At 57.7% G+C, this 56,504-nt stretch carries 55 protein-coding genes, 1 pseudogene and 2 riboswitches (2 of these 58 only partly in view); of the genes and pseudogenes, 39 read left to right on the plus strand and 17 right to left on the minus strand.

Going from position 1 to position 56,504, the window contains the following annotated elements; translation table 11 throughout:
- Together cbiQ and Q7F15_RS03220 are read left to right on the plus strand one after the other, a co-directional pair.
- Positions 1 to 534: the 3' portion of a cobalt ECF transporter T component CbiQ gene (gene cbiQ, locus Q7F15_RS03215; protein WP_304415094.1), read on the plus strand. Its footprint begins 258 nt before the window's first position; the window shows 534 of its 792 coding nt (coding positions 259-792); its start codon lies beyond the left edge, outside the window; it ends in the stop codon at positions 532 to 534.
- A gap of 3 nt (positions 535 to 537) precedes the next feature.
- Positions 538 to 1,377 (plus strand): energy-coupling factor ABC transporter ATP-binding protein, encoded by an 840-nt coding sequence (locus Q7F15_RS03220; RefSeq protein ID WP_304415095.1) that lies wholly within the window; start codon positions 538 to 540, stop codon positions 1,375 to 1,377.
- A 218-nt stretch (positions 1,378 to 1,595) separates the two neighbouring features.
- On the opposite strand, the gene glnA is transcribed toward Q7F15_RS03220, so the two are convergent.
- Entirely contained in the window at positions 1,596 to 3,014 is a 1,419-nt protein-coding gene (gene glnA / locus Q7F15_RS03225) for a type I glutamate--ammonia ligase (protein ID WP_304415096.1), read from the minus strand.
- Between the two features lie 222 nt (positions 3,015 to 3,236).
- On the opposite strand from glnA, the gene panE reads away from it, so the two are divergent.
- The 3 genes from panE (at position 3,237) to Q7F15_RS03240 (ending at position 6,519) form a co-directional block, all read left to right on the plus strand.
- Complete coding sequence (gene panE, locus Q7F15_RS03230; protein WP_230077394.1) at positions 3,237 to 4,166, plus strand: 2-dehydropantoate 2-reductase; 930 nt, start codon at positions 3,237 to 3,239, stop codon at positions 4,164 to 4,166.
- Positions 4,167 to 4,210: 44 nt separating this feature from the next.
- The gene (locus Q7F15_RS03235) at positions 4,211 to 5,149 is read left to right on the plus strand and encodes a 4-hydroxy-3-methylbut-2-enyl diphosphate reductase (RefSeq protein ID WP_171566809.1); all 939 of its coding nucleotides are present in this window, start codon (positions 4,211 to 4,213) and stop codon (positions 5,147 to 5,149) included.
- Positions 5,150 to 5,286: 137 nt separating this feature from the next.
- Positions 5,287 to 6,519, plus strand: coding sequence for an MFS transporter (locus tag Q7F15_RS03240; RefSeq protein WP_230077393.1), 1,233 nt, complete (start codon positions 5,287 to 5,289; stop codon positions 6,517 to 6,519).
- Here the strand turns inward: Q7F15_RS03240 and Q7F15_RS03245 are convergent.
- Positions 6,509 to 6,898 (minus strand): cupredoxin domain-containing protein, encoded by a 390-nt coding sequence (locus Q7F15_RS03245; protein WP_171566811.1) that lies wholly within the window; start codon positions 6,896 to 6,898, stop codon positions 6,509 to 6,511. The genes Q7F15_RS03240 and Q7F15_RS03245 overlap by 11 nt on opposite strands.
- Before the next feature lie 446 nt (positions 6,899 to 7,344).
- Here Q7F15_RS03245 and Q7F15_RS03250 point away from each other — a divergent pair, with 446 nt between their 5' ends.
- The gene (locus Q7F15_RS03250) at positions 7,345 to 8,721 is read left to right on the plus strand and encodes a helix-turn-helix domain-containing protein (protein WP_304415097.1); all 1,377 of its coding nucleotides are present in this window, start codon (positions 7,345 to 7,347) and stop codon (positions 8,719 to 8,721) included.
- Positions 8,722 to 8,882: 161 nt separating this feature from the next.
- Here Q7F15_RS03250 and Q7F15_RS03255 read toward each other — a convergent pair whose 3' ends face one another.
- Positions 8,883 to 9,362, minus strand: coding sequence for a hypothetical protein (locus Q7F15_RS03255; RefSeq protein ID WP_304415098.1), 480 nt, complete (start codon positions 9,360 to 9,362; stop codon positions 8,883 to 8,885).
- Positions 9,363 to 9,380: 18 nt separating this feature from the next.
- Positions 9,381 to 9,629 (minus strand): aspartyl-phosphate phosphatase Spo0E family protein, encoded by a 249-nt coding sequence (locus Q7F15_RS03260; protein WP_304415099.1) that lies wholly within the window; start codon positions 9,627 to 9,629, stop codon positions 9,381 to 9,383.
- A 209-nt stretch (positions 9,630 to 9,838) separates the two neighbouring features.
- Here Q7F15_RS03260 and Q7F15_RS03265 point away from each other — a divergent pair, with 209 nt between their 5' ends.
- Positions 9,839 to 11,197, plus strand: coding sequence for a helix-turn-helix domain-containing protein (locus Q7F15_RS03265; RefSeq protein WP_230077391.1), 1,359 nt, complete (start codon positions 9,839 to 9,841; stop codon positions 11,195 to 11,197).
- Between the two features lie 144 nt (positions 11,198 to 11,341).
- Here the strand turns inward: Q7F15_RS03265 and Q7F15_RS03270 are convergent, their stop codons facing one another.
- Complete coding sequence (locus Q7F15_RS03270; RefSeq protein ID WP_212132878.1) at positions 11,342 to 11,965, minus strand: LysE/ArgO family amino acid transporter; 624 nt, start codon at positions 11,963 to 11,965, stop codon at positions 11,342 to 11,344.
- A 147-nt stretch (positions 11,966 to 12,112) separates the two neighbouring features.
- Here Q7F15_RS03270 and pdxR point away from each other — a divergent pair, with 147 nt between their 5' ends.
- Positions 12,113 to 13,561: a MocR-like pyridoxine biosynthesis transcription factor PdxR gene (gene pdxR / locus Q7F15_RS03275; RefSeq protein ID WP_304415516.1), complete on the plus strand. Its 1,449-nt coding sequence runs from the start codon at positions 12,113 to 12,115 to the stop codon at positions 13,559 to 13,561.
- Positions 13,562 to 13,690: 129 nt separating this feature from the next.
- On the opposite strand, the gene Q7F15_RS03280 is transcribed toward pdxR, so the two are convergent.
- The 6 genes from Q7F15_RS03280 to proB all read right to left on the minus strand — a co-directional run bounded on the left by Q7F15_RS03280 (position 13,691) and on the right by proB (position 18,728).
- Complete coding sequence (locus tag Q7F15_RS03280; RefSeq protein ID WP_171566817.1) at positions 13,691 to 14,020, minus strand: spore coat protein; 330 nt, start codon at positions 14,018 to 14,020, stop codon at positions 13,691 to 13,693.
- A gap of 15 nt (positions 14,021 to 14,035) precedes the next feature.
- The gene (locus Q7F15_RS03285) at positions 14,036 to 14,353 is read right to left on the minus strand and encodes a ferritin-like domain-containing protein (protein ID WP_171566818.1); all 318 of its coding nucleotides are present in this window, start codon (positions 14,351 to 14,353) and stop codon (positions 14,036 to 14,038) included.
- 172 nt (positions 14,354 to 14,525) lie between these two features.
- On the minus strand, positions 14,526 to 15,332 hold the full coding sequence (locus tag Q7F15_RS03290; protein WP_304415100.1) for a P-loop NTPase family protein: 807 nt from the start codon (positions 15,330 to 15,332) through the stop codon (positions 14,526 to 14,528).
- A 62-nt stretch (positions 15,333 to 15,394) separates the two neighbouring features.
- Positions 15,395 to 16,237 carry a pyrroline-5-carboxylate reductase gene (gene proC, locus Q7F15_RS03295; RefSeq protein ID WP_171566820.1) on the minus strand — a complete coding sequence of 281 codons (843 nt, stop codon included), beginning with the start codon at positions 16,235 to 16,237 and terminating at the stop codon, positions 15,395 to 15,397.
- A 17-nt stretch (positions 16,238 to 16,254) separates the two neighbouring features.
- Positions 16,255 to 17,559, minus strand: a complete 1,305-nt coding sequence (locus tag Q7F15_RS03300; protein WP_304415101.1) for a glutamate-5-semialdehyde dehydrogenase — start codon at positions 17,557 to 17,559, stop codon at positions 16,255 to 16,257.
- Positions 17,560 to 17,600: 41 nt separating this feature from the next.
- Positions 17,601 to 18,728, minus strand: coding sequence for a glutamate 5-kinase (proB, locus tag Q7F15_RS03305; protein ID WP_304415102.1), 1,128 nt, complete (start codon positions 18,726 to 18,728; stop codon positions 17,601 to 17,603).
- Between the two features lie 602 nt (positions 18,729 to 19,330).
- On the opposite strand from proB, the gene Q7F15_RS03310 reads away from it, so the two are divergent.
- The 7 genes from Q7F15_RS03310 to Q7F15_RS03340 all read left to right on the plus strand — a co-directional run bounded on the left by Q7F15_RS03310 (position 19,331) and on the right by Q7F15_RS03340 (position 29,594).
- On the plus strand, positions 19,331 to 19,744 hold the full coding sequence (locus Q7F15_RS03310) for a hypothetical protein (protein ID WP_171566822.1): 414 nt from the start codon (positions 19,331 to 19,333) through the stop codon (positions 19,742 to 19,744).
- A 138-nt stretch (positions 19,745 to 19,882) separates the two neighbouring features.
- Positions 19,883 to 20,608, plus strand: a complete 726-nt coding sequence (locus Q7F15_RS03315) for an ABC transporter ATP-binding protein (protein WP_212132873.1) — start codon at positions 19,883 to 19,885, stop codon at positions 20,606 to 20,608.
- A complete protein-coding gene (locus tag Q7F15_RS03320) occupies positions 20,601 to 22,265 on the plus strand; it encodes a putative ABC transporter permease subunit (RefSeq protein WP_230077389.1) in 1,665 nt (554 codons plus the stop codon). The genes Q7F15_RS03315 and Q7F15_RS03320 overlap by 8 nt, the downstream gene beginning before the upstream one ends.
- 399 nt (positions 22,266 to 22,664) lie before the next feature.
- Complete coding sequence (locus Q7F15_RS03325) at positions 22,665 to 23,777, plus strand: S-layer homology domain-containing protein (RefSeq protein ID WP_171566825.1); 1,113 nt, start codon at positions 22,665 to 22,667, stop codon at positions 23,775 to 23,777.
- A gap of 393 nt (positions 23,778 to 24,170) precedes the next feature.
- Positions 24,171 to 26,579: a 3-hydroxyacyl-CoA dehydrogenase/enoyl-CoA hydratase family protein gene (locus Q7F15_RS03330; protein WP_212132870.1), complete on the plus strand. Its 2,409-nt coding sequence runs from the start codon at positions 24,171 to 24,173 to the stop codon at positions 26,577 to 26,579.
- Between the two features lie 14 nt (positions 26,580 to 26,593).
- Positions 26,594 to 27,772, plus strand: coding sequence for an acetyl-CoA C-acetyltransferase (locus Q7F15_RS03335; RefSeq protein ID WP_304415103.1), 1,179 nt, complete (start codon positions 26,594 to 26,596; stop codon positions 27,770 to 27,772).
- Positions 27,773 to 27,815: 43 nt separating this feature from the next.
- Complete coding sequence (locus Q7F15_RS03340) at positions 27,816 to 29,594, plus strand: acyl-CoA dehydrogenase FadE (RefSeq protein ID WP_171566828.1); 1,779 nt, start codon at positions 27,816 to 27,818, stop codon at positions 29,592 to 29,594.
- Positions 29,595 to 29,655: 61 nt separating this feature from the next.
- Here the strand turns inward: Q7F15_RS03340 and Q7F15_RS03345 are convergent, their stop codons facing one another.
- The 5 genes from Q7F15_RS03345 to Q7F15_RS03365 form a co-directional block, all read right to left on the minus strand.
- On the minus strand, positions 29,656 to 30,168 hold the full coding sequence (locus Q7F15_RS03345) for a 1,2-dihydroxy-3-keto-5-methylthiopentene dioxygenase (RefSeq protein WP_171566829.1): 513 nt from the start codon (positions 30,166 to 30,168) through the stop codon (positions 29,656 to 29,658).
- 30 nt (positions 30,169 to 30,198) lie between these two features.
- Complete coding sequence (locus Q7F15_RS03350) at positions 30,199 to 30,855, minus strand: methylthioribulose 1-phosphate dehydratase (RefSeq protein ID WP_171566830.1); 657 nt, start codon at positions 30,853 to 30,855, stop codon at positions 30,199 to 30,201.
- The gene (locus Q7F15_RS03355; protein WP_171566831.1) at positions 30,852 to 31,529 is read right to left on the minus strand and encodes a 2-hydroxy-3-keto-5-methylthiopentenyl-1-phosphate phosphatase; all 678 of its coding nucleotides are present in this window, start codon (positions 31,527 to 31,529) and stop codon (positions 30,852 to 30,854) included. The genes Q7F15_RS03350 and Q7F15_RS03355 overlap by 4 nt, the downstream gene beginning before the upstream one ends.
- Positions 31,526 to 32,740, minus strand: coding sequence for a 2,3-diketo-5-methylthiopentyl-1-phosphate enolase (locus tag Q7F15_RS03360; protein ID WP_171566832.1), 1,215 nt, complete (start codon positions 32,738 to 32,740; stop codon positions 31,526 to 31,528). The genes Q7F15_RS03355 and Q7F15_RS03360 overlap by 4 nt, the downstream gene beginning before the upstream one ends.
- A 148-nt stretch (positions 32,741 to 32,888) precedes the next feature.
- A riboswitch (SAM riboswitch) is annotated at positions 32,889 to 33,003 on the minus strand.
- 166 nt (positions 33,004 to 33,169) lie between these two features.
- Positions 33,170 to 33,976, minus strand: a complete 807-nt coding sequence (locus Q7F15_RS03365; protein ID WP_304415104.1) for a hypothetical protein — start codon at positions 33,974 to 33,976, stop codon at positions 33,170 to 33,172.
- 133 nt (positions 33,977 to 34,109) lie between these two features.
- On the opposite strand from Q7F15_RS03365, the gene Q7F15_RS03370 reads away from it, so the two are divergent.
- The 9 genes from Q7F15_RS03370 (at position 34,110) to Q7F15_RS03410 (ending at position 42,551) form a co-directional block, all read left to right on the plus strand.
- A complete protein-coding gene (locus tag Q7F15_RS03370) occupies positions 34,110 to 34,625 on the plus strand; it encodes an RNA polymerase sigma factor (protein ID WP_230077387.1) in 516 nt (171 codons plus the stop codon).
- A complete protein-coding gene (locus Q7F15_RS03375) occupies positions 34,597 to 35,778 on the plus strand; it encodes an anti sigma factor C-terminal domain-containing protein (protein WP_438286232.1) in 1,182 nt (393 codons plus the stop codon). Before Q7F15_RS03370 ends, Q7F15_RS03375 begins: the two co-directional genes overlap by 29 nt.
- A 90-nt stretch (positions 35,779 to 35,868) precedes the next feature.
- A riboswitch (SAM riboswitch) is annotated at positions 35,869 to 36,011 on the plus strand.
- A gap of 196 nt (positions 36,012 to 36,207) precedes the next feature.
- Positions 36,208 to 37,434, plus strand: coding sequence for an S-methyl-5-thioribose kinase (gene mtnK, locus Q7F15_RS03380; protein WP_304415106.1), 1,227 nt, complete (start codon positions 36,208 to 36,210; stop codon positions 37,432 to 37,434).
- Positions 37,431 to 38,474: an S-methyl-5-thioribose-1-phosphate isomerase gene (gene mtnA, locus Q7F15_RS03385; RefSeq protein WP_304415107.1), complete on the plus strand. Its 1,044-nt coding sequence runs from the start codon at positions 37,431 to 37,433 to the stop codon at positions 38,472 to 38,474. The genes mtnK and mtnA overlap by 4 nt, the downstream gene beginning before the upstream one ends.
- A gap of 108 nt (positions 38,475 to 38,582) precedes the next feature.
- The gene (locus tag Q7F15_RS03390) at positions 38,583 to 39,161 is read left to right on the plus strand and encodes a GNAT family N-acetyltransferase (RefSeq protein WP_171566837.1); all 579 of its coding nucleotides are present in this window, start codon (positions 38,583 to 38,585) and stop codon (positions 39,159 to 39,161) included.
- 320 nt (positions 39,162 to 39,481) lie between these two features.
- On the plus strand, positions 39,482 to 40,660 hold the full coding sequence (locus Q7F15_RS03395) for an MFS transporter (protein WP_171566838.1): 1,179 nt from the start codon (positions 39,482 to 39,484) through the stop codon (positions 40,658 to 40,660).
- A gap of 182 nt (positions 40,661 to 40,842) precedes the next feature.
- Complete coding sequence (locus Q7F15_RS03400) at positions 40,843 to 40,980, plus strand: hypothetical protein (RefSeq protein WP_171566839.1); 138 nt, start codon at positions 40,843 to 40,845, stop codon at positions 40,978 to 40,980.
- 282 nt (positions 40,981 to 41,262) lie between these two features.
- Positions 41,263 to 41,694, plus strand: coding sequence for a hypothetical protein (locus Q7F15_RS03405; RefSeq protein WP_304415108.1), 432 nt, complete (start codon positions 41,263 to 41,265; stop codon positions 41,692 to 41,694).
- A gap of 128 nt (positions 41,695 to 41,822) precedes the next feature.
- Positions 41,823 to 42,551: an amino acid ABC transporter ATP-binding protein gene (locus Q7F15_RS03410; RefSeq protein ID WP_304415109.1), complete on the plus strand. Its 729-nt coding sequence runs from the start codon at positions 41,823 to 41,825 to the stop codon at positions 42,549 to 42,551.
- 242 nt (positions 42,552 to 42,793) lie between these two features.
- Here the strand turns inward: Q7F15_RS03410 and Q7F15_RS03415 are convergent, their stop codons facing one another.
- A complete protein-coding gene (locus Q7F15_RS03415; RefSeq protein ID WP_371808911.1) occupies positions 42,794 to 43,483 on the minus strand; it encodes a polysaccharide deacetylase family protein in 690 nt (229 codons plus the stop codon).
- A 156-nt stretch (positions 43,484 to 43,639) separates the two neighbouring features.
- Here Q7F15_RS03415 and Q7F15_RS03420 point away from each other — a divergent pair, with 156 nt between their 5' ends.
- The 15 genes and pseudogenes from Q7F15_RS03420 to Q7F15_RS03490 form a co-directional block, all read left to right on the plus strand.
- Complete coding sequence (locus tag Q7F15_RS03420) at positions 43,640 to 44,446, plus strand: DUF2797 domain-containing protein (protein ID WP_171566852.1); 807 nt, start codon at positions 43,640 to 43,642, stop codon at positions 44,444 to 44,446.
- Between the two features lie 64 nt (positions 44,447 to 44,510).
- Complete coding sequence (locus Q7F15_RS03425) at positions 44,511 to 44,690, plus strand: hypothetical protein (protein WP_171566842.1); 180 nt, start codon at positions 44,511 to 44,513, stop codon at positions 44,688 to 44,690.
- 237 nt (positions 44,691 to 44,927) lie between these two features.
- Positions 44,928 to 45,290, plus strand: a complete 363-nt coding sequence (locus Q7F15_RS03430) for an arsenate reductase family protein (RefSeq protein ID WP_171566843.1) — start codon at positions 44,928 to 44,930, stop codon at positions 45,288 to 45,290.
- A 2-nt stretch (positions 45,291 to 45,292) separates the two neighbouring features.
- Positions 45,293 to 46,433: pseudogene (locus Q7F15_RS03435) on the plus strand (aminotransferase class I/II-fold pyridoxal phosphate-dependent enzyme).
- A 149-nt stretch (positions 46,434 to 46,582) separates the two neighbouring features.
- Entirely contained in the window at positions 46,583 to 47,131 is a 549-nt protein-coding gene (locus tag Q7F15_RS03440; RefSeq protein WP_171566845.1) for a peroxiredoxin, read from the plus strand.
- A gap of 149 nt (positions 47,132 to 47,280) precedes the next feature.
- Entirely contained in the window at positions 47,281 to 47,733 is a 453-nt protein-coding gene (locus tag Q7F15_RS03445; RefSeq protein ID WP_171566846.1) for a redoxin domain-containing protein, read from the plus strand.
- 59 nt (positions 47,734 to 47,792) lie between these two features.
- Positions 47,793 to 48,173, plus strand: a complete 381-nt coding sequence (gcvH, locus tag Q7F15_RS03450) for a glycine cleavage system protein GcvH (protein WP_029098324.1) — start codon at positions 47,793 to 47,795, stop codon at positions 48,171 to 48,173.
- Positions 48,174 to 48,561: 388 nt separating this feature from the next.
- On the plus strand, positions 48,562 to 48,993 hold the full coding sequence (locus Q7F15_RS03455; protein WP_171566853.1) for a hypothetical protein: 432 nt from the start codon (positions 48,562 to 48,564) through the stop codon (positions 48,991 to 48,993).
- Positions 48,994 to 49,015: 22 nt separating this feature from the next.
- On the plus strand, positions 49,016 to 49,408 hold the full coding sequence (locus Q7F15_RS03460; protein WP_171566854.1) for a VOC family protein: 393 nt from the start codon (positions 49,016 to 49,018) through the stop codon (positions 49,406 to 49,408).
- Between the two features lie 230 nt (positions 49,409 to 49,638).
- On the plus strand, positions 49,639 to 49,974 hold the full coding sequence (locus tag Q7F15_RS03465; RefSeq protein ID WP_171566855.1) for an SCP-2 sterol transfer family protein: 336 nt from the start codon (positions 49,639 to 49,641) through the stop codon (positions 49,972 to 49,974).
- 198 nt (positions 49,975 to 50,172) lie between these two features.
- Complete coding sequence (locus Q7F15_RS03470) at positions 50,173 to 51,333, plus strand: M20 peptidase aminoacylase family protein (RefSeq protein ID WP_304415110.1); 1,161 nt, start codon at positions 50,173 to 50,175, stop codon at positions 51,331 to 51,333.
- Between the two features lie 303 nt (positions 51,334 to 51,636).
- Positions 51,637 to 53,217: a phosphoenolpyruvate carboxykinase (ATP) gene (pckA, locus tag Q7F15_RS03475; RefSeq protein WP_171566857.1), complete on the plus strand. Its 1,581-nt coding sequence runs from the start codon at positions 51,637 to 51,639 to the stop codon at positions 53,215 to 53,217.
- Between the two features lie 330 nt (positions 53,218 to 53,547).
- A complete protein-coding gene (gene sufC, locus Q7F15_RS03480) occupies positions 53,548 to 54,336 on the plus strand; it encodes a Fe-S cluster assembly ATPase SufC (protein WP_212132863.1) in 789 nt (262 codons plus the stop codon).
- Between the two features lie 21 nt (positions 54,337 to 54,357).
- Positions 54,358 to 55,656, plus strand: coding sequence for a Fe-S cluster assembly protein SufD (gene sufD / locus Q7F15_RS03485; RefSeq protein WP_171566858.1), 1,299 nt, complete (start codon positions 54,358 to 54,360; stop codon positions 55,654 to 55,656).
- A protein-coding gene (locus Q7F15_RS03490) for a cysteine desulfurase (RefSeq protein WP_171566859.1) crosses the window boundary here: on the plus strand, positions 55,656 to 56,504 show its 5' portion. The gene runs 378 nt beyond the window's last position; only the first 849 of its 1,227 coding nucleotides appear in the window; the start codon lies at positions 55,656 to 55,658; its stop codon lies beyond the right edge, outside the window. Before sufD ends, Q7F15_RS03490 begins: the two co-directional genes overlap by 1 nt.

Here is a 56,504-nt window from a genome sequence, read left to right on the forward strand (position 1 = left end):
CCTTCGTCCGGGTGGAGCAGCGGCGCCAATGTCCTGGCCGCCTGGCAGTGGGGAGGCTGGGTGATCTATGTGACCACGGACGGCGTCGACCGGGCAGTGACCCTCATGTGCCGTTCCCTCGCGGCACTGTCCTGCTTGTATTTCGTGCTCTTTACCGTGCCGTTTGCCGAACTGCTCCAGGTGCTGCGCCGCATCGGCCTGCCGGTGGTGCTGACCGATCTGGTGATGCTTATGTACCGTCTGGGGTTTGTGTTTCTGGAAACGGCAGCCTGGCTGCGGACCGCGCAAATCGCGAGGGGCGGCTATCAGGGGATTCGCGCGGCGCTCCGCGACACCGGCAGGTTGGTCAGCCGGCTGTTTGCACGTGCGATGCTCCGGTATCGGCAGCTGTACCTGGGCATGATGGCGCGAGGTTTCACGGAGGACTTTCGCGTCGTCAGCCTGTCAACACATGTCCGCTCCAAGCGGCACGAACGGGAGGCACTGGTCGGATGCGTGCTGCTGGCGGCATGGGAATGGTGGATCGGAGGATGAGACGTGACAACGCATGTGCTTGAGTTTGCCGATGTGCATTACACCTATCCGGGCGCCGCTCAGCCTGCGCTCAACGGCGTGACAATGGCCGTGCCGGCAGGCCGGCGATGTGCGCTGCTCGGCCGCAACGGCTGCGGCAAGTCGACGCTGTTTTTGCATGCAAACGGCATTTTTCGCCCGCACAAGGGACAGGTCCTGTGGAAAGGCGTGCCGATCAGTTCGCGGCGGGCAGATCTGCAGGCGCTCAAACGAAACGTAGGGCTTGTGTTTCAGGACCCGGAGCAGCAGTTGATCGCTGCCACTGTCGCCGAGGATGTGTCGTACGGGCTGTGCAATCTCCATCTGCCGGAAGCGGAGATCAGGGAAAAAGTGCGGCGGACACTGGAGGCATTCGGCCTGAGTGAGTGGGCTGACACTCCGGTGCATCATCTGAGTCTCGGCCAGAAGCGGCGGGTGGCCCTGGCCGGCGTGATGGTGATGGAACCGGAACTGCTGCTGCTGGATGAGCCGACGTCCTACCTGGACCCGTGGCAGACGGAGGCCTTTGTCCGTCAGTTGGAGCGCATCCACGCAGTAGGCACGACAATTGTAATGGCGACGCATGACCTGGATTTCGCATACGCCTGGGCGGACTGGGTGTTTGTGATGGATGCGGGGCGGCTTGTGCTGGCAGGGGAGCCGGAGCGTGTCTTTGCCCGTCGGGACATCCTGGAGGTTTTGCAGTTCAAACGGCCCGCCGTGCTGGAACTGTGGGAATCCCTTCCCGGCCATGTGAAAGAACGGCTCGGCCCCGGCCTGCCCAAGACGACGGGCGAGCTGGCGGAGCGGCTGCGTTTGTTGTAGCGTTGTTTGCCCCTTATCCGCGTCGCGTTTTGGAGCGGACGCATTCGACTACTTTGCTGGTTGTCAAGAGAGCGAGCGGGCACCATCACACATGACTGATTTTGCCTGCAAACAAACTGAGACCGAGGCACAATGCCTCGGTCTTTTTGTTGCTTCTGTATTTGCGGCGGATTCGGTTTCTCGCGGTTCCAGATTGGAGGATTGCCCGAGCGCTTGGCTTACAGATCGTAGTACAGTTCGTATTCCTTCGGATTGACGGTGCGCTCCACTTGTTGGATTTCGTCGCGCTTGAGGGCGATCCAGGTTTCGATCACGTCGTGAGTGAAGACGCCGCCCTCCAGCAGGAAGGCATGGTCGCGTTCCAGCGCGTTCAGCGCTTCTTCCAGCGAGCCGGGTGCGCTCTTGATCTCATGTTTTTCTGCATCGGTGAGGTCGTAGATGTTGCGGTCAACCGGCCCGAATCCCAGTTCGCGCGGATCAAGCCCGCGCTTGATTCCGTCCAGACCGGCCATCAGCATGGCGGCAAAGGCCAGGTACGGATTCGCCGTGGAGTCCGGGGTGCGAAACTCGATGCGAGCCGCTTTCGGCGTCATGGCAGCCACCGGGATGCGGATGGCAGCGGAGCGGTTCCCTTTGGAGAAGACCAGGTTGACCGGCGCTTCATAGCCGGGCACCAGCCGTTTGAACGAGTTGGTGCTCGGATTGGTCAGCGCAATCAGGGCCGGGGCGTGATACAGGATGCCGCCAATGTAATAGAGCGCCATTTGGCTCAGGTTGGCGTAGCCGCCTTTTTCGTAGAAGAGCGGTCGCTCGCCGTCAAACAGGCTTTGATGCACGTGCATGCCGCTGCCGTTGTCGCCGACGATCGGTTTCGGCATGAAGGTGGCCGTCTTGCCGTGTTTGGCCGCCACGTTGCGGACGATGTACTTGAACAGCAGCAGGTTGTCAGCCGTGCGCGTCAGGGTGTCAAAGCGGAAGTTGATTTCCGCTTGCCCGGCAGTGGCCACCTCGTGGTGATGGCGCTCCACTTTCAGGCCGGCTTGGGTCATGAGTGTGCACATCTCATTGCGGATGTCCACCTGTGTGTCAGTCGGCTGCACGGGGAAGTAGCCGCCCTTGTTGCGCACCTTGTAGCCGAGGTTTTGCCCTTCCTTCCCGGTGTTCCAGAACGCTTCCTCGGAGTCGATATGGAAGAAGGAACCGGACGGTCCGGAAGCGTAGCGGACGTTGTCAAACAGGAAAAATTCCGATTCCGGGCCGAAGTAGGCGTCGGTGGCCAGGCCTGTCTGTTTCAGGTAGCGTTCCGCCTTCAGGGCGATGCCGCGCGGGTCGCGTTCGTAGGGAGTGCCGTCGGGATTGTAAATGTCGCAGACGATGTTCAGCGTTTTCGCTTCGACAAACGGGTCGATAAATGCGCTGGCGGGGTCGGGCATCGCCACCATGTCGCTGTCTTCGATGCCTTTATACCCAACCAGGCTGGAGCCGTCAAAGGCGACGCCGTTGAGGAAGGTCCCTTCGTCAACCGCATAGGCGGGGATGGTCACATGATGCTGGCGGCCGGACAGGTCGACGACGCGAAAGTCAACATATTCGATGTTTTCTGATTCAATCAGGGAAAGAACTGATTTCATATCCATTTTGATCACTCCATGGCGAATATTCTTAGGTGAAATCTGTGTTAATGTTCGATTTTTTAATTTCATATTAGCGATTATAGTGTTTGGATTTTTGCGCTGTCAATAGGTTTTATGACGCATAATGTTAGGTTTTATTACATAATAGTGCGGGGTATCGCATCAGCTTCCGTTTTATTAGAATGGAGACAGACTATTTTGAACTAAGATGGGGAGGAAATGCGGATGAACGTATTGGTCTTGGGAGCAGGTGCGGTGGGCGGTTATTTTGGCGCCCGATTGGCGGAAAAAGGGGAAAATGTTACCTTCCTCGTGCGAAAACGTCGGCAGGAACAGCTGTTGAAGCGGGGCCTGCGCGTACATAGCGTGCACGGCGACATTCATCTCGACCAACCGCAGTTGATCGTCGCAGGTGAAGCAGCAGGGCCCTTTGACGTGGTGATCCTGTCCAACAAGGCCTATCATCTGGACGACAGCCTGGAGTCGATTGCTCCGTACGTGGGCGAACAGACGGTGGTGATACCGCTCTTGAACGGGATTGCCCACATGGAGCAGTTATGGGCGCGTTTTGGACGGGAGCGGGTCCTCGGCGGTCTCTGTTTTATCGAGACGACGCTGAACGAGGATGGCGATGTGGTGCAGACCAGCCCGACGCACGAAGCGGTGTTCGGCGAGTGGGAAGGCGGGCGAAGCGAGCGGGTGGACGCGATCGAACGGGCTTTTGCCGGGACGGCGGCCACGATCAGGGCGAGCGCCAACATCCAGCGCGACATGTGGCACAAGTACCTGTTCATCACCACCTTGTCGGGCATGACCACGTTGATGAACGCAGCGGTAGGGCCGATCCGCGATGCCGTCTACGGGATGGAGCTGACGCGCCAACTGGCCGAAGAGGCGGCCGCCGTGATGCGCGCGCTGCATGCCCCGATCGACGAAGACATCGTCGAGAAGCAGATGAAGACGTTTCAAAATCTGGGCTACGGAATGAAGTCCTCGATGCTGCGCGACATGGAAAAAGGACTGCCGGTGGAAGCGGATCACCTGCAGGGCTACCTGCTGCGGCGGGCGGAGGAACTGGGTGTGGCCGCGCCGCTGCTCAAAGTTGTGTACAATAATCTGAAGGTTTACGAACGGAAGCGGGAAGCAGGCAAATAAGGTATAATAGTAACGGTTTGTTTATTTCGAGAGGAGGGGTACACATGGAAGTGATCAAGATTTCCCCCCGCGGATACTGTTACGGCGTCGTGGACGCCATGGTGCTGGCGCTGAAAACGGCGCAAAATTTTGACCTGCCCCGACCGATTCACATTTTGGGGATGATTGTACACAACGCCCACGTCGTTGAGGCGTTTGAAAAACTGGGTGTAAAGACGCTGGACGGCGAAGACCGGCTGGCGCTGCTCGACAAGATTGACAAGGGGACGGTGATCTTCACCGCGCACGGCGTTTCCCCCGAAGTGCGGAAAAAGGCGCGTGAAAAGGGCTTGACCGTGGTAGACGCCACCTGCCCGGACGTCACCAAGACCCATGACCTGATCCGCGAAAAAGTGGCGGAGGGGTATCACGTCATCTACATCGGCAAAAAAGGGCATCCGGAGCCGGAGGGAGCTGTCGGCATTGCTCCCGACAGGGTGCATCTGGTGCAGACCGTGGACGAGATCGAGGCGCTGAATCTGCCCGTCGACAAACTGATCGTGACCAACCAGACGACGATGAGCCAGTGGGACGTCAAACACCTGATGGACGCGATCATCAAACGCTTCCCGCAGGTGGAGGTCTACAACGAAATCTGCCTGGCCACACAGGTGCGCCAGGAGGCAGTCGCGGAGCAGGCCGGAGAGGCCGATCTCTGCATCGTCGTCGGCGACCCGCGCAGCAACAACTCCAACCGGCTGGCGCAGGTGGCGGAAGAGATTGCCGGCGTGCCGGCCTACCGCATCGCTGATTTGTCCGAACTGAATCTGGAATGGCTGAAAGGAAAGAAAAAGGTGGCGGTCACGTCCGGTGCGTCCACGCCGACGCCGTTGACCAAAGAGGTGATCCAGTTCCTGGAGCAGTACGACGAGACAAAGCCGGAGACCTGGGAGAAAAAGCGGACAGTCAACATGGAGAAAATCCTCCCGGCAGTGAAGCAGTAAAGCGGGCCGCTGCCGACGGAGACGAGAACCGTCACCACAAGAAATTACCGCGTTTCCGACATCTGAACCCAAGCGCAATTTGGCCGAGGAGACGAGCGGGCACGCTCGTCTCTTCGGCCTGAACCAAAGGAGAGCTTATGTCTGAAGCACTGACCAGTCAAGCGAGCGACGAACGCGGGGCACAGCGCATCCACCTGAACGCATTTTACCTGTTTGCCTACTACGGATTCGGCTCGTTTTTTCCGCTCATTACCCAGTACTACGATTCGATCCGCCTGACCGGAACGCAGATCGGCGTGATCAGCGCCGTGACACCGGTGATCTCCATTGTGACACAGCCGCTGTGGGGCATGATCTGCGACCGCTTTCACATCCGCAAGCAGGTCCTGATGCTGACCCTGGCAGCAGCGGGGGCGATCGGGCTGCTGTTTCCCGCCGTTTCCACGTTTGCCTGGGTGTTTTTGCTCTACATCGCCATGTCCGTGTTTCAAAGTGCGGTCGTACCCGTGTCGGACAGCCTGGCACTGGGGTATGCGAAACGGCACAACGTCCAGTTCGGCGACATTCGCATGTGGGGCGCAGTCGGGTTTGCCCTCGCCGCCTTTCTGACCGGGTTGGCGGTGGAACAATGGGGGCCTGCCGCCATTTTTTACTCGTACTGCGGCGCCTACCTGATCGCCTGCCTGTTTCTGCGCCGGATTCCGGAACACACGGATGCGGCGCCGTTTACCGTGAGTGTGTTCAAGGGACTGACTCAGCTGATCCGCCTGCCGCGGTTTGTCCTGTTTCTCGCGGCTACCTTTTTTATCTTTGGGACGATCAATGCCCATAACATCTGGTTTTCCCTGTACTACCAGCACATCGGGGGAACGGTGGCCGGCGTGGGTCTGGCCTTTCTGCTCTTTGCCGGCAGTGAGGCGCCGTTTATGAAAATCGCCGGTTACTTTGTGCGCCGCTGGGGGCTGGAGCTGACCATTCTGCTTTCGAGCACGGTCTCCGCCCTGCGCTGGCTCTGGTACAGCACGGCTCCCGACACGACCTGGGTGATCGCCCTCTTTTTCATCCAGGGTCTCTCCGTCGGATGTTATCTGGCCACGGCAGCGCAGTTCGTGCGGGAAAACACGCCCGCTTCCTTGCAGGTGACCGCGCTTGCCATCTACGCTTCCATCGGCAACGGTCTGGGCTCGATGACCTGCAACCTGTTGGGCGGCTGGATCAAGGACACGTTTTCCATCCTGGAGACGTACCTGTTTTTCGGTCTGGCCTCGGTAGCCGGACTCATTCCGCTGCTGATCATCCGCTTTGGGCCGTGGAAGCACGCTTCGGCCGAGCAGCAGGAACAGTTCGCGTCAGGACAGCTTAGTCGATAATCAGCAGTCCCTGATACCCTGTTTCCGGATAACCGGGCGTATCCGAGACAAACGGATAGCGCCCTTTTTTGCTGGCCGTAAACTGGAGCGTCGTCGACTGGCTCGGTTTCAGATCGGCGGAAGAGATGTTCAACTCGCGAATCACCAGGTTGTGGGGACGGGTGTCCGTGTTGACGACCGTCAGGGAAACGGTCTCTCCCTGGTGAAAGACGAGCCGGTTGGGCAAAAAGCCGGCGCTGGCAATGGTGACGGTTTGCACCCGTTGGGCCGCGACCGGGGAGGTATTTATGCGGTAGTGGTCATGCAAGGCTAATAACCCCGATATCAGCGCCAGCGCGATAAACGGATAGCGAAGCTGCCTGAAACGGTGACGAGTCATTACACTTCAGCTCCTTCGCGTGTGCATGATCTGTGCTGTTACTATTATCCTGTCCTGGCCTGGGCGGGGATAAACACAGCGATGGTGCGCAGATGATGGATGATCCGAGCGCGAAAAAAGCCCTGCTCCCAACATGATGTCGGGATCAGGGCTTTTGCTGTCATTGACCACGCTTGCCGGCGATCATTTCAGAGGTTCTCAATGATTTGCGAAACGTCTTCGTGATTTTTTGCGCGCCAGCCCTCCATGTCCGAATGCCTCCAAGATTGATAGTGCGATTCTATTTCCTTCCTTTACTGTACCCACCATTTACTAAAAGGGCAAAAACACCTCTTATGTTTTACGATTTTATACAATGATCGACAAATAATGGAGAGCCATTATATTGAAGCAGTATAACAATCTGGATATAATTTTGCAAAAAATATGAATTGGGAGTGATTTGGTTGGCAAATAACCAAATTCCACGGAGAACCATTGGGGATTTGCTGTCCCTTTACCGCAGACAAAACAACCTTTCATTCGCACAGGTTGAGGCGCAGACTGGAGTAACAAAAGGGGCGCTATATAAAATAGAAAGCGGGGAAACGAAGCGGCCTGAATATAAAACAGTTAAGGCATTAGCGGCCATCCTGCCTCAGCCCTTTGAGGAAATCATTGAGTGTTATGTGGAAGGAGAACAACGGCCAGATACGTTGTATGAGGTGCTGCAGGATGTCATTCAACGAGGCAGCAGCATTCCGCTGTTGGAAAAAGTGGCCGTCAAGTTCCTGCAATCTCCCCAGGCAGACACCTATACAGCGTTGGAACGGTTGTATCACCTCGCTGACACCACCACCAATACCGAGCTCAGCCTGCCGCTTTTCAACACTATTGTCAAATACGCGAGAGAACACGGAATCCCACAGTATATTGCCAAAGGGCTGCTCAAAAAATACCTGATTGAAAGGTATGATTTGAAGCGGTTGGACGATTCATTCAGGCTTGGCCAAGAAATTATGCATTACATTGACTTTTTAACCCCAGACGAACAGACGATTTATTATTTTAGGATGGCGCTCCATGCCTACACCATTCAAAAATACAAACGGTGTATTGAATATTGTGAAGCGGGCCTTGCGTTGAATACGGCTGAATCGGAACTGACAGCCAGAGCGTATTTGGCCATGATCAACTCATATTCTCGTTTGGGGGAGTATGACGCTGTTGAATTACGCTTGTGTGTGTTTGAAAGGTTTGATTATGAATTTGTTGCGGAAGCGGCCAAGCTTACCCGTGCGATCGTAAAATCACGCAAAAAAGAATATGATGTGGCTGTTCCCATGTTGAAAGAGTGTTTACAAGAGATTAGCCCGGATTCTCGCATTCATGTTGTGAATGAACTGCTGGACATTTATCTGCAGACGAACAATCACCATGAAATTGCCGAGCTGCTGAGAAAGGAAAAAGAAATTCTGCCGGAAAATCCGCAAACACCCTATAAACATCAGTCGATTGGAAGATACTATCGCTACAAGGGAGAGTTTCAAATACAGACAGGCTCCCTCGATGAAGGGATTGGCAGTTATATTGACGGATTGTTCGCTTACGGAGAGGTGAATGCCTATGATGAAATAACGGAATCATTTATTCTTTCTCAGTTTTATTTGTTGGAAAAGTATATGGATTATCATGATCTTACGAAAATGAAAGACTTGTATGATCGGATAATGAAAAAACAGTTGTCAAGAGCAAGTGTGACCAATGAGAAAACCATAAGGGAAAACCTTATGCACCACAATAATGTCGATTCCAGGGAAGTAACCCGTTCCCGAATTGAATAAACGACTTTACGTGCTCAGAAAGGAAACTATTGATCGTGTATTTGCAGATCTAAAGGAGAAGCATGGTTAAAAACTCCCTCGACTGCACTGGCAACGAGGGAGTTTGTCTCTTCAGTCTGAGCCCTGCTCCCAACATGATGTCGGGATCAGGGCTTTTGCTGTCATTGACCACGCTTGCCGGCGATCATTTCGATCGCTTCGCCGGTGTTGGCATCAATCATCACGTGAACATCAGCGTTCACGTATTGGTTCCTGCCGGGCTTCCCGTTTCTCGGCATCTCCACGCCGTGGAAGGTTACAATCCAGACGGGAACACCTTGTCCATGCGCATCCGTCAATCGCGCCAGCGCCATCGTCACCTTCTCCGCAGTCGCCGCGCGTGAGGAACCAATGAATCGCTTCGCCGCTGCAAGCGCAGTGTTTTCATCCACTTTTGCCGCTTCATCCAATGCCTGGACGTTCAATCCGTTGTCGACAAACGTGCAGCTTTCTGCCAGTCGCTGAACCTCGGCGGCATACACAGCCGTTCGCTCCTGTCCCGGATCGGGGGGAGAAGCGGTCAGCTGTGCTGCGGCAGCCGATGTGATTCCAACCGCAGCGACAATGACGGCACTTGCTGCGAATCCGAAAGGTTTTTTCAAGAAGCCGTCAACTCCTTTTTATCGCTCGGATATCCCGCTCGGGCCGGGATGTTTGCGGTAAGGTGAGCGGAGAAGAAACCTGCCTTTCCTGCTTTCCAGCAACATTCGCTGACGCTCCACGATGTACCTGTCCAGTTCCTGGCTTACACGCAATACAGCACAATCCGTCAACGATCCTTTTTGTTTGACAATCTCATTCAGTTGTTTTTGGAGGTTCTCAATGATTTGCGAAACGTCTTCGTGATTTTTGGCGCGCCAGCCCTCCATGTCCGAATGCCTCCAAGAATTGATAGTGCGATTCCATTTCCTTCCTTTACTGTACCTACTATTTACCAAATGTCACCAACTTCACTTTTTAGAAAACGTTCGACATTTTAATACACTGATATAAAGACAAAAAGATTTTTATTGATCTGTTTTTATTTTCTGTTTATAATCTCTATAAAATAGTAATGTTTGGAAATGGAGTGTTATAGTTGGAAAGAAACCAACGACGAAGGAAAACCCTCGGAGATTTATTATCTCTTTACCGTAAACAAAGCGGGGTTTCTTTTTCGGAAGTGGAAGCACAAACTGGTGTGACCAAAGGGGCACTTTATAAGATTGAAAGCGGGGAAACGAAGCGGCCGGAATACAAAACAGTTAAGGCGTTAGCTGCTGTCCTGCCTCAGCCCTATGAAGAAATCATTGAATATTACGTGGAAGACGAACAACGGTCAGAGACGTTATATGAAATCCTGCAGGATGTCATGCAACGAGGCAGCAGCATTCCACTGTTGGAAAAAGTGGCCGTCAAGTTCCTGCAATCTCCCCAGGCAGACACCTACACAGCATTGGAACGGCTGTATCACCTCGCTGACACCACCACCAATACCGAGCTCAGCCTGCCGCTTTTCAATACCATTGTCAAGTACGCGAGAGAACACGGAATCCCGCAGTATATTGCCAAAGGGCTGCTCAAAAAATATCTGATTGAAAGGAATGATTTGAAACGGTTGGACGATTCATTCCGAGTTGGCGAAGAAATTACGCATTACATTGACTTTTTAAGCCGAGATGAACAAACGATTTATTATTTTAGGATGGCGCTCCATGCCCACAACATCCAGCAATACGAACGGTGTATTGAATATTGTGAAGCGGGCCTTAAATTGAAAACGGCTGAAACGGAACTGACAGCCAGAGCGTACTTGGCCATGATCAACTCATTTTATTGGTTGGGGGAGTATGATGCTGTTGAATCCCACTTGCGTGTGTTTGAAAGGTTTGATTATGAATTTGTTGCATATACAGCCAAGTTTACGTGTGCGATCGTAAAAGCACGCAAAAAAGAATATGATGTGGCTGTTCCCATGCTGAAAGAGTGTTTACGCGAGGTTAGCCCGGATTCTCGCATTCATGTTGTGAATGAACTGCTGGACATTTATCTGCAGACAAACAATCATCATGAAATTGCCGAGCTGCTGAGAAAGGAAAAGGAAATCCTGCCGGAGAATCCACAGACTCCCTATAAACATCGATCGATCGGAAAGTACTATCGCTACAAGGGAGAGTTTCAAATACAGACAGGCTCCCATGAGGAAGGGATTGACAGTTATCTTAACGGTTTGTGCGCCTACGGAGAAGTGAGTGCCTACCAGGAAATAATCGAATGTATGACTGACATTCTGTCACAGTTCACTAAGTTGAAAAAATCAATTGATATACAATATGTGGAAAATATAAGGGGTTGTATGGTAAAATTTATAAAAAAAGGCAAAGGAGAGGTGTGTAATAATGAAAACATTGAAGACATTGACTGTATTAGCCCTGTTTATTGTTGTATTTATGAATGATCAGCCCATAAAAAAAGTGGGAAGTTTTAGCGCTGATATTTTGTATAAAAAAAATATTCAGATGCATACAATGGATCCGGGACATTAACCAAAAACGATTGAAAGGGAAGCCACGTGCTCCCCTTTCTTGCTTCCTGGCGATCCTTACGCAGTCAGATCCCGCACCAGCGAAACCGCCATGTACGCGGCAACGCCCCAGATGAGAAAGGCGGAGGCGACGTTGAGGGCGCGCAGCAGCCGGCCGGACGAGTCAAGTCTGCCCGCCATCCGTCCGGCCAGCGCCAGTCCGAAAAACCACAGCCAGGAGACGAGAATGCAGGCGGCGGCGAATCCCCACTTCGCCGCTCCGGCATAGCCCAGCGAGCTGGTGCCGATGACGCCGATCGTGTCCAGGATCGCGTGCGGATTCATCAGCGACACCGATGCGGCGAACATCACCTGGCGTTTCGGCGGGAACTGCTCCGCCTCCTGCGTCTCGGCAGAGGGGCGGCTTCGCCAGGTGAGGATGCCCATGTAGATGAGAAAGCAGACGCCCCCGGCATAGAGGATGGTTTTCAGCCAGGCAAAGGTGAGCACCGCCAGCGACACGCCCAGCACGGCCAGCAGGATCAGGAGCGTGTCGCAGACGGCTGCGGTCAGGACGACAGGCAGCGCCCGCCACAGCGTCGGCTGGGCCGCCCCCTGATTGAAGACAAAGACATTTTGCACGCCGAGCGGCAGGATTAATCCGAATGCGAGCACAAATCCGTGCAACGCGGCTTCCCACATGCGAAAAGCTCCTCCTTTTGCGGTGTATCTCATGGCTTCCACAGTAAGACAAATCGGGCCGTCTGTCTCCAGCCAATTGGTTTGGCAGCGACCCGACCAATTGGCTACAATAGGGGAAGCATGAAGACCGGAGGAGGGATCACGATGGTGCCGACGATTGACTGGAAGCCGGACAGGGCGTCGGATGTGCCGATCTACGCCCAGATTGTTGCCTACATCCGGGAAAAAATCGCCACCGGCGACTGGCCGGTCAAAAGCAGACTGCCGACGCAGCGGGCCCTGGCCGAGGCGTTTGGCGTCAACCGGAGCACGGTGGTGACGGCGCTGGACGAACTGAAGGCGGAAGGGCTGATCGAAGCGGTCGTGGGCAGCGGCACCGTGGTCAGCAACAACACCTGGTCGCTGCTGGCGTCCGCTCCGCCTCCTGATTGGCTGAGCTACGTCCAAGCGGGCGAACATCCGCCCAATCAGCCGACCATCCAGGCCATCAACCGGCATGAATACGATCCGCAGATCATTCGGCTGGGCACGGGGGAACTGTCGCCCGACCTGCTGCCGTCTGCCGGCATGGCGGAGATTATGGGACGATTGGGCGGACAGAATGCCCAGCTCGGCTATACGGAACCCAAAGGGCTGAAGTCACTGCGGCAGGCGATCAGCGCCCACCTGCGGACGCGCGGCATCGATGCGCCGCCGTCGTCCATCCTCGTCGTGTCCGGTGCACTGCAGGCGCTGCAGCTCATCTCGCTGGGCATTTTGCGCCAAGGCTCGGCCATATTGCTGGAGCGCCCTTCCTATCTGTACTCGCTGCCGGTGTTTCAGTCGTCGCGCATGCGGCTGACGGGCGTTCCGCTGGACGAGGAAGGGATTCGTCCGGATGCGCTGGCACGGCTGAAACAGGCCCACCACGCCGCTCTGCTCTACACCATACCGTCCTTTCACAATCCGACCGGCAGCCTGATGTCGGAGAGACGGCGGCAGCAGGTGCTGGCCGTCTGCGAACGGGAGCGGCTGCCCATCCTGGAGGATGACGTCTACGGCGAACTGTGGCTGGACGAGCCGGGGCCGCCTCCGCTGAAGGCGCTCGACCCCAACGGGCTGGTCCTGTACGTGGGCAGCCTGTCCAAATCGCTCAGCCCCGGGCTGCGGATTGGCTGGGTTGTCGGGCCGGAACCGGTTGTCGAACGACTGGCCGACGTGAAAATGCAGACCGATTACGGAGCCAGCGCTCTGTCCCAGCTGGTGGCGGCGGAATGGCTGAGCAGCGGCCTGTACCAACGCCATCTGCAAACGGTGAGGGAGGCTCTTCGAGCGCGCAGGGCGTGCGCGTGCGAGTCGCTCAGGCGCTGGTTTGCCGATCTGGCGGAATGGCGATATCCGCAGGGCGGCTTTTACATCTGGCTGCGGCTGCGCCGGGCGGTGTCGATGCGGACTCTCTTTTCGCGGGCGCTGGCCGAGGGCATTCTGCTGAATCCGGGCTACATCTATGACGGCACGGACGACTGCCACCTGCGCCTCTCGTACGCATACGCCGATGAGCAGCAGATGGAGCGGGCGCTTCACCGCCTGTCCCGATTGATCAGAGAGATGATGTGACCGTCGGCAGAGCAGCGAGCGGGCCCCCTCACCCATGGGCTACGGACTTGTCTGCAAACAGAAGGGACATCCCTTGTCGGATGTCCCTTCAGACTGAAGACAAATTTCCCGGTTTGCAGCGATCGTCTATCAGTGATACGGAAACTGCGTGGAATATCCGCTGAACTGCTGATACGCCTGCTGCAGCTTTTGCTGGTCTTCCGCCTCCAGCTTGTACCATCCCTTTTGGAACATCAGATTAAACATCTCGCGGGCGCTGTGGTGCGTCTCCGTCAGGATGTGCAGCAGGTCGTCGTAGAGCTGCTGGTGGCTGGCTTCCCGTACGGCGACGTTCAGGCTGTCCGTCAGGTACTTGCATGTCGCCAGGCCGTCGTTCAAGAAGTCCCGGTCGTTCATCTGCGGCCCTTTTACCTTGGGAACACCCGTCTGCGGATTGGCAATCTGGTTTTGGTTTGGCATCTCATATCCCTCCTTTTACTGCATCTGCTGTTGTTGCTGCTGTTGCTGCTGTGCCTGTGTCTGGGGTATGGCAGCCATCGCCTGTGCGTTGTTTACCTGCAGGTGGCTAAGCAGTTTCTGGTAGTGGCGCTGATGCATCTGACCTGCTTTTTCCAGCGCCTGTTTCACCTGCGGGTCGGTCGCCTGTTGGGCGAAGAAGTGCAGCTTTTTAAACGCCAGCAGTTCCCAGGAAAGGGCGTCCTTCAAATAGCTGGCGTCTTTGGTCGAAATCACGCGGGGCGGTTGGGGCATCGGTGCCTGCGTTTGCTGAGGAGTGAACATCGTCGTTGACATGAGGCGATCTCCTTTCAGGTAAAATGGGATACACTCCATAGCTTGAGCAGCGGGAAGGCGGGTCATGACTTGTATTTGCAGGCAAAATGAAAGCCGGTTTGCCTCGTGTCAAATGACAGTCAGCAAACCGGCGAAGCCGTTGCGTATGTGGGAGTACTTGGGAGGAAATCCATTAAACCAATTGCAAGCGCATAATCCGTATGTCAATGCTGACCGGGGCAAAATTGAGACAGTGGCTCGTTTCCTGATGTAGCGCCTCTTGAATCTCCCGGGCCAACGGGGGAATGGACGTCCCATACGGGAGCCGGACATCCAGGGATACCTGCAGACGGGGCACGTCTTCAAACGTGTAGGTCATGTTCTTCACCTGGCTGACGTACGGAAAGCGGCTGCACGTCACCTGGACGATCTTGCGCAGCACCTGCGGATGAATCAGGATGCGGCCGCCGGTAAACGGCGGGTGTACCACCGTCGTTTCCCCGATCACTTCCTTTTTGGCGGAAAAAATCTGTTGGGCGGAGGCGATCATCCGCTGCCAGAAGTCTTTTTCCACCTCGACGCGGGGAATCGGGATCACGTGCTTTCCCTGGGTCTCCCGAATGTACCGGGCCGCTTCGATCTCATGCGCTGGTTTGATCGCTTCGATCGGAATGTAGCGGACAGGGGTGGGCAGGTCCAGCGCTTCCCGTATCCGCTCGATCATTCGCTTCGAGGTGCCGATCACCAACAGGCGCTGAGGGCGGAGGGCGGCGAGAGCGCGGCGCACTTCCTCCGCGTGGTCGCGGTAGTGGAAAATGGCCCGCTTGACCGCCTGGATTTTCGTTTTTTCGTACTTGGCGGAGGTGCCGGCCACCTTGCGGCCCTGGTAAATCAGGATGCCGTCGTCAATGATGGCGCTGATGTCCATCTGGTGGGCCAGCTGCAGCGCACTCGTGCTTTTTCCCGTCCCGCTCGTACCGTAGAAGGCGTAAATCTCCATCGGCTCCTCCTCGTCCGTGTTTTTTCTTTAGTATACACGATCGGGCGCAGGCGCAAAACGGATCACCGGTACTGGGCGCCAAGCTCGCGGGCCCGTTCAGCGGCGCGCAGCACCGCGGAGGTGACGGCGTGTTGAAAGCGGTACGAATCCAGGACTTCCAGACCGGCCTGGGTGGTGCCGCCCGGACTGGTTACTTTTTTCCGCAAAAGGGCGGGCTCATCGCTGGAGTGGAGCAGCATCTGCGCTGCTCCCAGCAGGGTCTGGACGGTGAGCTGCCGGGCCATTTCGCGGGACAGGCCGGCTTTCGCGCCCGCGCCTTCCATCGCTTCTGCCAGGTAGTACACGTAGGCCGGGCCGCTGCCGGAGAGGCCGGTGATGATGTCCAGCTCGTCTTCAGACACGATGTGGACGGAGCCGATCGCTTCAAACAGAGCAGTGGCGGCGCCAAGCTGCTGCTCACTCACGGCGTGGTTGGCGGAGAGGCCTGTGACGGACAGCCCGACGGCGGACGACGTGTTCGGCATCGTTCTGACGATCGGGCCATTGGTGCCCAGCCAGTCGCTGATGCAAGCCGTGGAAACGCCGGCGACGACGGAAATCACCAGTTGATCGGGACGGACGAGTCCGCGCAGGCTGCGGCACGCATCCGGAGCGTCTTTGGGCTTCATCGCCAGGATGAGAATATCGGATTGCTCCACCAGAGCGGCTTTGTCCTCACAGGCGTTCACCCCGAACGTCTCTGCCAGATGCCTGAGCCGCGCCTGGTCGCTGCGGTTGGCGACAAAAATCCGCTCCGGTGCAATGAGTTCGTTTTTCAATATGCCGGCCAGCATGGCCTCGACGATCGAACCGGCTCCGAGAAAGCCGAGCCGCGTATCGAAAGAGAGCGTTGAATGTTCACTCATGCTGCATTCTCCTTCCGTTAGCGAATCTGTCCGCTGCCGCGCACGACGTACTTGCTGGACGTAAGCGCGGGCAGGCCCATCGGACCGCGGGCGTGCAGCTTTTGCGTGCTGATGCCGATCTCCGCGCCAAAGCCGAATTCCCCGCCGTCCGTAAAGCGGGTGGACGCGTTGTGGTAGACGGCGGCCGCATCGACGGCGGCGAGAAACCGTTCCGCTCGCGCGGCGTCCTGCGCCACGATCGCTTCAGAGTGGCCGGTGCCGTGGCGGGAGATATGGTCCAGTGCGTCGTCCATGCTGTCTACCGTGCGCACGGCCAGGATCAAGCCAAGGTATTCCGCATCCCAGTCCGCCGGCGTGGCGGGTACGAGCCGGTCCGCCAGCTCCGGATGGAGCCGCCGCGTCTCCTCGCAGGCGCGCAGTTCGATGCCGGCCTCCATAAGACGGGCCAACAGGTCGCGCCGGTGCGCTTCAGGCCAGGCGCGGTGCAGGAGCAGGGTTTCGGCCGCGTTGCAGACGGCAGGGCGGCTCGTTTTGGCGTTGAGGGTGATCGTTTCCGCCATGGCGTACTCGGCGGTTCGGTCGATGTAGATGTGGCAGTTGCCCACGCCCGTCTCCAGCACCGGGACGGTGGAGGTGCGCAGCACACGGCTGATCAGCGAGGCGCCGCCGCGCGGAATGACGACGTCGATCAAGCCGTTGGCCGTGCACAAGAGATCGACCGATTCGTGTGCGTCATAGGGCAGGTACTGCACGGCCTCTGCCGGCAGCCCGCTGTCCGCCAGAGCGGCGCGGATGCTGTGCGTCAGGGCGAGGTTGCTTTCCCGGGCACTGCGGCTGCCGCGCAGGACGATCGCATTGCCTGTCTTGAGCGCAATCGCCGCGGCGTCCACGGTGACGTTTGGCCGGGCCTCGTAGACCATGCCGATCACGCCCAGCGGGACCCGCACCTGCTGAATCACCAGACCGTTTGGCCGGGTCCATTGGGCTGTCACTTCGCCCACCGGATCGTTCAGCGCGACCAGTTGGCCAAGCCCTTCGACCAGATCGCGCAGCCGATCCGGCGTCAGGCGCAGCCGGTCCAGATAGGCAGCCGGTTGACCGTCCGCTTCCGCACGGGCCATATCCCGCTCGTTGGCGGCGAGGATGGCTGCTTTGTCAGCCAGCAGACGTTCGCCGATTGCCTTTAGGGCGCGGTCCTTTTCCGGGCGGGACAGCAAGGCCAGGTGCCGCGACGCCTGTTTGGCCAGGCGGATCTGTTCGTACACGCGTTCCTTCAGGTTTTGCTCCATGTGTGGTTTTTTCTCAGTTTGGCTCTTCTCCACATTCCTCATCTCCTTTAACGCGAGGGAATCCCCCGCCTGCTTCACGTTCTCTCGCTGCCGCCGATTGCCGCAAAGCACGCTGCTTCCGTCCATTGGTCGCGGTGGATGACGATGCCTTTCGGCGGACTGGCGGCAGAGAGCTTTGCCCGCAGCTCGGCGGCGCTCCAGCGGCTGACGCCGCGACCGATCATTTGGCCGTCGCAGTACACCTCGATCACCTCGCCGGAGGCAAACGCGCCATCCACGTCCCGCACGCCGGCCAAAAGCAGGCTGCGCTGGTGTAGCAGCACAGCTTCGGCGGCGCCGTGGTCCACGCTGATCCGCCCGCGGACGGGGGAGTGAAGCGCGATCCACTGCTTGCGGGTCGGCAGCGCGTGGCCGGCGGGCGATTCGGGACGGAAGCCGACGTAGGTGCCGCTGCCGCTGCCATCCAGCACGTCAAGCAGGTCGGACGGCTGCGCCAGGCGGCCGATAAAGCTGGGAACGCCCAACTGCCGGGCAGTCTTGGCGGCAATCAGCTTGGAGCGCATCCCGCCTGTGCCCAATCGGGAGGCTCCGCCAGCCAGCGCCTCCACTTCGTCGGTGACGGCGGACAGATAGGGAATGCGGACCGCGTCCGCGTGGGTGCGCGGGTCCTTGTCGTACAGCCCGTCGGTATCCGTCAGGATCAGGTACAGGTCGGCGTGTACCAGACCGGCGACCAGCGCGCCCAGCATGTCGTTGTCGCCAAAGGTCAGCTCCGCCACGGAGACGGTGTCATTTTCGTTGATGATCGGCAGGACGTTTTTCTCCAGCAGCAGAGACAGCGTCTGAAAGGCGTGCTGATAGCGTTCGCGGTTGGAAAAGTCGCCCCGGGTCAAGAGGATTTGCGCCACGGTGCAGCCGTATGCGGCGAACAGTTCGGTGTAGGTTTGCATCAGGAGGCTTTGCCCGATGGCCGCAGCTGCCTGTTTGGCCGCCAGCGTGCGGGGACGCTGTTGGTACCCCAGCTTCCGAAAGCCGCTCGCCACCGCTCCCGAGGAGACGAGCACGACCTGATGGCCGGCGTCTCTAAGACGGCTGACGGCCGATACGAGCAGGGACATTTTCGCCGGATCGCACCCGCCGCCCGGCGCCGCCAGCGAACTGCTGCCCACTTTTACCACCAGCCGCATTTTTCCCTTCTTCATCGTGTAACCCTCCTCATTCCAGCAACAAAAAAGCAAAAAACCCTTTCATCCCACACATAAGGACGAAAGGGTATCTCTCTTCCGCGGTACCACCTTATTTAACGGTATGCAGGCGTAAAGCACGAGGCGTTGTCCTCGTGTTCAGCCGCCAAACCGTTCGGCTCTCTTTCTTTGATAACAGGTGAAAGAAACCTGTCCAGGTCATCCCTGGCCGCTCAGGGGTGGGTTCAAACCGGTTCATGGGCGAAATCTCTCAGCCGCTGAATCTCGCTCTCTGTACCTGAAGGGCGGTTTTACTGATCCCCGTCATCGCCATAGGCTATACACTTTTGTTCAATCGCGTTTGTTAATTCATAATTATTCGCGTGGGCCTGTGCAAATGTCAAGGGGGTTTGCGCACATATTTTTTTCGCATGTCCGGATTACGGCTGCCGCTCCCGACACCGTCTGACTCGTGATTGCGCTTATGTTTCCCGCGAAAAACAGCGCGCAAACACGGTGCGGCAAAACGATGTGAGCTGGTTGCGAGATAGGGGTTGTTTCCGTGGAGAAATTATGGCTATCATGGAATGAGGTTGAAAAACAGTTGAGGTGGAATAGGCATGTTCGGTTTTGGGAAAAAGGAAAAAAAGATGGACGGCATCGATGTATTGCTGATTAAGACGGAAGAATCGCAACTTCGCGACATCTACATGGTCGCGTTTCCCAGCATGTATGCCAATGACATTGTCAGCATGCTGCAAAAGCTGGAAAAATCGCCGCTGAACAATCGGGAATACCTGGGGGAACTGGGCGGATTCCGCATCATGATCCACCTGGAGGCCATGACCCGATATGAGGTGCTGGACGATGCGGACATGGAGGCGCATCCGCTGCAAATCAGCGACTTTGCCAACTTTCTGCTGCGCCGTCTGGAGACGCTGGAGGCAAACGGCCAGCTGCCTGAATCGGAAGACGTGGCGTTCTTCATGGGCGAGCTGACCATGCTTCGCGACGGAAGTTTTATCCCGCAGTAACACGCAAGCCGGCATTCTTGCCGGCTCTTTTCTCAGGCGCAGGAGAACCGCAGGCGGCAGGGGAGATACGAAACTCATTATCGGCTGGTTCGTATTACGTGTAAGTACGACGCACTTCCCGGCAAAAGGAGGACGACCATGATCGAACTCGTGGACGTGAGCAAGAGCTACGGCGGTACTGTCAAGGCGGTTGACCGCCTCACCCTGACCGTTCCCCGCGGGGAAATTTTCGGTTTTCTCGGGCCAAACGGGGCGGGCAAGACAACGACGATCAAGATGATTACCGGCATCGTCCGGCCGGACGAGGGAACCATCCGGGTGAACGGCCGAGATATCGGGACCGAACCGCTGGAGGCCAAGCGGCAGTTCGGTTATGTGCCGGACAGTCCCGACTTGTTTTTGCGCCTGAAAGGGCTGGAATACGTCACCTTTATGGCCGACATGTACGGAGTGCCGCAGGACGTGCGCAAGGAGCGGATCGCCCGGCTGGCCGAACGGTTTGACATGACCGACGCCCTCTCTGATCCGATTCAGAGTTATTCGCACGGCATGAGGCAAAAAATCGTAATCATGGGGGCCCTCGTCCACCATCCGGAAGTCTGGATTCTCGACGAACCGCTGACCGGGCTGGACCCAAAATCAGCGTTCACCCTGAAGGAAATGATGCGGGAACACGCTGACAGCGGCCGGACCGTGTTTTTCTCCACACACGTGCTGGAAGTGGCGGAGAAGCTGTGTGACCGCGTCGCCATCATCAACAAGGGCGAGATTCTGTTCTGCGGCACGTTCAAGGAGATGCAAGAGCACTTCCGCTCCAGCGAATCGCTGGAACGGCTGTTCCTGGAGCTGACGAAGCATGAATAGGACCTGGAAGTTGACCAAGGTGTTGATGAAAAACGGCAGCGGCCTTTTGAGCGGGAAGCGGGGGAATTGGTGGAAAAATGCGCTGATTATCCTGCTGTTGGCTGTCGCCTTTTTTCCGATGATATCCGGATACGTGATGGGGGTCATGGGCCTGTACGACGGACTGGCGGCGAGCGGGCAGCAGAGCGCGCTCTTGGGGATGGGGATGGCAATTGCCAGTATGGGCATCCTGATTTTCGCCCTTTTTTACGTTCTGACTGTATACTACTACTCGCAGGACGTGGAGCACCTGCTGCCCCTGCCGCTCAAGCCGTCCGACATTCTCGGGGCAAAGTTCCTCGTCACGCTGGTGTACGAGTACGTGCCGACCGCGTTTTTGCTGCTGCCGCTGCTGATTACGTACGGGGTGAAAAGTGGCGCCGGACCGCTCTACTACCTGTACGCGGCCGTCGTCTTTTTGACGCTGCCGGTCATTCCGCTGGTCATCGCCTCGCTGGTGGCCATGCTGTTCATGCGGGTGACAAGCGTGGGGAAAAGCAGGGACCGGCTCCGCCTGATCAGCGGCGTAATCGGGATCGCGGCCGTGATTGGCGTTCAAGTTGCCATCAATCGGAACAACGCAGGGGAACACAGCTTCGAGCAGTTGGCACAAATGCTGATCTCGGATAATAACGCCCTGCTTTCGCTGGTCACCCGACTGTTCCCGAACACCAGGCTGGGGGCGTTGGCGCTTGTCGAGTCGGGAGCTCTCGCCGGCCTATGGTACCTGCTCGCCTTTGTGCTGGTGTCGGCGGTGTTTGCCGCGGGCTTTGTCATGCTGGGAGACCGCTTGTACCTGAAGGGTGTCATGGGGATCTCCGAGACGGCGGCCAGGCGCAGGCGTGTCAGCGGGGATGAGTTTGACAAGCTGACCGGACGAAGGTCGCCTGTGCTGGCGTTCGCCAGCAAGGAATGGAAGGTGCTGCTGCGCACCCCTGCCTTTTTCCTCAACTGCGTCCTGTCCTGCTTCTTGTTTCCCTTGCTGGTGTTCATTCCCGTGCTCAGCCGCCCGGACGGGTTTGAAACAGTGGGCGAGTGGGGGCAGTTTCTCCAGAAAGACGCCTTTGCCGGAATTGGCGTGGCGGTCTTGTTTGTGCTCGCCATTTTCATGACGGTCATGAACAGCGTCTCCGCCACGGCCTTCTCGCGCGACGGGCAGTCCTTTTTCGTCAACAAGTACCTGCCTGTTTCTTACGTGCAGATCATCGCGGCCAAAGTGGTGCCGGGCACGATACTGGGCATCATCAGCATGCTGCTGCTGTGTGCCGTCCTCGGGCTGGTGTTTCATCCGCCGCTGCAATTTCTCGTGATCGCGTTGCTTGCCAGCCTGCCGGGCATCGTGTTCCTCAACCTGATCGGGATCATGATAGACCTCAGGATGCCCAAACTGGACTGGGATTCAGAGCAGAAGGCGGTCAAGCAGAACTGGAACACGCTGTTCTCGTTGGCGGCCGTGGTGGTCATCGCAGCGCCAACGCTGTACCTGGTGTTCCAGGTGACGCCGTCGCTGTACGGCATCAGCCTGTTGCTGTTTGGCTTGTTTGCCGTCTTCGACCTGGTGCTCTGGCGGGTGCTGGTGACCAAAGGACCAGAATGGATGGAGAAGATCAAGTCGTAAGAAAAAGTGCATGGCAAGGAGAAATGGGGCAAAGAAAGCCAAGCGGGCCCCATCACTCATGTGCCGCGGACTTTGTCTGCACGCTGAACCGGAGGAGTCATTCCTTCGGTTTTTTGCTTGGCCTAGTGCGGCACAGGGAGCGGAAAGACGCACGACACAGAGCTTAAAAACTGGATGATGTTTCCTGAATGCAGGATGATCGGACTATTGGGTCAGGCGGAGAGCTTGTGCATCCCATCCTAAATTTTTTAAGCTATCTTTACAAAGGTGGGAACTGTTGGTATTTTTTTCTCATAACTTAGCAGCGGTTGGGCGGTAAAACAGGCAGTTTTTCCCGGAAATCATCTGTACAAATCATACCATTCGACGCAAATTCACTTGGAGAGGAAAGGAGAAATCATGTTCAAGAGAAGTCTTTTGTGGGTACTCATGGTTTGCCTGTTGTTCCAGGTCGTCATCGTGCCCTGCGCAAACGCCGAAACCGCGTACGACGACGTCAAGGGGCACTGGGCCAGCGAGCAGATTCAGTTCTTGACCGAACGGGGCATATACAAGGGAAACGGCACGCGCCATTTTTACCCGGACAAGCCAATTACCCGCGGCGAGGCGCTGGTGCTGGCGAACCGCGTCTTTGAAGCCGTCTACGGACCGTTGGCTGCTCCCGAGCAGAAGGCTTACCTCGATTACAGGTATCCGCTCCGAAAAGAAATCGAAGCGATGACGGCCAACCTGCAGGTGCTGCTGGACGTCCAGACAGGCTTTGTCAACGAATACCGGCCGGGTGACAAGATTCTCTATTATCTCCATCTGGTTTCGCAGGGGCAGTTGATGAAAACACCGCAGAAAGAACTGGTCGACTGGTGGGTGCCGACCCAGTTCCTGCAGTATCCGCTTTCGCGGGAAGAAGCCAGCATGATCTTCTTTCACCTGCTCGCCCCGTACAAGTTGAGAACCATGAATGCAAAGTCGCAGGATGTCGCCTCGTTTTTCGCCGGGTACCAAGGATGGAAACAGCCAAGCTATTATCCTGATACTGCTTCGCCTTATGCGGGAGCGATTCGCGAATTCCATCTGTTCAACGAAACGCGCCTGTTTAACCCGTACAAAAACATGACACGCGCAGAGTTTGCGACCGTACTGAAGCGCCTGTACGATTTTTACACGGAAGACGCCGCCAAACAGTTCCGGGAATCGCAAAATCGGCAGCAAACAGCGGTGAACATGCTGCTGACCGCCGCCAACTATGCGCACCAAACCAAGAATGAGAAATGGCTGGACGCGTATCTGAGCAAGTCTGCGCAGGAGAGCATCGACAAAATCGGCGTGCCGCTGCATGACTATCGCGTGACGCTCACGCTGCGCAAGGATGACACCGACAAGAACAAGCTGTGGGTCACGGCAGCTTACGTAGACAGCAAAGTGGGCAAATACGAGCTGGAGTACCTGCTGGAACCGGATGACGGAAATCCGTTTGGCCGCAAGGTGATGTCGATCAACATCATCCATAAGTAACGGCATAAACGGCAGGGGCGGCTGCGTCTTTGCTGCCTGTACGTGGCCGCCTGCCCTGTCCTTGGCTGTTGCGGCGGGAAAACTTCCGGGAAGGGGAGAGAGCGAATAAGCAGCAAATGAAGATTGCAACCGCTCTCCTTTTCGTTTACAATAAAACTGAGCGATCATTCAGTCGCGTCTGAATCGCCAAACATCTCACAGGTGCGAGGGCTTATACGGTGGGGTGTTTTTTTACACCAGCAAAATGAATGAGCATTCATTCAAGGGGTGACATGTGCGGCGAAAAAAAGGAATACGTTTGAACAGGTAGAAATCCTTCGTGAAAAACTCTGCAAGTTCAGACTGTTTTGCCTTTTTCGCAGGACCCCATTTCTTTAGTGAGGAGGGTAATGGATGGAACGCAACATCTACAAAGCGGCCGTGCTCGGTTCCGGCGTGATGGGAGCAAGCATCGCCGCTCATCTGGCCAACGTCGGCATCCCCGTTTACCTGCTGGACATCGTGCCGCGAGAGTTGACAGAGGACGAGAGAAAGAAAGGACTGACGCTGGCTGATCCCGTCGTCCGCAACCGCATCGCCCAGTCCGGCAAGGACCGGCTGCTGAAAGAAAAACCGGCTCCGCTCTACGACAAGGCGAACCTGGACCTGATCACTGTCGGCAACATGGAAGACCACCTGTCCTATCTCGGCGAGGCTGACTGGATCATCGAGGCGGTCGTGGAAAACCTCGACGTAAAGAAAAAGGTGTTTGAACTGGTCGAGGCGCACCGCAGGCCGGGCACCATCGTCTCCTCCAATACGTCGGGCGTTTCCATCAACGAGATATGCGCGGGACGTTCCGACGAGTTTCGCAAGCATTTCCTGGGCACGCACTTTTTTAATCCGCCCCGTTATCTGAAACTTCTTGAGATTATTCCCGGAAACGACACGGACCCGGCGATTGTCGACTACATGATGCACTTTGGCGAATTCGTGCTGGGCAAAGGAACGGTGCTCTGCAAGGACACCCCCAACTTCATCGCCAACCGCATCGGGACGTTCGGCCTGCAGGTCTCGATCCAGGAGATGATGCGGCTCGGACTGGGCATCGACGAGGTAGACGCGCTGACGGGTCCGGTGATCGGTCGTCCGAAAAGCGCCACCTTCCGCACGCTGGACGTGGTCGGGCTGGACACGTATGTGCACGTGGCCAACAACGTGAAAAACAAGACCGCGGATGACGCGGAAAAAGCGATCTTCGAAGTGCCGTCCCTGGTGCTGCAGTTGGTGGAAAAGGGCTGGCTCGGCCAAAAGGCAGGTCAGGGCTTCTTCAAGCAGGTAAAGACGGAGAATGGCAAAGAGATTCTCGTACTCGACTACAACACGCTGGAATACCGTCCGCGCGTCAAGGCGAAGTTTCCGTCGCTGGAGGCGGCCAAGACGGCGAAGACGCTGCCGGAAAAGCTGAAAGCGCTTGTGTACGGCAAGGACAAGGGGAGCGAGTTTCTCTGGAGCGTCTTCAAGAAGGTGCTGCTCTACTCGGCGGCCAAGGCGTACGAAATCGCCGACGACATCGTGGCTGTCGACCGGGCGATGAAATGGGGCTTCGGCTGGGAACTGGGACCATTTGAGACCTGGGACGCGATCGGTGTGGAAAAATCGGTGGCCCGCATGCGCGAAGAGGGCGAGACAATCCCGGCGCTGGTGGAGGAACTGCTGGCGAGCGGCAAGACCTCGTTCTATCAGAAACAGGACGGGCGTGTGGCTGTATTTGCCGTCGGCGGCCGCTACAAGGACGTCGAGGAAAAGAAAGAGCAGATCAACCTGGCGGCACTCAAGGAACAGGGCCGGCTGATCAGGAAAAACGCGGGTGCCGCGCTGGTGGACCTGGGCGACGGTGTGGCCTGCCTGGAGTTTACCTCTCCGCACAACGCGCTGGGCATGGATGTGCTGCAGATGGCGGCCTTCGCCGTGGAAGAGGTGCAGCGCAACTTCCTCGGACTGGTGATCGGCAATCAGGGCAAAAACTTCTGTGTCGGCATGAACCTGGCTCTGGCCTTGATGGAGGCGCAGGACGAAAACTGGTTTGAACTGGACATGTTGGTCAGACAGTTTCACAAGGTGGGGAACGCGCTGCGCACCATGCACCGTCCGGTCGTAGCGGCGCCGTTCGGCATGACGCTCGGCGGCGGTGTGGAAGTCTGCTTCCTGGCCGACCGCGTGCAGGCGGCCGCCGAGACCTACATGGGGCTGGTGGAAGTGGGCGTAGGCCTCTTGCCCGGCGGCGGCGGCACCAAGGAGATGCTGTTCCGGGCGATGGAACAAGTACCGGAAGGCGGCACCGTGCCGGTTGATCCATTCCCGTTCGTGGCCCGTGCGTTCGAGACGATTGCCATGGCCAAAGTCTCTACCAGCGGGAAGGAAGCGATCAATCTGGGCTACCTGCGCCCGAGCGACCGGATCAGCATCAATCAGGATCACCTCCTCTACGACGCCAAGCAGCTCGTGTTGACGATGGTCAAGGAGGGGTATACACCGCAGCGGCCGCGCAAGATTCGCGTCATCGGCGAGTCGGGGTATGCCACCCTGCGGCAAAGCATCTATTCGATGAAAAAGAGCGGCTACATCAGCGATCACGACGAACTGATCGCCAGCAAGATCGCCTACGTCATGTCCGGCGGCAGCGTGCCGGCCGGCACCGAGGTGACGGAATCCTACATCCTGGAGCTGGAGCGGCAGGCGTTCCTCGAGCTGATCAAGACGCCCAAGACGCAGCAGCGCATGCAGCACATGCTGATGAAAAACAAGCCATTGCGTAACTAGGGAGGGGGAAAGACATGAGAGAAGCAGTGATCGTCGCCGGCGCCCGCACCGCGGTGGGAAAAGCGAAGCGAGGCAGCCTGAAGGACGTGCATCCCGTCGACATGGGGGCTGCGGTCGTGAGCAACCTGTTGCGCCGCGTCCCCGAGCTTAATCCGGCCGAGATCGAGGACGTGATCATGGGGACGGCCGTACCGGAAGCCGAGCAGGGGATGAACATGGCCCGCCTGATCGGCCTGCGCGCCGGATTGCCGACCAACGTTCCCGGCATTACCGTCAACCGCTTTTGCTCGTCCGGCCTGCAGACCATCGCCTACGCCGCCCAGCAGATTATCGCCGGCGGGGCTGACGTGATCGTGGCCGGCGGGGTGGAGAGCATGAGCCTGCTGCCGATGGCCGGCCACAAGGTGGCGCTCAATCCGACGCTGATGGAGACAATGCCGGAAGCGTACATGAGCATGGGGCACACAGCCGAGGAAGTGGCAAAGCGCTACGGCGTCAGCCGCGAAGACCAGGACGCGTTTGCGCTGCAAAGCCATCAGCGGGCTGCAGCCGCCATCGCCGCCGGCAAGTTCCGGGACGAGATTGTGCCGCTGACCGTCAAGCAGCACCGCGTGGACGATGACGGCAAGCTGCACGTCACGGAGCGCGTCTTTGACACGGACGAGGGCGTGCGGGCTGACACCTCGCTGGAAGCGCTGGCCAAGCTGAAGCCGGTGTTCCACGTGCAGGGCACGGTCACGGCAGGCAACTCTTCGCAGACGAGCGACGGCGCAGCCGCCGTACTGGTGATGTCGGCGGAAAAGGCGGACAGTCTGGGCGTTCGCCCGATCGCCAGATTCCGCTCGTTTACGGTGGGCGGCGTCGATCCCGACGTGATGGGGATCGGTCCGGTAGTCGCCATTCCAAAAGCGCTGAAAATGGCTGGATTGAGCCTGGCCGATGTGGACCTGTTTGAGCTGAACGAGGCGTTTGCCTCCCAGTCACTCGCCGTCATCCGCGAACTGGGCCTCGACCCGGCAAAAGTAAACGTCAACGGCGGTGCGATTGCCCTGGGCCATCCGCTGGGCTGCACCGGGGCGAAGCTGACCGTTTCCCTGTTGAATGAGTTGAAGCGGCGCGGCGGCAAGTACGGCGTCGTGACGATGTGCATTGGCGGCGGCATGGGGGCCGCCGGCGTGTTCGAAATGCTGTAGGCACGGAGAAACACCACATTTTATAAAAAGGGAGAGGGATTTGATGGCTGAAACGAAAGATCTGATTCGCGGCGGCAGCTTTCTGATCAATGCCGGTTCGCCGGACGACGTGTTTGTGCTGGAGGAAATCACCGACGAGCAAAAACTGATCGCGCAGACGACAGAGGATTTCATCAACAATGAAGTGCGTCCGCATATGGAAGAGCTGGAACAGCAAAACTTTGAGCTGTCCGTATCGCTGCTGAAAAAAGCGGGGGAACTGGGCCTCCTGGCTGCCGACGTGCCGGAGAAGTACGGCGGTGTCAGCCTGGATAAGATCAGTTCCGCTCTGATCGGCGAAAAATTTGCGCTGGGGCGCGGGTTTGCGATTACGTTTGGGGCGCACGTCGGCATTGGTTCTCTGCCGATCGTGTACTTCGGCACGGAAGAGCAAAAGCAGCGCTACTTGCCCGATCTCGCCACCGGAAAGCGGATTGCCGCGTACTGCCTGACGGAACCGGGCTCCGGTTCGGACGCGCTCGGCGCCAAAACGACAGCCAAATTGTCCGAAGACGGCACGCATTACGTGTTGAACGGGACCAAGCAGTTCATCACAAACGCCGGTTTTGCCGATATCTTCATCGTTTATGCGAAAATTGACGGGGAACACTTCTCCGCGTTCATCGTGGAGCGCGACTTCCCGGGGGTATCGGTCGGCGCCGAAGAGAAGAAAATGGGCATCAAGTGCTCCTCGACCCGTCCGCTCATTCTCGAAGACGCCCGCGTGCCGGTGGAAAACCTGCTGGGCGAGCCGGGAAGAGGGCATGTGATCGCGTTCAACATCTTGAACGTCGGTCGCTACAAACTGGCTGTCGGCGCGGTTGGCTCGGCGAAACACGCCCTGCATCTGGCGACCACCTACGCCAAGGAGCGCAAACAGTTCAAAACGCCGATCGCCAACTTCTCCATCATCAAGAACAAATTGGGCACCATGGCGGCAAAAATCTACGCCGCGGAATCCTTGGTGTACCGCACGGTCGGCCTGTTCGATGCCGCCCTCTCCGCTCTTGGCGAAAAGGCGGAGGACGGCCGTGAAGTGGCCAAGGCCATCGCCGAATACGCGATCGAATGCTCCATCAACAAGGTATTTGCTTCGGAAGTGCTGGATTACTGCGTGGACGAAGGCGTACAGATCCACGGCGGATACGGCTATATCCAGGAATACGAGATCGAGGGCATGTACCGCGATTCGCGCATCAACCGGATTTTTGAAGGTACGAACGAAATCAACCGCCTGCTGATCCCCGACATGCTGGTGAAAAAGGCGATGAAAGGGGAACTGCCGCTGATGCAGGCAGCCGCCGGCCTGCAGGAAGAGCTGATGAGCTACTATCCGGAAGAAATCGAGGAAGCGCCGCTGGCGGCAGAAAAACACCTGATCGAGATGACCCGCAAGATCATCCTGATGGTGGCCGGTTCCGCGCTGATGAAGTACCAGCAGGCGATTGCCAAGGAGCAGGAACTCCTGGCGCTGGCCGCCGACATGCTGATCGAGCTGTACGCGATGGACAGCGTCGTGAAGCGGACGGAAAAGGCAATCGAGAAAAACGGCGTGGAAAACGAGCGGCAAAAGCTGGATCTCGCCACCCTGTATGTACACGAAGCGTTTGACCGGATCGAGGGCTGGGCAAAAGAGGCGCTGGCGGCGATGGAAGAGGGCGACGAACTGCGCATGCGCCTGTCCATCCTGAAAAAGCTGACCCGCCGGACGCCGATCAACACCGTCCACCTGAAACGGGCCATCGCCGACCGCGTTATCGAAGCGGACGGATACGTGCTGTAACGGGTGAAATGAACAGAAGCCGAGGGGATGTCCCTCGGCTTCGTTTTTTTTCGTTTTCGGATTAGTAGATGGCTTCCCAGCCGGCCGGAGTGACGAACAGGCGGATCGCCTTGATCTTGCGGTCGTCCATCAGCGTGAAGTAGTGGCGGGAGTAGGACGGGACGGAGATCAGGTCGCCCGGCTCCATTTCCACGTCAAAGTAGCGGCCGTCCTTGCCTTTGATCGCAAAGATGCCGTGGCCGTCCACGCAGAAGCGGCACTCGTCGTCGGTGTGATGATGTTCTGCTTTAAATTTGACCAGCAGTTCATCCAGGTTGGGCGTCTGATCGGACAGGACGACGATGTCGGCCGTGAGATAGCCGCGCCGCTTGCTGATGTCCTCGATTTCCGGGCGGAACGCGTCGAGAATCTGCTGCTTTTCCTCGTCGGTCAGGTTGTAGTTGTCGCGCAGATTGGCATCCAGGCGGTCTACTCCCCAGTGCTCATAGATGATTTCTTGGGATTGCAGGAATTTAGAAACTTCCTCCGGTGCCGTAATGTACTCGTTGTTGTCGTGAAACCGTACTTTTGCCATGATGCAATACCTCCTTTAATGATTTTCAATTTATTGAGGGTGTGTGAGGGACACGGCGGTCTGGCGAAGCTGCAGCCAGCGCACGTGGTACTCAAACAGGAACTCAAACGACTCCAGGTGGCGCTTCGCCTCGAAGTCGTTGGCACCCCAGGCGTAGATGCCGTGGTTGCGGATCAGCACGCCGGGGACATCAGGTGTGATCACTTTTTCGATCGCAGCTGCCAGTGTCGGAATGTGGGCAAAATTCTCGACAATCGGAATGGTAATGCGCGCGTTTTCTTCCCAGATGCCCAGTCCCTTGATCAGCTCCTGCCCCTGAATGGAAAAGGCGCGCTGCCCGAAGTAGAGTTCGGACACGAGGTTGTTCCACACGGTGTGCACGTGGAAGCAGGCGCCCGCCTGCGGAATGCGCTTGTAGACCACGGCGTGGATCAGCGTTTCCGCCGAGGGCTTGAGCGTCGTCGGTTCGACCGGGCGGGACTCCCCGTCGACCACCAGGTAGTCTTCCGGGGAGAGCTTGGTCTTGTCTTTTCCACTGGCCGTCACGGCAAACTGCAGCGGGTCATCAGAGAGCTTGATCGAAAGATTGCCGCTGGTGCCGGGAAACCAATCGCGGCGGGCAAACGTCAGCTTCGCTTCGTCCAGCCGGCGAAACGCGTCTGCGCGTTGTTCCAGAGTCACTGTCATGGTGAGCCGACCTCCTGTTTGGTACGTAAATCTTTTACAATGTCGATGACGTCGTGGAAGGTGGCAAACGTCCGATGCGCAAGGCCCAGTTCCGCACATTTTTGCGCCAGCAGCGAACGGGCGATGACGAAATCGGCAATCTTGGCGCCCGCCAGATCGGTGACGGAATCGCCGATGACCACGCGGAAGTGGCGGTCCGGGTCGTATCTCCGGATGATCGACGTCTTGCACATGCCGCAGTCGTTGTCACAGTGTTCGTCGCAGCGGTGCGGCCACGTGATGGTGATGTGCTCGCCGCTGAAATCGCTGCCGTTGCAGTAGATGGGCACGTTCAGCTCAAACGGGGCGAGGATCGGCTCCACGAAAAAGTCGATGCCGCCGCTGGTGATCAACAGTTCGATGCCTTCGTCCCGGCAAAAGCGGACAAATTCGGCAAAGCCGGGACGGATCACCGCATCCTCGACGATGAAGTCGACAATCTCCTGCTTAAGCGAGGAAGGGAGGAGCTGAAACAGCCTGCCCACGCCTTCGCGTATGCTCACCTGCTGGGAGAGGATTTGTTCCGTCAGCGCCTCCCACTGCGGGGGAGCAAAGCGGCGCATGATGGCGACGATGTTGTCCTTTTCCGTAATGGTGCCGTCAAAGTCGCAGAACAGCACGAGCGATTTGCTCATCGTCCGCCCCCCCATTTCTCCAGGGCTGCCGCCAGCTCCGGCGACTCGGCTGCCGCGTCGGCAAGCGAACGTCCGGCGACGACCGCGTCAATCGCGGCGACAAACGCGCGTCCGCCTGCGGTCGCCCCGCCGGGATGGCCGTGGATGCCGCCGCCCGCATTGACCACCTGATCCTGTCCAAAATCTTCGTACAGTTGGGGCACCAGGCCGGGATGAATGCCTGCAGACGGGACCGGGAAGGCGCGCCGCAAGCCGTTCAGGGGAGCGGTCAGATGCTCGGCCAGCTGCAGGGCTTCCGTCTTGTCCAGAGCCACGCTGCCGTATGGCGACGGGAAGAGCACCAGGTCGGCGCCGGCGATCCGCATCAGTTTGCCCAAGAGCAGCGGCGTGGCGATGCCGTAGTCGGGCGACGGGTAGAATGCGCCTGCCAGTGCCGGATGGGCCATGATCGGCACGTGGACGTCCGGGTCGGCACTCAGGCGGTGCAGGGCGTCAAAGCCGAACGCCAGCACGTTGAACAGCAGGCAGTCCGCGCCAGCCTCCACGGCCCGCTTGGCCCGCTCGTTCAACTCGTGCACCGGACCGGTCAGATTGGCAGCGTAGAGGACAGGTTTGCCGGTCTGTGCTTCCGTTTCCGCGGCAATCTGTTTAAACGCCTTGATCCGTTCCAGAAACGGGGCGCGGTCATCGGCGAAAAAGATTTCATCGTCCTTGACCAAGTCCACGCCGCCCAGCGCCTGCGCGCGGAACTGGGCTTTCAGATCGTCAAACGGCATACCCAGGCAGGACTTGAAAATGCTCATCAGCAGCGGGCGGTCATGCACGCCGAGCCGTTTGCGCAGACCATCGATGCCGAAACGGGGACCAGGAAAGCCGTTGAGAAACGCTTCCGGGAACTGCACGTCGATCAGCTTGATCTTGCCGTCCATGGAGAGCTTGCCGAAGATGCCGGTCAGCAGCGACGGGATGTCGGCGGTAAAGTTGCGCACCGGGTAGCTGACGGTGATCAGACCGCGCGTTTCCCCGTTTTCCAGCGTCTCCAGCGGTTGAGCGTCCACCGCTTCGCCCAGGTACGGTTTCAGTTCCGCCTGTTTGGCGGCGGGCAGGTCAGTCCAGGTGCCGACGGTCATCCCGACGGCGATCCCCTCTGCTTTTTTGCGCAGGTCTTTCGCTTGTGTCAGATAGGTGACGAGGATGCGTTGTTCGTTCATGGATGGGATGATCCTCCTTGTGCTGTGCCCTCCCGGCTTGCGGGCGGGATTGCCGCCGTGCTGTGGACGAGCCGGACAGGGCCGCTGTGTTCCAACAAAAAACCTCCCCATGGAGGAGGGGAGGCGGTTGTCGTTCAGTCAGCGTCTCCTCTCATCTTTCGGAAAACATTTCCGCAGGATTTAGCACCGTTACGCCCCCAGACGGGAAAGCGCCGGTTGCCGGGCATCATAGGGCCAGTCCCTCAGCCAGCTCGTGATAAGAGTGTGAATCGTCTGCTATGCGGTTTTGCTTGGCAGTTACCCCCATGATATGACGTTCCTTGCAGGGAGTCAACCCTTGATCGGTGGAAATGTGCAGGCTGTTGTCACGCTGCAGGGAGCCGGGCCTGGCGTTGTCCGGCCGGTAGTAAATCCGGCCCTGGCGCCGATTCAGTGCTGGATGTGTACGTTATGGAGAAGGAGCCACAGTTCAGATGTTTCGTCCACCACCCACCAGAAAAAGGCATCGCGTGCAAAGGCGCATCGGTGTGCAGGCGGAGCGGCGGCCAGATAGGCGCGTATGTCGTCCAGCGGTATGTGATCCCTGCTGGTGTCGGCAAAGGGAAACACGTAGTCAGCAGCAGGCTTTCTGTCCGGTCCGTCAATTGGCACGACCCCCAGCCCGTCGATGGTCGGAATCCAGCCAGCGGATCGGCGCTGGATCTCCAGGTCGTTCAGATACCGCATGACGTCGGGAATCGGTTCGAGGCCCAGGTCTGTCTGCATGTGATGCAAAACGGTCTGGCGGCACGTAACGAAGTTTCGTAACTGCGGGTCTGTTGCCTCTTCATGCCTGCTTTCTGCGAGATCGGCCCAATACCGCTCCCATTGCCGGGGTGTGCGGACGGACACCAGACTGCCAAGTTCGCCGGCGGATCCGATCGTCACCACCAGGCGGAAAAAGTCTTCCAGATTACGTGCGATAATGCGCAAAGGTGGGTCGTCCGTCGGGCTGACACAAACAATCGAGGCCTCTTCCAGATCTGTGATGCGGCCGAAATCGGTCAAAAAGCCGTAATGAATGCCGTCGCAGCCGGTCTCGGCAAAGACGTGCATGTCGGGCGGCGTAATCGTGTAGCGGAAGGAATTGTCTGCAAACCGGAAATGGATATACTCCAGCGGTCTGTCCAGTCCTTCCCGTATCAGTTTCTGCTCCAATGCCCGCATGTGCTCCAGCAGGTCGATGCCATACCCCATCAAATCGCCCCTTGGACACCGTGTTATAATACCCCTTATTTTACCATAAACCTCAATATTTTGAAAAAATGCTGCGGCGCGGTGGAACTTTTCCTCGCCATGTGCGTGGATAGGAGTGAAAGGGTGTGAATCCGTGGAAAAGGTCGGACTGGAAGACGTGTACCGCTTGTACGTCAACGACATATACCGCTACCTCTGCCGATTGACCGTTGACCGGGTGCAGGCGGAAGACCTGACGCAGGAGACCTTTTTTCGGGCGTATCAATACCTGGATGACTATCGTGGGGAAAAGGTGCGCCCCTGGCTGTACAAGGCGGCCTACCACACGTTTGTGGACTGGCATCGGAGGCGGAAGAAGCGTCCGTGGCGATTGGTGGAGAAGATTCCGGAACAGCCGGACGGGGCGGCGGCGGACCCGGTGCGGACGCTGCTGAGCCAAGAGGCGTGGTCATCGCTGCGGACGTGCCTGGACCGGCTGCCGGAGAAGCAAAAACAGGTGATCCTGCTGCATTACGAACAGCTCAGCTACGCGGAAATCGCCGAGGTGCTGGGCATCGACACGGGGGACGTAAAGCGCTCATTGTTTCGCGGGCGGCAAAAATTACGCAGAATGTGGAGGGATGAACTTGACGACGGACAAGGCAAATGAGGATCGGGAACGGGAACTGCTGGCATATCTGCGCGGTGAAATGACGAAGGAAGAAGCTGCCTCTTTCCGTGCGAGGATTGCAGCGGACGAACTGTATGCGGAACGCTTGGAGGAGCTTTTGCTGGGCAGCGGCGGAGAGGAGGAGAGAGAAACGGACGTGCTGTCCGAAGAGACGCAGCGCGCCATCCTCCGCCGCAGCAAATGGCGCCACAGGCTCGGCAACGCGGCTTACACGGTGGCCATCTCGCTTCTCGTCGGGGCCGTCCTGATCTTCACCAACGGGTGGATCGGCTGGTATTTGTACGAGGACGCCTACCGGGTGGCCCGGGACATGGTGCACTTTACCCAGCCGGGGCTCACGGTGGGCAGCAGCGGTTCGCAAATCGGATTTCTGTACGGGGAGATAACCATGGAACTGCGTGAACAGGTGGGGAGAGACGATCAGAACGCCGGAACCTTTTCGATCAGCCACGTCTTCTCGATCATTTCCGCGAAGCCGGCATGGACCGACGGTTTGCGGAAAGAGCGGCTCTTTTTTCTCTTTCCGTTGTCAGCGGACGATCGGGAAGAAAGCGCCATCCGCAGAAATCCTGCCTGGAACACGCTGGAAAAGCTGCCGGAGGGAACGGTGGCGCAGCTCGCCGTCTCGTTTGACCGGCTGCTGACCCATGATGAGTACTACGCCCTTTTTTCCGGCTACGACTTGGATACCACCTGGTTCGCCGTGGACACGGGGCAGGAGCGAAACCATCCGGACGCGGCGGAAGGCAGTCTGCTGCTGTCGGCCGGTGACGTGTGGGGATACGCGGAAAGAGAACTCGATTACGGCGAAGCACCGATTCAGGCACATGGCGAAGGTGAGCGGCGCGCCCGGGCGTACCTGGCGGAAATGGAGTATCTCGCGGGACAGGAACGGCTGACGAACGCCATTGGCGAGCGGCTTGTGACCGCCCGAAACCGGCTGCGTATCGAGGAACGCTGCCGCTACCTGCAGCAGAACGGTGTGCGCCTCTACGGGGCGGTCGTGACGGGCCCTGTCAAGGAACTGCTAAAGCTGCGGCAGGAGCCGTCGATCACGGCTGCCTTCGTGGGCCGGATCGACTGGTGGAACTGGGACCGGCCGAGTGCTTCGGGCCAGCGAACCAGTCCGTGAAGACTGGACAATTCGCCCAAAAAAGGGTGTTGACAGCGAGAAGACGGGGTTGTATGATTCAAACAAACGTCAAAACCGCATACGTTGGATACCTTATCCAGAGAAGGTGGAGGGACTGGCCCGATGAAACCCGGCAACCGACATGACGCTGTTCGAGCGATTCTGGCGACAGACGTGCAGCGCATGCACGGTGCTAATTCCTGCAGAAACAAAAGTATTCTGGAAGATAAGGGGGAGACGACACGCAGACGCGTATGAACAGACCTCTTTTCTTCGGGAAAAGAGGTTTTTTGTATGTGCGGAATGCTCCGGCTGGAGGCGGCAGCAGCACACACGCCGCCCGGCGGCCGCCAACATAGACAAAGCGAAAGTGCAAAAACAAGTGAATGTGAAGACAAGAGAATCTGTCAAAGGAGAGGGGATTGGACCATGGCGTATCGCGCATTGAGCGAACAAGAAGCAGTGCAGTACGTAAAACAACTGCCGGACCTGTTTGCGCCGGAAGCGGAACTGACCAGCCGGGAGATTGGTGACGGCAATCTCAACCTGGTATTCCACATCAGGGAGGAAGCGACGGGCAAAAGCGTCGTCGTCAAGCAGGCACTGCCCTACGCCCGCGTAGTGGGTGAATCCTGGCCGCTCACGCTGGACCGCGCCCGAATCGAAAGCGAGGCGCTGCGCATCCAGCACAAATACGTGCCGGATCTCGTGCCGAAGGTGTATCACTACGACGAGGAGCTGGCCCTGACCGTGATGGAAGACGTCAGCGACCACGTGATTATGCGAAAAGGCTTGATCGAGGGCAACCGCTACCCGCTGTTCGCCAAACAGATCGGCCGCTTTCTCGCCCATACGCTGTTTTACACGTCCGACTTGGGGGCGCATCCCTACGACAAAAAAGCGCTTGTCGGAAGATTCATAAATCCGGAATTGTGCAAAATCACGGAAGACCTCGTCTTTACCGATCCTTACGAAGACGCGCCGACCAACAATTTCAACCCGCTGATCAAGCGGGAGGTGGAGGCGATCTGGAACAACAAGCAGCTGAAGCTGGAAATTGCGCAGCTCAAGTACGATTTTCTCACCCGGGCGGAGGCGCTGATACACGGCGACCTGCATACCGGCAGCATCTTTGTATCGCCGACGTCGGTCAAGGTAATCGACCCTGAATTTGCCTACTACGGCCCGATCGGCTTCGACATTGGCGCGGTGATCGCCAACCTGCTGCTGAACTACGCGGGCCAGCACGGTCTGCAGCCGGACGCAGGAAAGCGGGAGGATTATCGAGAATATCTGTTGGCAACGGTGGAAGACGTTTGGAACGAGTTTGTCTCCCAGTTCGTCCAGCTCTGGCACAAACAGGCGAAAGAGCGGAGCGCCCACACCGAAGGCTTCTGGCAGGGCTACGTGCAGCGGCTGATCCGCGACGCAGCAGGCTTTGCCGGCTGTAAAATCCTGCGCCGCGTCATCGGACTGGCGGGCGTCGCCGACCTGAACAGCATCGCCGATGACCAGACCCGCGCGGAAGCAGAACGGCTGGCGCTGGCGATTGGCCAGGCGCTGATTCTGGAGCGGAACAAGGTGGAAGTATCGACAGACATCACAGATATCGTTCGGACGGTTACCGCACGATACTACCAGGAGGCTGTAGTATGACAACGACCAGCACGCCATTTGCGCCGGTCAAGTGGCAGGATGACGCGCTCGTCCTGCTGGACCAGACCCGGCTGCCCGTTGAAACGACATACCTGACACTGACGACTGCACAAGAAGTGTGGGCGGCCATCCGCCATCTGCAGGTACGCGGGGCACCGGCCATCGGCATGGCGGCCGCCTACGGTTTGTACCTCGGCATCCGCAACAGCGACGCCAACGATTTCGATACGTTTTGGCAACACCTGAGCGAACAGGCTGACTACCTCGGCACCTCTCGCCCGACGGCAGTCAACCTGTTCTGGGCCCTGGACAGGATCAAAGCACGCGTGCAGCGCGAGTCCGGCAAACCGGTGGCAGAGCTGAAGGCAGCAGTCCTGAATGAAGCCCTGTCCATCCAGCGGGAAGACGCGGAAGTGTGCCGCCGGATCGGAGAGCATCTGCTCACCCTGCTGAAAGACGGCATGGGCATCCTGACGCACTGCAATCCGGGGGCGCTCGCGACAGCAGCCTACGGCACGGCGACGGCCCCGCTCTACCTCGCCAAGGAGCGCGGCTGGAACCTGAAAGTGTACGCTGACGAGACTCGGCCTGTGCTGCAGGGGGCGCGCCTCACCGCCTACGAGCTGCAGCAGGCGGGCATCGACGTCACGCTGATTTGTGACAACATGGCGGCGATGGTGATGGCCCAGGGCAAGGTGCAGGCAGTCATCGTCGGCACGGACCGCGTGGCTGCCAACGGTGACGTCGCCAACAAGATCGGGACCTACGGTGTCGCCGTTCTGGCACACGCGCACGGCATACCGTTTTACGTGGCGGCCCCGCTGTCTTCTATCGATCTCGACACGCCGACGGGCGCAGACATTCCGATCGAGGAGCGGCCGGCGGAGGAGATTACACATGGACTGGGCAAACAGGTGGCGCCGGACGGCATCAAGGTGTACAATCCTGCGTTTGACGTCACTCCGGCCCGCTACATCACGGCCATTGTCACCGAAAACGGCATCTACAAACCGGACGAAATCCGCAGCTGCAAACGCTGACGCAAACAGCCCTGGACGGCCCAGGGAAGGGCGTCTCGTCCGGAGGTCCTTTTTCCCACCGATAAAGCGCCCCCGGGCGCTGTTTGCGTTTCCTGGAGGAGGAGAGACATGAGAGTGATTCCCATGACGATGGAGGCCTGCCTGAAGCAGCTGGAACCGGCCGACGCGGAGGAGTTGTTCTGGCTGACGGATGTCAACCGGGCCTATTTGCGCCAGTGGCTGCCGTGGCTTGACATCGTGCGCGAGGTAAAGGACACAGCCCAGTTCATCGCCTTGACGATTGACCAGCACAAGCGCCGCCAGGGCACCCATTACGGCATCTGGTACAAGGGCAGGTTGGCCGGGACGCTGGGCGTCCACAGCATCGACTGGAACAATCGGAAGACGTCCATTGGGTATTGGCTGGGGGAGCAGTTTCAGGGAAAAGGGCTGATGACTCAGGCAGTGGCCGCTTACCTGGACCATCTCGTGTTTGGCGAGTGGAATCTGGAGCGCGTCGCCATCCAGGCGGCGACGGGCAATGTAAAAAGCCGGGCCATACCGGAGCGGCTTGGCTTTCAGCTGGAAGGCGTGCTGCGGAGCAACGAATTCTTGTACGACCATTTCGTCGACCACGCCGTCTACAGCATGCTCGCTGCCGAGTGGCGAGGCCGGAGATCCGCGGGGATGAGCAGGAGCGGGATTTGAGAGAATATGTTGGATTGACAAGAAAATTTGGATAACTTACGATCGTAACATGACTAGCGAAAAAGGGATTGCGTGCAGCGCATCCCTTTCTTTGTTGCGAACAAGCAATAGGTCAAGCGGCGTGCCTGCCTGATGCGGGACACTGCCAGCTTCGACCGTGATACAGAGTCGGCTGTCTAGCCAGCGCAGAAAGGGCTGCATCCAAACAGGTACCTGTTGCAGCAGGTTTTCTCTCTGCGGCGCAGCCAGGGAGTGCCGCTGACGCGGCGGAAAGGCTGCATATGAAATAAGGGAGAGTTTGAGAGGAGTTACCGGACATTATGTCGTCATCGCGTTATACCTTTTGGGTACTGATCCTGGTGGTGGTGATCGGCGGCGTCAGCCAGGGTCTGACCATCCCGCTTTTGGCCGTGCTGCTGGAACAGCAGGGGGTGTCGTCTTTGGCCAACGGCCTGAACGCGGCTGCCTTGTACATCGGGATGGTAGTGGCTTCACCGTGGTTGGAGATTCCGCTCAGACGGATCGGCTACCGTTCCACCATTTTGTGGGGATTGGTGCTGGTCACCGCCTCCACCGTGCTGCTCCCGTTCTTTACCCATCTGGCTGTCTGGTTTGCCCTGCGCCTGCTGATGGGCGTGGGCGATACTTCGCTGCACTACGCCAGTCAGATGTGGGTGACGAAAATTGCGCCGCCAGAGCGGCGAGGACGGGATTTGTCGCTGTACGGATTGGCATACGGGATCGGTTTTAGCATCGGACCGCTGGGAATCAACCTGCTGCCGTTCGGGATCTGGGCACCGTTTGCGGCGGTCACTGTCCTGTACGTGCTGGCGTTTTGCCTGCTGGCCCGTATCCGCAATGCGTATCCCGATCCGGTACCGCCGGCTGCGGATGGAAGGCGGGAAAACCGCTACGCTGCCGTCTTCCGGCTGGGGTGGCTGGCGCTGATTCCGTCGTTTTTGTACGGATTCATGGAGACGTCGCTCAACGGCAGCTTTCCCGTCTACGCGCTGCGAACAGGCATCTCAGTGGAGTGGGTGTCGCTGATCCTGCCGTCGTTTGTCGTGGGCAGCATCATCCTGCAAATGCCGCTGGGGGCGTTGAGCGACCGGATTGGGCGCAGACTGGTGATGGGTGTCTGCGCATTGGTGGGGGCAGCTGCGTTTTTGCTGTTCCCGTTGAGCGGCGACAGCGTCTGGGCGATGATGCTGCTGTTGGCCCTGGCGGGTGCGGCGGTCGGGTCGTTTTACTCGCTGGGCCTGGCCTTTGCGGCTGACATCCTGCCGGCGTCCATGGTGCCGACGGCGGGCATCATTGCCGGCGTGAACTTCGGTGTGGCCAGCATTCTTGCGCCCAATCTGAACGGTCTCATGATGCAGGTGTGGGAGCCGTGGACCATCTTCTGGCTGATGGGCGGGCAGCTTCTCGCTTTCGCCGTCGCCTGCCTGCTGAAGCGGACCCAGTCAGAAAAGATGTGCCTTCATACCCAGGAAAGCTAGGCGCAGCATCCCTCTGCCGTCACAATATCGTCTGTCATGCAGCCCGACTAACGGGCTGTTTTTGCTGAACGTCCTTCAAATTGGGCGCAGACCCAAAGAATAAGCGGCGCTCCCGGCATAAACTGAGAACAGCAGGGGAAACGTAAGGATAGTCCCATTTTTTGTCGAAAGGGGTCGACCCGATGCTTACGCCATCCGTATTTAAACGCGGGATTATCTGGATTCTGTTTTTTCTGCTGAGTCTGGTCGTCGCTCCCTTCTTTACAGATGACAGCAATCCGGCGCCCGCTCCCGCCGCTCCGCAGGCGACAGTCCGATAGGGCGACGGCACACATACCCGCGTTCACGGCCAGTCCGGCCGGCGAGATGCATGGCGTGCCCCGGCATCCCGTATCCACAATCCACGTGGTGCGGGATGTTTACGTTTGGGGGGCTGTCCTGGAGGGGAAGGAGATATCAATGAATACGTCGAAAGGCTCAGGAAGGAAGGGCATAAAATTCATGAAGTTTGTTAAAGAGCTAGACTTTAAAAAAAAAGAACGATTGAATGGCAGGCACTCGCTGACATAAAAAAACGGTAACACAAGGTGTGAACTGGATTCATGAAAAACTTGGTCAGGGATATTTTTACTATTATCAGGATTGCTTTAATCTTTCTTGCTACCTTTGCACTTTCAAGCCTATTGTTTTTTAGGTTTTTCTATGATGGTAAAAATGATGAACTAGTTTTTTTAATCCAGTTGGTTGTCGTTTTTCATCTGCCGCTGACGCATCCCGCTGCAGTTGGCTCCCTTTGCCTTCGCGAACCCAAGTATAAGGAGGGAATTATCATGTCGACGTGGATCTTCCTGTCCATCATTGTTGGGGGTCTTTTGGTTTTTGGGGTAGTGTATGACCGCGTAACAAAAAGAAAAGCGAACGTGAAGGATTTGGATACAGCAATGAAAAACTCAAGCCCGTCTAATATGGTATACAAAGAGACGTTTTTACATGAACAGCAAAATAAAATTCATGATTATAACCAACTGCACTAATCCTGTCATCTGATGTACGAAGGTGGAGTACCCGCTGATAAAATATGTTAAACTGCTGAAATTTTCGAAACATTAGGCTACAATAGGGAGACAGGAATACAGACAGACGGAACCAGGGGGTACAAGTCGTGATCATCCAAGTGACAGACCTGCGAAAAAATTACGGAAAGCTGGAAGTGCTGAAAGGCATCACCACCCAGGTGGCGGAACGGGAAGTAGTGTGCGTGATCGGGCCGTCCGGCTCGGGGAAAAGCACGTTTTTGCGCTGTCTCAACCAGTTGGAGGAGATGTCGGGCGGACGGATCGTCATCGCCGGTCGCGACCTGAGCGATCCCAAGGTGGACATCAACAAGGTGCGGGAAGAAGTCGGCATGGTGTTCCAGCGGTTCAATCTGTTCCCGCACAAGACCGTGCTGGAAAACGTCATCCTCGCTCCCATCAAGGTGAAGAAGATGCCGCTGGAGGAAGCGCGGCAGCATGGACTGGCCCTGTTGAAAAAGGTGGGGCTGGAAGACAAGGCGGACGTCTACCCGGACCGCCTCTCAGGCGGACAGATGCAGCGGGTGGCGATTGCCCGTGCACTGGCCATGAACCCCAAAGTGATGCTGTTTGACGAGCCCACCTCCGCACTTGATCCGGAGCTGGTCGGCGAAGTGCTGGGTGTGATGAAAGACCTGGCCAGGGAAGGCATGACCATGATCGTCGTCACCCACGAGATGGGCTTTGCCCGCGAGGTGAGCGACCGGGTGATTTTCATGGATCAAGGCGTCATTGTCGAAGAAGGAACGCCCGAACAAATTTTTTCCAGTCCGCGAAACGACCGGCTGCGCGCCTTTTTGGGCAGGACGTCGGCGTAAGCGTGCAAACATGATTTCAACCCGATAACTAACAAAGACAAAACCCAGGAATGCTGGAAAATCAACATTCCTGGGTTTTTCATTTTTATCGGGGACAGCCCCTTTTGAGCCAGCCTTTTTTGTGCGCAATGCTTGGCGGCTTACTTTCGAATCGGTTTCCAATGATTGCGTATTTCATTGAAACCAAATGAAAAATGTGGAAAAATATACCTCCTGCGGTTTGGTTGGCGCAAAACAAGCACCTATTGTGCCGCATCGAGAAGCTGGCTCACAGTGACAAACCGGTAGCCCTGGGAGCGGAGATCGGTAATCAGCTCTTGCAGTGCCGCTACGGTCTGCCGCTGGTTCAGCCCGCCGTCGTGAAACAAAATGATGTCTCCGGCCGAGACGCTGCTTTTAACGCTTTTGGCAATCACTGAGGCGGTGCGGGCCAACGACCAGTCGCGCGGATCGACCGACCAGTGGATGATGTCGTACCCGCATGACTGGACGGCGTTCAACACGTCGTGGGTCATGACGCCGCCGGGCGGCCGGTAGTACTGGGCCAGCACGCCGGTCGTGCGCAGGATCGACTGCTCGGCGCGCTTGATCTCGTCGTAAATCTCCTGTTCGGTCAGCTTGTTCAGGTCGTAATGGTGGTACCCGTGATTGCCGATCTCGTGCCCGGCTTTCTGGATCCACTGCATGATCTTGGGATATTGCTCCGCTTTGGAACCGAGCACGAAAAAGGTGGCTAACACGTTGTTGCGGTGCAGCACTTCCAGGATCTTCGGCGTGTAGACGGCATCCGGTCCGTCGTCAAAGGTGAGCGCCACCACTTTTTTCTGGGTGTCGATGCGATGGATGGGCTCGTAGGCGGGGACAGGCAGACCAGACGCGGCGGTGCGGGACGTCCATCCGAAGAGGCAGAGGAGCAGACAGGCAAACAGCATCCTGCGGCGCAAGACTACCGCCTCCTTTGCATGAATGGTCTTTTTCTAGCTTCACCGGGCCCCGGGAAAACATGCTGCCAAAAGAAAACAGCGGTCTGCGGGAAAGCGGGATGTGGTAGAATGAAGGGACCGTACATAGGGGAGGAGAGAGTAATGGTGGAACTCCGCGGTGTTCTGCATGGGCTGGTCCACCAGTACCACGGCAAGGATCAGCCTGTTGACTACTATCTGCAGGTGGGGGAAGACCGGCTGCCGTTGAATGAATGGCTGGGCCGCGAACTGACGATCGCCTTTCTCGGCGAGAAAAACTGCATCGCCTGCGGACGCAAGACCAACAAGACGTTTAACAACGGGTACTGTTACCCCTGTTTTACCAAGCTGCCGGAAAACGACTTGTGCATCGTCAAACCGCACGAATGCCACTATGATCAGGGGACTTGTCGAGACGCCAGCTTTGGAGAGGCGCACTGCATGATTCCGCACTACGTCTACCTGGCCGTATCCAGCGACGTGAAGGTGGGGCTGACGCGAAAAAACAACGAGCTCAAGCGCTGGGTGGACCAGGGAGCCATCCGCGCCATCCCGATCGCGGAGGTGCCGACCCGGCGCATGGCGGGAGAGCTGGAGGTGCACCTGAGCCAGTTTTTGCCCGACAAGACCAACTGGCGAAAAATGCTGAAAGGGGATGTCAAGGAAGTGGATCTCCTCGCCCTTCGCGAAGAGGTGTACGCCCACTTCCCTGAGGAGTTCAAGCCGTTTCAGTACCGGGAAGACGAATGGATAGACATCACCTATCCGATCCTGGAGTCGCTGGATAAGATCAAATCGCTGACGCTGGACAAGCAGGAGAGTCTCGGCGGCAAGCTGATCGGCGTGAAGGCCCAGTACCTGATTTTTGAAAACGGCGTCTTCCAGGCGAAAAAACACGCCGGTTACCAGGTGCAGGTGACCGTCACCGCCTGACGTGCATAAACCAGCCCCCTTCGCTCCACACTGAAAGAAATCGGAGCGGAGGAGGCGAACGCACGTGACCCGAGAGCAGATCCAATACACGGAACCGCTGACCGGCACGCTCGCAGAAGCGGCAGAAGCAGACCCGCTGGGGGTGCCCTTTTCGCCGCTGGCGCAGACGTGGCAGGTCAATCCGGGTACGGAAACGGCGGAGCCGGGCGGCGAGCCTGGTGAACCGGTACGGACAACCAATTAAAAGACGGATGACAGGGTATGGCAGCCAGCAGCGATGCGTGGCTGCCGTTTTTTAAGGACTGCCCTGGTCGCATGAAAAAAAGCCCGCGTAACTTCGGGAGGGGGGCACCTGTCCTCTCCTGCACGTTACTTGCGGGCTCCAGTCTGAATCGTTTTTGCCGCGAGGGACATCGTGGTATGCTAGTAGCAGGAACAATTCTTTCCATTGTTAATTATCACGCGTTCGAGGTGAATCAGTATGACGATCAAGGCATACCTCTACGACAGATGCGGCACCTGCCGCAAAGCGAAGCAGTGGCTGAATCAGCACGGTGTCGCCTTCGAGGAGATTCCGATTGTCGAGGCTCCGCCGTCCAAGGAGGAGCTGCGCCGGATGTGGCAGGCGAGCGGGCTTGACCTGCGCAAGTTTTTCAACACCAGCGGCCAGCACTACCGCGAGTTGGGACTGAAGGACAAGCTGCCCGCGATGAGCGAGGAAGAGATGCTGGAGCTGCTTTCGTCCAACGGCAAACTGATCAAGCGCCCGCTGGTGACGGACGGCAATACGGTGACAGTTGGCTTTAAGGAAGATGAGTTCGAAAAAGCCTGGGGGGCGCGCTGACGATGCGGACCCCGTCGCGGCGTTTGGAGCACCTGTCGTCGGCGATATTTTCCGAACTCGCGAGGCGCAAGCGGAGCGCGGCGCAGCGTCGTCCCGTCATCGACCTGAGCATCGGCAGTCCGGACCAGCCGCCCGCGCCTGAACTGGTGGACGCGCTGGTCGAAGCCGTGCGGCAGCCGGGAGCGTTCGGCTATCCGATGACCGACGGGACGGACGAATTTCGCGCCGAAGTGGCCCGCTGGTATCGGTACCGGTTCGGCGTCGCGCTCGATCCCGACAGGGAGGTACACTCGTTGATGGGCTCCCAGGACGGTCTGGCCCACTTTGCCCTGGCCTGGGCCGACCCCGGGGACGTGGTGCTGGTGCCGGACCCGGGGTATCCCATCTACGCCGGCAGCGTCCGTTTGGCGGGGGCCGACCTGTACCCGATGCCGCTGCGGGCGGAAAACGGCTTCCTGCCCGATCTGGCGAAAATTCCGGAAGAGGTGGCCCGGCGCGCCCGCTTCATGATTCTCAACTATCCGAACAACCCGGTGTCTGCCGTGGCGCCGCTCTCCTTTTTTGAACAGGTGGTGTCCTTTGCCAAACGGCACGACATCATCGTGGTGCACGACCTGGCCTACTCGGAAATGGCGTTTGACGGTTATCGGCCGCCCAGTTTTCTGCAGGCGCCCGGAGCCAAAGACGTGGGCATCGAGTTCAACTCGTTTTCCAAAAGCTTCAACATGGCCGGCTGCCGGATCGCCTACGTGGTGGGCAATGAAGAGATCATCAAGCCGCTGGCCGCGGTCAAATCCAACGTGGATTACGGCGTCTTTCTCCCCGTGCAGCAGATGGCGGTGGCGGCGCTGCGGCTGGACAGGGAGTCGGGTTCGTCAAACGCGGTGGGCCCCCTCTACCAGGAACGGCGTGACGTGTTGCTCGCTTGTCTGGGCGCCGGTGCCGGCCGGATGGAGTTCGCGGGCGTTTGCCTTTGCCCTGTTGGAAGAAGCGGGCGTGGTGGTCGTCCCCGGCAGCGCATTCGGCGCGGAAGGAGAAGGCTACGTGCGCATTGCTCTGGTGCAGCCGCCGGACGTGCTGCGGGAAGCGGCCGACAGAATCGCGGCATCCGGCATATTGTCTCGAAAACCGACCGGCGCATAAACGTTCCTGCGAGTGGGAATGCTATTTGTTGTGCCATTGAGATGGAATTACAGGTTGAAATGATTCCTACATTATATTGACTATAAAGAGCTACGTTGATATGATGAGAACTGTAGGCAATAAAACAAATCCTAAGGAGGTTGTTACATATGGCACAACGTCTTGTTGGTCTTCCGGCCCCTGACTTTACGCTGGAAACCGCTCTTGGCAACGGCAAGGATTTCGGTAAGGTTTCCCTCTCCGACTACCGTGGCAAATGGCTGGTACTGTTCTTCTATCCGCTCGACTTCACGTTCGTGTGCCCGACGGAAATTATCGCGCTGAGCGATGCTATCGAAGACTTCAAAGATCTGGATGCGGAAGTGCTCGGCGTATCCGTTGACTCCAAGCACTCCCACCGTGCATGGATCAACACCCCGCGCGACAAAAACGGTCTGGGCGGCCTGAACTACCCGCTCGCTTCCGACTTCAACAAAACCACCGCTCGTGCTTACGGCGTGCTGGATGAAGAAGCTGGCGTAGCATTCCGCGGTCTGTTCATCATCGACCCGGAAGGCGTTCTGCGCTACCAAGTCGTAACCGATCTGAACATCGGCCGCTCCGTAGACGAAACGCTGCGCGTGCTGCAAGCACTGCAATCCGGCGGTCTGTGCCCGGCCAACTGGCGTCCGGGTGAAGCTCACCTGACGGCGAACTAAGCATCGCGGCATCAGATGAAAAAGGGTCTAACAACCTGCTGTTAGACCCTTTTTTTGCAGGAGCGATGAGCAAGCGACTCCTGTTTCAATAGAAGGGCCGTTTTTGGCATAAGCTTTTCTGTAGGGAACCGAAAGGAGATGTGCTTTCCATGCGTTTGCGCGAAGAACTGCCTGATTTCCCCGGTGTGACCGAATGGGTCAACGGACAGGCGAGCAAGTCCGAACTGGCCGGCAAACCGGTCCTGGTTCACTTCTGGTCGATTAGCTGCTACATGTGCAAGGAGTCGCTGCCGCAGGTGAACGAGTGGCGCGAAAAATACGCCGCCAACGGCCTGCAGGTGGTAGGCATCCACATGCCGCGCTCCGAAGCGGACACCAACGTGGAGGCCATCAAGGAAACCATTGCCGAGTACAAGCTGACGCACCCGATTGCCATCGACAACCAGATGAAGACCACCGACGCGTTCCAAAACGAATACGTCCCGGCTTTCTACCTGTTTGACGAAAACCTGCAGCTCCGTCACTTCCAGGCGGGCGAGAAGGGGCTCAATTTGGTAAAAAAACGCCTTCATCGAATTTTGGGGATTGAAGAGGAATCCTAGAACGTTTGTCCAATAAGTAAGGGGTAACCGAATGTACCTGATAGGAGGATACGTAAGCGATGGAATTCCCGAAACACCTTCGTTACAGTGAAGAGCACGAATGGGTGCGCGTAGAAGGAAACAAGGCGTATATCGGTATTACGGCTTTTGCCCAATCCGAGCTGGGCGACATCGTGTTCGTCGAATTGCCGGAAGTAGGGGCCGAGATCAAGCAGGATGAACCGTTTGGCAGCGTGGAGTCGGTCAAGACTGTATCCGAGCTGTATGCTCCTGTCAGCGGAAAAGTGGTGGAAGTAAACGGCGAGTTGGAAAACGCGCCGGAACTGGTCAACACGTCGCCGTACGAGCAGGCGTGGATGATCGTCGTGGAAATGTCTGATCCGAGCGAACTGGATAAGCTGCTGGATGCGGACAAATACGAAGCAATGGTAAAAGAATAGGAATGTGCACGAAAAGGCCGGAAGCAGCATGCTCCGGCCTTTTTCTCACGGGGCGGGCCGTGCTCCGGGGCGGGACAAGCGGCGGGTTTCGGGTCCCGGGCCCCGGGGCCAAGCGCAACTGCTGCCCGGACGAGGGGAGAAAACGCCAGCGGCTGCGGTCGGCGGCGTCCAGGCGGGAGCGGAAAATCGCGCCTGTAATGTTTTGATTAGTCAGAAAAAAGTGGTCGCTGCTGTTGTTTTCAGATACAATGGGAATACGAATGTACGCTTCCGAACAGGGACTGGTATCATTTGCGTCTGGAGTTGACGTCCGTTTGTAGGCTACAATGCCTATACAGAGGTACATTCGTGCAAACGTGCAAGCGTTTGGCGAAAAGGAGGGAGAGGAATGAGCTTTTGCTGCGGAGCCGGAATGGTCGGTTCGATCGGAACCGTGCGCCATTACAAGACGGTTGTGCACAACGTGCCCATCCTGTTTTGTCCGGTTTGCGACCGGATCGAAGTCCATCCGGCCATTGAGGGAGAGTACGAGATCCTGGTAGAATATGCGCAAGGTGATAACGCACCGGAAGTCGACTTTGCCGACTTTGTGAGTGTTGACAATACATCCGAGTTGTTTGAGAATTGTAGCATGACGGACGAAGCGGCCAGCTTCGCCGACGTGCTGAAACAGCAGATTGACATTTCCCTTGACCTGCTGGGCGTGGCCAAAGAGCTGAACGACGACGACTGGCGGGAAACGCTGATGCTGCGCCTCAAGCGATTGAGCGAACGACTGAAGCAGTACAACAAGCGAAGGGAAAGCGCAGCGTGTGATTGAGTTGACGTAGGAGGCAGTGTAAATGTTTCATTTGAAAGGTGTACACCACATCGCCTTAAATTGCCGCGATGTCGTGAAGGTAGCTCGTTTTTTCAAAGACATATTGGAAGTTCCCATCCCTGAAGAACACATGACAGAAGGAGCACCTATCTACTTTCAAATTGGCACTTACACGCGGATTGGTCTCCATCCCTGCACCGATAACGAAGGAAAAGGCGGCATCGGACAGGTGGATCATATCGCCTTTTCCGTGACCAGCCGGGCTGAGTTGGATTATCTGGTTGACAAGCTGGAGGCGTGCAATATCTGCTACCGCGGCCCCATTGCCCGGCCGACCAGCTATAACCTCTATTTTGAAACGCCGGACGGCCACCATCTGGAGGTACGCCTGGACAAGGACGAGTTTGACGAGTAGCCAGACAATGGCTTGGAGATATGTGAGAGATATGGAGAACGGCACCTGCAGGCAGCGCTGGGTGCCGTTTTGCTGTTCCGAGGGCCAATTGCCGTCCCTCTGCCCTGCGGATAAGTGTCGAGAAAAAATGGGAGCGGCTGACACCAGCCGACATCGGTTCCGACTGCTCGTCAAAGGATTCGACCCGGACCTCCGCGAACGTAAGGGAAGAAGCAAAGGGGGAGATGGCGTTGGCGAAGTCTCTGGAGCGGCTGTTGGCGGAGAAGGCGGAGCGGGTAGGGCAAAAACCCCACTTGAAACCCTTGACGGCCGGATGGGAGCGCATCGTGGGGATTGTCGCGGAAGATGTGCCGGCGCGCTACTGCCTGATGTTTTCCGGCGGCGCTGTGACGTGTACGGCATGGCAGGAACCGGTCCATCTGGAAGTGCGGGGGCGCGCGAGTGATCTGGCGATGCTGTTCGGGGGCGATGAGCTGGCCTACCAGTACGCCAGGCAGCAGGTGTCCACCAAGGGACGGATCGGCGATCGGCTGAAACTGGAGGCACTGATCCGCTTATCGAGCTGAACGATCTATCGCGGATGGCTGGCCAGGAAGGGACCTGGTGTCGTCGTGGGTGCCGTGACGGTACGCTGCGGAGCCCGGTGGGTCTTGTGTTATAATGGTGCCGGGAGAACGTTCCGGTCGGAAGACGAGACAGCAGGGAGCAGCTATGGTTGATAATGACGGAACATTCGCAAAAAAATGAAAGAAGGAGAGGGGAACATGACGACAGCGTTGCCGTTGAAAGAGACGCTGGCCGCGCGGGAAGCCCAGGTATACCGCACGTTTGACCATCTGCACACCCATCCGGAAACCAGTTGGAACGAATGGGAGACGACCCGCTATCTGGCCGAGCGGATGCGCGCCCTGGGGCTGCGCGTGACAACGTTTGACGACTGTACCGGACTGGTGGCAGAGTGGGGCGAGGGTAAGCCGGTCGTGGGCCTTCGGACCGACATCGACGCGCTTTGGCAGGAAGTGGACGGCGTATGGCGGGCCAATCATTCGTGTGGTCACGACGCTCACATGACGATCGTGCTGGAGGCGGTGGAGACGCTGATCGCTTCCGGATACCAGCCGCAAGGGACCGTGAAAATCCTGTTTCAGCCTGCCGAGGAAAAGGGAGAGGGCGCGCTCAAGCTGGTGGAAAAAGGGGTGGTGGATGATATCGACTTCCTCTACGGCGTCCACCTGCGGCCCATTCAGGAAATGGCTGCAGGCGAAGCAGGGCCGGCAATCTACAACGGCGCAGCGATGTTCATGACCGGAGAGATTACCGGCGTGTCGGCGCACGGTGCCCGGCCGCACCTGGGCGTAAACGCCATCGAGGTGGCGGGGGCCATTCTCAACGGGTTGGGGCAGGTGCACACCAATCCGATGGTGCCAGCGACCGTGAAAATGACCATGCTGCAGGCAGGAGGGGACAGCTACAACATCATTCCCGACAAGGCCCGCTTCGCGCTGGACTTGCGGGCGCAGACCAATCATGCGATGGAGGAGCTGACCGCCCGCGTCCGGCAGGTGATTGACGGCGCGGCCGCGATGTTTGGGGCCGACATCAGCGTGACGACCGGTTCGCAGATGGTGGCGGCGGAAGTGGACGAAGAAGCCAGACGGCTGATGGAACAGGCGATCGTGGACGTCCTGGGAGCGGAGCACCTGCGGCCTGCTCCGGTCAGTCCCGGCGCGGAAGACTTTCATTTCTACACCGTGCAGCGGCCGCACATCAAGGCGACGATGCTCGCGCTCGGCTGCGATCTGACGCCTGGGCTGCACCATCCGCACATGCGCTTCGATCGCACCGCTCTGCTTGCCGGTGCGGAAATCCTCGCGCGTGTCGTGGTTCGGACATTTGCCCACCTCCACGGGGAGCAATCAACGTAATCACAGGCAACGGTGCCTCCGTCATCCGGCGGGGGCATTTGTCGTTTGACGCTGTGCAGGCAGCGCAGCCATGATCTGGAACAGACAAAATCGATATAGAGGCGGAGGAAGCGGACGTGCCGGGGAACCCTAAAGATGGGGAAACCCCGGCCGTAGCTGTTGTCAGAGCGTCTTCACAGTTTGTTCACACCCAAAAAAATAAAATCTTGTAGCTTATTTGGCGAAATGTGATATACTAATTACAAATCACGTGACATGAAAAAGGCATGACTCGGATTTTTATGGGAAGGAGATCGTTCACACATGGAAACCAAGACGGTTTACAAACTTGCTGACGTACTGGCGACGGCGACCGTCCACGCAAACCTGCCTGTCGCCCAACTCGTTGAGATGGCGGTAAAACGCGGTGAAGGTATTCTGACCGACAAGGGAGCGCTCAACGCGTTAACGGGTAAGTTTACCGGCCGCTCGCCCAAAGACAAATTTGTGGTGGACGAAGTCTCCGTGCATGATAAAGTCAACTGGGGACCGGTTAATCAGCCGATCTCTCCGGAGAAGTTTCAGGCTCTCTACCAGGACGTGCTGGAGTATCTGCAGACGAAAGAGCTGTTCGTCTTTGACGGCTTTGCCGGCGCGGACAAAACCTACCGTCTGCCGATTCGCGTGGTAAATGAATACGCGTGGCACAATCTGTTTGCCCGCCAGCTTTTCATTCGCCCGACCGCGGAAGAACTGGCCGAGCACAAACCGGAGTTCACCGTCATTTACGCGCCGACGTTCAAGGCCGACCCGGCTGTGCACGGAACCAACTCGGAGACGTTCATCATCATCAGCTTTGAGCAAAAAACCGTGCTGATCGGCGGGACCGAGTACGCCGGCGAAATGAAAAAATCCATTTTCAGCGTGATGAATCTGCTGCTGCCCGAGCGCAACGTGCTGTCCATGCACTGCTCCGCCAACGTGGGCAAAGATGGCGATGTGGCGCTGTTCTTCGGACTCTCCGGCACGGGCAAGACGACGCTGTCGGCTGACCCGAACCGCTTCCTGATCGGCGATGACGAGCACGGCTGGTCGGACGACGGCGTCTTCAACATCGAAGGCGGCTGCTACGCCAAGTGCATTCGCCTGTCCGAAGAAGGCGAGCCGCAAATCTGGAAGGCGATCCAGTTCGGCACCGTGCTGGAAAACGTGGTGGTCGACCCGGTGAGCCGCGTCGCCGATTACGACAGCGATGCCTACACGGAAAACACTCGCGCCGCCTACCCGGTTGAAGCGATTCCGGGCGCTGTCATCCCGGGCGTCGGAGGCCACCCGAACGTGATCATCTTCCTGACCGCTGATTCCTTTGGAGTGCTGCCGCCGATCTCCAAACTGACGAAGGAACAGGCAATGTATCACTTCCTGTCCGGCTACACCAGCAAAATGGCCGGCACTGAGCGCGGCGTGACCACTCCGCAGACGGAGTTTTCCACCTGCTTCGGTTCTCCATTCCTGCCGCTGCATCCGGTCGTCTACGCCGAGATGCTGGGCAAAAAGATTGACGAGCGCGACGTGCGGGTCTACCTGGTCAACACCGGCTGGACCGGCGGACCGGTCGGCGTGGGTTCGCGCATGAAGCTGGCCTACACCCGCGCGATGGTAACTGCCGCGCTGAACGGCGAACTGGAAAACGTGGACTACGTGACCGATCCCGTCTTTGGCGTGCAGGTGCCGACATCTTGCCCGAACGTGCCGGCGGATGTGCTGCAGCCGCGCAACACCTGGGCGGACAAGGAAGCGTACGACAAGCAGGCGCGCGAACTGGCAGCCCGCTTTATCGAGAACTTCGAGAAGAAATTCCCCGACGCGACAGAGATCGCCAAGGCGGGTCCGCGCGTTCAATAACCAGCATACGCAAAGGCGCCCCGGCCGAACATGGCCGCCGGGCGCCTTTTTTCGCGAGCAGGGGAAAGGCCTGCATGGCAGACTGCTGCCCGGATGATTCTTGGCAATTTTTTTCAATCAGATGGAATTGATTTTTCATTACAAAGCAAGTAAAAATGATATGAATGCCCAGTACGCAGAAACGACTTCCCCAATATACTAAACATAATTATTTAAAAATTACAGATATGTTCCATTCCTTGATTTAAAATTATTCTTATTATAAGATAGTCATTGAGAATGAATTGAGAATAACCCATTCATTTCACGATACTGATGGAGGGAAAGCACATGACAGCAGTACCGCATTTGCAAATAAAAAACCTTCGCGCCAAAATCGAGGACAAGGAAATCATCAAGGGTCTCACCCTGGAAATCAAAGGCGGCGAAGTGCACGCGATCATGGGTCCGAACGGTACTGGGAAATCCACGCTGGCGTCCACGCTGATGGGGCACCCGAAATACGAAGTTACCGAAGGCGAAGTCATCCTTAATGGAGAAAACCTGCTTGAGATGGAAGTGGACGAGCGCGCCCGCGCCGGTCTGTTCCTGGCCATGCAGTATCCGTCTGAAATCAGCGGGGTGACCAACTCCGACTTCCTGCGCTCCGCGATCAACGCGCGCCGCGGTGAAGGCAACGAGATTTCGCTGATGAAGTTCATCCGTGAACTTGACAAGAAAATGAAAACGCTGGAAATGGACGAATCCTTTGCTCACCGCTACCTGAACGAAGGCTTCTCCGGCGGTGAGAAGAAGCGCAACGAAATCCTGCAAATGATGATGCTGGAACCGAAGATCTGTATTCTTGACGAGATCGACTCCGGTCTCGACATCGACGCGCTGAAAGTGGTGGCTAACGGTGTCAACGAAATGCGTTCCCCCGAACGCGGTTTCTTGATCATCACCCACTACCAGCGCCTGCTGAACTACATCAAGCCTGACTTCGTACACGTGATGATGCAGGGCCGCATCGTGAAATCCGGAGGTCCGGAGCTGGCAGAGCGCCTCGAGGCGGAAGGCTACGACTGGATCAAAGAAGAGCTCGGCATCGTGGATGAAACCGTAAACGCGAACGTGTAGGAAGAAGGAGGCAGCAGTCAGATGAGTGTGGATGTACAGCTCCGCTTCGACCGTGAAGCGATCACCGAGTTCTCCAAGGCCAACCAGGAGCCTGCCTGGTTTCTGGAAAAGCGACTGGCCGGTTTGAAGGCGGCGGGCGAACTGCCGCTGCCCGCTTTGGAGAAAACGAAAATCGACAATTGGAACTTCGATCAGTATGAACCGTTTGTGACCAGCGCCCGCGTATCTGCCGCAACCGAACTGGACGACGTAGTGAAGGCGCAGATCGACGCAAACGCGGTAAAAAGCCTGATCGTGCAGAAAAACGCCTCCCCTGTGTTTCACGCAGCAGCAGACGAGCTGAAGAGCAAGGGTGTCATCTTTACCGACCTGGCGACCGCACTGCGCGAGCACGGCGAACTGGTGCAGCAATACCTGCTGAACGTCGTGGCGTACGACGAGCACAAGCTGACGGCGCTGCACACGGCTTTGGTCAACGGCGGGGTTTTCCTCTACGTCCCGAAAAACGTGGAGCTGGACGTGCCGCTGCAGGCCGTATTTGAAGTGGCAGGCGACAACGCGCTGCTCTGCCCGCACGTGCTGATCGTGGCGGAAGCGAACAGCAAAGTGACCTACGTGGATACCTACGTCTCCGGCGAAGGCCGCAACATGGTGGCCAACAGCATCGTGGAAGTGTACGTCGGCCCGGGCGCGTCCGTGCAGGTGGCATCCGTTCGCTCCCTGTCCAAGGACGTCCACGACTACACGTTCCGCCGCGCCACCGTTGACCGCGACGGCAAGATGGAGTGGATCCTGGGTGAGATGAACGATGGCAACACCGTCGCCAACAACACGACCATCCTCAAGGGCACTGCTTCCTCCGCCGCGACCAAGACTGTCTCCGTGGGAACCGGCGATCAGCGTCAGAACCTGACCTCCCAGGTGCAGCACATCGGCACGCATTCCGAGTCCGACATGGTCAGCAAGGCAGTTATGACCGGTGAAGCAACGACCATTTTGAACGGCATCACCAAAATCGAAAAAGGCGCCGAAAAGGCAAACGGCGAGCAGGCGGAAAACATTCTCATGCTCAGCGAAAAAGCGCGCGGCGACGCCAATCCGATTCTGCTGATCGACGAGGATGACGTGAAAGCGGGTCACGCCGCGTCGGTGGGTCGGGTGAGCGAAGAGAGCATCTACTACCTGATGTCCCGCGGGATCGACCGCGAGGAAGCGGAGCGTTTGATCATCTTGGGCTTCCTGGAACCGGTCGTCGCTGAAATTCCGATTGATGAAGTGAAGAACCGGCTGCGCCAGGCGCTCGAAAGGAAGTTGGGCTGATGAACGCCAAGGAGCTTCGTCAATACTTTCCCATCCTGCACCAAGAGGTAAACGGCCACCCGCTCGTCTATCTGGACAACGCGGCTACCTCGCAAAAGCCGATCCAGGTGATCGAAGCGGTCGACAAATACTACAAGGAGTACAACTCCAACGTGCACCGCGGCGTGCATACGCTGGGCAGCCGGGCGACAGACGGATACGAGGGCGCGCGTGAGAAGGTCCGCGCCTTCATCAACGCCCGCGAGGCGGCAGAAGTCGTCTTTACCCGGGGAACGACCACCGCTGCCAACATGGTGGCTTACGGATTCGCCCGTACGTTTCTCAAGCCGGGCGACGAGATTGTGACCACCCTGGTGGAGCACCACAGCAACTTCATTCCCTGGCAGCAGGCGGCCAAGGCGACCGGCGCGACGTTCAAGTTCATTCCCTTGGCAGAGGACGGCACGGTGACGCTGGAAGCGGTGGAGCAGACGATTACCCCCAACACCAAACTGGTCGCCATCCACCACATCTCCAACGTGCTTGGCGACACCACACCGGTGAAGGAGATCGCCGAAATTGCCCACCGTCACGGTGCGCTGCTGTTCGTTGACGGCGCCCAGGGGGCTCCCCATAAAAAGATCGACGTGCAGGATTTGGACTGCGACTTTTACGCGTTTTCCAGCCACAAGATGTGCGGTCCGACCGGCATCGGCGTGCTCTACGGCAAACGCGCGATCCTGGAGCGGATGGAGCCGGTTGAATTCGGCGGCGAGATGATCGACTTTGTGGAGCACTTCGATTCCACCTGGAAAGAGCTTCCCTGGAAGTTCGAGGGCGGAACGCCGATCATTGCCGGTGCCATCGGA

This window comes from Brevibacillus aydinogluensis (genome assembly GCF_961514395.1).
Taxonomy (GTDB): Bacteria; Bacillota; Bacilli; order Brevibacillales; family Brevibacillaceae; genus Brevibacillus; species Brevibacillus aydinogluensis.

Coding starts and splice junctions, on each gene's coding strand:
- Q7F15_RS03460 (WP_171566854.1), top strand. CDS start 49,016: ATGTTTCATTTGAAAGGTGTACACCACATCGCCTTAAATTGCCGCGAT.
- Q7F15_RS03260 (WP_304415099.1), bottom strand. CDS start 9,629: ATGGAGGGCTGGCGCGCCAAAAATCACGAAGACGTTTCGCAAATCATT.
- Q7F15_RS03440 (WP_171566845.1), top strand. CDS start 46,583: ATGGCACAACGTCTTGTTGGTCTTCCGGCCCCTGACTTTACGCTGGAA.
- Q7F15_RS03315 (WP_212132873.1), top strand. CDS start 19,883: ATGATCGAACTCGTGGACGTGAGCAAGAGCTACGGCGGTACTGTCAAG.
- Q7F15_RS03340 (WP_171566828.1), top strand. CDS start 27,816: ATGGCTGAAACGAAAGATCTGATTCGCGGCGGCAGCTTTCTGATCAAT.
- glnA (WP_304415096.1), bottom strand. CDS start 3,014: ATGGATATGAAATCAGTTCTTTCCCTGATTGAATCAGAAAACATCGAA.
- Q7F15_RS03335 (WP_304415103.1), top strand. CDS start 26,594: ATGAGAGAAGCAGTGATCGTCGCCGGCGCCCGCACCGCGGTGGGAAAA.
- Q7F15_RS03355 (WP_171566831.1), bottom strand. CDS start 31,529: ATGAGCAAATCGCTCGTGCTGTTCTGCGACTTTGACGGCACCATTACG.
- Q7F15_RS03430 (WP_171566843.1), top strand. CDS start 44,928: ATGACGATCAAGGCATACCTCTACGACAGATGCGGCACCTGCCGCAAA.
- Q7F15_RS03245 (WP_171566811.1), bottom strand. CDS start 6,898: ATGACTCGTCACCGTTTCAGGCAGCTTCGCTATCCGTTTATCGCGCTG.
- proB (WP_304415102.1), bottom strand. CDS start 18,728: ATGAAGAAGGGAAAAATGCGGCTGGTGGTAAAAGTGGGCAGCAGTTCG.
- pckA (WP_171566857.1), top strand. CDS start 51,637: ATGGAAACCAAGACGGTTTACAAACTTGCTGACGTACTGGCGACGGCG.
- Q7F15_RS03375 (WP_438286232.1), top strand. CDS start 34,597: ATGAACTTGACGACGGACAAGGCAAATGAGGATCGGGAACGGGAACTG.
- Q7F15_RS03320 (WP_230077389.1), top strand. CDS start 20,601: ATGAATAGGACCTGGAAGTTGACCAAGGTGTTGATGAAAAACGGCAGC.
- Q7F15_RS03330 (WP_212132870.1), top strand. CDS start 24,171: ATGGAACGCAACATCTACAAAGCGGCCGTGCTCGGTTCCGGCGTGATG.
- Q7F15_RS03400 (WP_171566839.1), top strand. CDS start 40,843: ATGCTTACGCCATCCGTATTTAAACGCGGGATTATCTGGATTCTGTTT.
- gcvH (WP_029098324.1), top strand. CDS start 47,793: ATGGAATTCCCGAAACACCTTCGTTACAGTGAAGAGCACGAATGGGTG.
- panE (WP_230077394.1), top strand. CDS start 3,237: ATGAACGTATTGGTCTTGGGAGCAGGTGCGGTGGGCGGTTATTTTGGC.
- Q7F15_RS03405 (WP_304415108.1), top strand. CDS start 41,263: ATGAAAAACTTGGTCAGGGATATTTTTACTATTATCAGGATTGCTTTA.
- Q7F15_RS03235 (WP_171566809.1), top strand. CDS start 4,211: ATGGAAGTGATCAAGATTTCCCCCCGCGGATACTGTTACGGCGTCGTG.
- mtnK (WP_304415106.1), top strand. CDS start 36,208: ATGGCGTATCGCGCATTGAGCGAACAAGAAGCAGTGCAGTACGTAAAA.
- Q7F15_RS03365 (WP_304415104.1), bottom strand. CDS start 33,976: ATGGGGTATGGCATCGACCTGCTGGAGCACATGCGGGCATTGGAGCAG.
- Q7F15_RS03240 (WP_230077393.1), top strand. CDS start 5,287: ATGTCTGAAGCACTGACCAGTCAAGCGAGCGACGAACGCGGGGCACAG.
- Q7F15_RS03280 (WP_171566817.1), bottom strand. CDS start 14,020: ATGCCAAACCAAAACCAGATTGCCAATCCGCAGACGGGTGTTCCCAAG.
- mtnA (WP_304415107.1), top strand. CDS start 37,431: ATGACAACGACCAGCACGCCATTTGCGCCGGTCAAGTGGCAGGATGAC.
- Q7F15_RS03345 (WP_171566829.1), bottom strand. CDS start 30,168: ATGGCAAAAGTACGGTTTCACGACAACAACGAGTACATTACGGCACCG.
- Q7F15_RS03310 (WP_171566822.1), top strand. CDS start 19,331: ATGTTCGGTTTTGGGAAAAAGGAAAAAAAGATGGACGGCATCGATGTA.
- Q7F15_RS03360 (WP_171566832.1), bottom strand. CDS start 32,740: ATGAACGAACAACGCATCCTCGTCACCTATCTGACACAAGCGAAAGAC.
- Q7F15_RS03350 (WP_171566830.1), bottom strand. CDS start 30,855: ATGACAGTGACTCTGGAACAACGCGCAGACGCGTTTCGCCGGCTGGAC.
- Q7F15_RS03470 (WP_304415110.1), top strand. CDS start 50,173: ATGACGACAGCGTTGCCGTTGAAAGAGACGCTGGCCGCGCGGGAAGCC.
- Q7F15_RS03395 (WP_171566838.1), top strand. CDS start 39,482: ATGTCGTCATCGCGTTATACCTTTTGGGTACTGATCCTGGTGGTGGTG.
- sufD (WP_171566858.1), top strand. CDS start 54,358: ATGAGTGTGGATGTACAGCTCCGCTTCGACCGTGAAGCGATCACCGAG.
- Q7F15_RS03285 (WP_171566818.1), bottom strand. CDS start 14,353: ATGTCAACGACGATGTTCACTCCTCAGCAAACGCAGGCACCGATGCCC.
- Q7F15_RS03270 (WP_212132878.1), bottom strand. CDS start 11,965: ATGTGGGAAGCCGCGTTGCACGGATTTGTGCTCGCATTCGGATTAATC.
- Q7F15_RS03455 (WP_171566853.1), top strand. CDS start 48,562: ATGAGCTTTTGCTGCGGAGCCGGAATGGTCGGTTCGATCGGAACCGTG.
- sufC (WP_212132863.1), top strand. CDS start 53,548: ATGACAGCAGTACCGCATTTGCAAATAAAAAACCTTCGCGCCAAAATC.
- proC (WP_171566820.1), bottom strand. CDS start 16,237: ATGAGTGAACATTCAACGCTCTCTTTCGATACGCGGCTCGGCTTTCTC.
- Q7F15_RS03445 (WP_171566846.1), top strand. CDS start 47,281: ATGCGTTTGCGCGAAGAACTGCCTGATTTCCCCGGTGTGACCGAATGG.
- Q7F15_RS03325 (WP_171566825.1), top strand. CDS start 22,665: ATGTTCAAGAGAAGTCTTTTGTGGGTACTCATGGTTTGCCTGTTGTTC.
- Q7F15_RS03290 (WP_304415100.1), bottom strand. CDS start 15,332: ATGGAGATTTACGCCTTCTACGGTACGAGCGGGACGGGAAAAAGCACG.
- Q7F15_RS03415 (WP_371808911.1), bottom strand. CDS start 43,483: ATGCTGTTTGCCTGTCTGCTCCTCTGCCTCTTCGGATGGACGTCCCGC.
- Q7F15_RS03390 (WP_171566837.1), top strand. CDS start 38,583: ATGAGAGTGATTCCCATGACGATGGAGGCCTGCCTGAAGCAGCTGGAA.